We start from the raw sequence: 57,671 nt of genomic DNA, 5'->3' as shown, positions 1-57,671 counted from the left end.
AGTGCCCATGCGATCGGTGCCGGTGGTGAGCAATAGCGCGATGTTGGAATCGTACGCGCCCGCCAGTGTGTATTTCATAAACACATCGGTGTCGGGGTTGTGCATGGAGATGCCTTGGTCGTCGCGGATTTCGCCGTCGATAGGGTCAGACCATTTGGTGATTACGCCGCCCGCGTGCGGTTGCAGTGCATCATTAGTGGCGTTCAAACGCGCTTCTACTGATGACATTTCGCGCACACTGCGCGACGGTTTGGGCAGGCGTTTGCCGTGACGCGCCAGCAACACCATCACATTCACTAAGGAAGTTACGGTGAAATTGTCAGCAGCATTTTCTGGATTGCTAAAAGTCAACGCGTAGCACAATTCAGTAACACGGTGTTCTACCTGAATGCGCGTGTTCATTTCCATGAAGTAGTGACGCTCGCCATCGACGATGCATTCAAAAGTTGCCACGGAATTGAGTTTTACCGCTGTGCCAAAACGCACGGCTTCATCTTCCATTTTTTCGAGGATGACGATATCGCGCTCCAGCTGTGCAGCTTCTGCTTTTTTGCCGGCAGATTTGGCGACAGCGTGTGCATTCACTAAATCTTCGTGAATAACGGATACTTCCAACAATTTTTGTTCGTGCATTTGCAGCGAGCAGTCGCGACCGCCCATGGTGATGCACCAGTCACCATTGCCGACCACCTGAATTTCTTGGTGGCGTGTTGTTTCGATATTCATTTCGATCAACACATTCTTGTTGTCGCCCACGCCGTTGCATTTCACTTCAGCGAGCACTTCACGCACCAAGGCTGGCGTAACGGCAGCGGCTTGTTTGATCTGTTCTTCTTTGCTGCCTTTGTAGGAGGAAGGCGCATTGAGAATGCGCTGACCTTTACCGCCGCCACCGGAAATCGCTTTCAAGCGAAAACGGTTGTTGGGGTTTTCGGCAAAAATTTTCAGCATTTGTTGATGCAGGGTTGCGCCTAAATCATCCACGGTGATGACATCAACGCGCGCTTTATAAGAAGCGGCCAAAACAGCTTCCGCTTTTTCATCCAGTGTTTTTAACTTGTCGAGTTTGACATCGAGTTTGAAATCTTTGGCGATTTTGGCAAGTCCTGCTTCGTTTTTGGCTTTTGCAATCAAGGCCAAAGTGGTGCCGTTATTCACGCCTGGCGTAACAGAAACGCCAGCAGCTAAGGCTGTGCGTTTAGCTTCGTCTTTCAAGCCCGCTGCACTTTGTGTGAAGGAGCCGGGGCCGATAAAAGTCAAACCGGCATTTTCCATCGCGGAAACCATTTCTGCGTCTTCCGACATAAAGCCGTAGCCTGCAAAAATGCTGTTGTAGCCGTTGTCTTTGGCGATGCACACAATTTGTTGAATGCGCTGATGGCGTTCTTCTTTGTTGGCGCCGGTGTAATCCGGTACGCGATGCACGCGTGAAGGATCGGTCAGTTTGCGCAATTCAGGTGCCAGCGCATTGGTGTAAGTGATGGAATCTTTTTCCGACAACAAAATGCCGTAGCCGTGTATGCCCATTTCATCAAACACATCCATGGCTTCTTTGCGGATAGGGCCACGGCAGATGATGAGGGGTTTCATGTCGCGACAATCAAAGCTGCGCACCCACTCGGATGCGTTTTGGTCGAGACGGCGGTCGCTGTGAATCAGCGGATTGTTTGCGTAATTCTTTTTCTTGCCCACGGTGTGAACCTCTAAAATTTTTTGATAATCGATTAGAAAAATTCGCGCTGAATGTCAGACAGCGGCGAGGGTTTGTAGCTGCGCAGATGCAGCTCGAGGTTCAATGCAATTTCTTTGCGCAAATCAGAAGGCATGACGATAGAAGAAATTGAACCGAGCGACAGCGCTTCGTTTGGGTTCATCAATTCACGCTCGTAGCGTTGTGCGAGCAGAGCTTCTTCTTGTTTGCCCCACGCGGCTGCGCCTTGTGGATCTTTTACCGCGCGTGTTTTTACTTCCGCGCGAATTTTGCGCAATTCATCTTTGTAAACAAACTCCACACCAGCAGGGCCCATAACCGCAAGACGCGTAGTGGGCAGGGCGATGACATGATCCGCACCCGTTGGATAGTTGTTGTAAGACGCGTAAGCACCGCCGAAAGCGTTGCGAATAATGACGAGGAAACGCGGTGTGCGCAGATCAATAATCGCATCCAACATCGCACGACCGGCTTGCACGATACCGCCTGTTTCCTGCTCACGACCGGGCAAAAAGCCGGTGGTGTCTTCCATGAAAATCACAGGAATGTTGTACAAATTACAGAAGCGAATAAAACGCGCATTTTTGTAAGCAGCGGCGATATCAATTTGCCCTGAAGCCACCGCAGAGTTGTTGGCAACAAAGCCAGCCACATGTCCGCCGACGCGACCAAACGCACAAATCGTGTTGCGTGCGCGCTCAGGTTGAATTTCAAAAAAGTCGCCGTGATCACAAATTTGTTGAATCAAAATTGAAATATCGACTGGCGTGTTAAAACCGCTTGGCGAGTTGAAGGCTTTGCGCAACAGAATGTCGATGTCCCAAGTTTTGCGATCAACGGGATCGCTGGTCGCGCGAAATGGCGCCATACTTTCGTTGTTGGCGGGCAAATAATCTAGCAATTCGCGCACTAAATTCAGTGCGCCAGCTTCATCTTGCACCACAAAATCAGTGACACCCGATTGTGAATGCACAGCAGGGCCGCCGAGTTCGTCGGGTGTGACATCTTCGCCGAGCACCGATTTCACCACGCCAGGGCCAGTCAAACCAAAAAAGGTTTCGTTGGGCTGGATGACAAAGCTGCCTTGACGCGGCAAGTAGGAGCCGCCGCCCGCGTTGAAACCAAACATGCACATTAAAGAAGGCACGCGACCGGAGATTTTGCGCAGCGCGGTGAAGGCTTCGGCATAGCCATCCAAGCCGCCCACACCTGCAGGCACATACGCACCAGCGGAATCATTCATGCCGACCAACGGGATGCCCAGCTTGCCGGCCAGTGTGAACAGGCGTGCGATTTTTTCGCCGTTAGTGGCATCCATCGAGCCTGCGCGCACGGTGAAGTCATGTCCGTATACCGCGACATCGCGACCTTTGACTTTAATGATGGCCGTGACCAAGCTTGCGCCGTCGAGATTCGGTCCCCAGTTTTGGTACAACACATTCGGTTCGCTGCCGTGGTCAGCCAGTACGCGAATACGCTCCCAAACCGTCATGCGTTTTTTCAAATGTTGGCGTTGTGTGTTGCTCACGCCCGCCGCAAGTTTGGGGCGTTGAATTAGGTCGTAACCTTTTTTCAGTGTGGCTTCGTAGAGGCCGGGCTCGTAGTCGCACTGGCCGGGGATTTTGAAATCCACTTCGTCAGCTGTGGCGAACGGGTTTTTGAGGGAGGGCGAGACAGCGGGCATTTTGCTCATAGGTAGCTCGGTGGATGGCTGGAAAAATGGAAAATAAAAGACGCGGAACGATACTTTTTTGAGGGGGTTTAGTCAACGAACTGCGGCCTTACTGGTGATAAGTTACTGATAATTAAGGTGAGATTTTAATGGCGAAATCTTTGCTGACGGGTGGTGTGTAGTCAGACTTTCCAAAAAGAATTCTGGCGCGTGTTCGCCAGTCTGGATTGTGTTGCCACTCAAAAATAATTTGCACCAATCCAGCCATCAACAATCGGCATGGATTCATGTGCAGTTTAGGGTCGCCGGTTAAGCCAATTTTAGGCCGTGAAACCGGCGGCTTTACATAAGTGCCGAAGACGCGATCCCACAGCATGCAGGGGCCTGCGCCGAGGTTGGTCAGGTTAGTGTTGTGACCTGAATAAACAGGATGCGATGCGTGGTGCAGATAATGGTATTGGGCTGTGCCTGTCAGGTGGCCAATAAAGCCGAGAAGCCGATATTTAAAGCCAAGATAATAAAGTGCGGAATGGTGCGCAGAAACGGCACCAGTTTGCGTAATAATGTTAAGAACAATAATTTCCAAATACAGTGGTTCAGCTGAAAAAAGTTTGGTGGCAGCGCCAAAAAATAGCACATAAGGAAACATCACCAAAAAGCCAACAGGGAAGGCAACCACAACACCCGTGGTAACGGGGTCAATCATGGTATTGGGAAAGTGGTGAGGTCGGTGCAGCAATAACCACGGCAATCTGTACTCGTGCGCGATTCGGTGTAGCCAGTAATGCGGGAGATTGATGAGGCTATAAATCAGCAAGATGCTAATAACGGACGGTAGCTCGAATAGTGTCGGCACATAAGTGTTGGTTAAATGATGCGCATAAGTAACCAAGTCTTTAGCAATCTCATAACCTTGGTTGAAGTGGTATCCCATGCCGACTGCTATGCCGCCAAAGAAGGCTATAAACCAGCGCGACACCGATTAGCATCAGCGCGTTGAATAGCACCAAGGTATAAAGAAGATTGGTGGGAAATCTCCCGTGTTTATCGTTTGCTTGCGCATCATCATTGGGGTGGATGGCGTTGAGTTTCGCGTAGTTGAAATAACCATAAAACATCAAACAGCAGCGGAAGATAAACCACAGCACTAGCGCTCCCAATAGAACAACAGCGGTGATATCGTTTTGCTGTTTTCAGTGCAGATAATGCGTTGCGCACATATTCGAAAGATGATCGCCGAGCCCAGGTCCTAGGTAATCGGTAGTGAAAGGAAGAAAGCATACCGAATGGAATCATGTAGCTGACATGGCAACAATAAAGAGAAGCGCTATTTTTCTAAAAATAGATTGATTCCAGTGAAGCTCTTTCTCCCAAAGGTATTGCGTTAGTTTTTTTGTGGTTATATCCTTGAGCTTATCCATGCTTTACCAAAGGCTAAGGTAGAGGAAGGGCTGATTGTGTTGATCATGATGCCGGATACAGTGTAGGTCTTTTGGCGCTCAAAAAAATGATATAATTACCTGACTTATCCTGTCGGAATAAAAAAATGGCTGCCGCTGAAATTGAAGCGTTTTTATCGGGTAATCCCCCCATTTTTCACCGTTCTCAAAAGTAGAACGTTTGGCCATCTGGTTTGATGCCGTTGTTGTGCTGTGTGCCCTGTGGGCAAGCACCGTATACGGTGTTGTCCACAAGCGCACAGCCATCACGCCGCTCGCGCCAGTTTTTGCATCGGGGTGATGCCGCCGATGCCCATGTTCGGCCGTTCATGGTTATAAGTCCAGAGCCAGCGCGTGGCAACATCTCGCACTTCATCTAACGAATCAAACAGGTATTGCCCCAGCCAGTCATAGCGCACCGTGCGGTTGTAACGCTCAATATACGCATTTTGCTGCGGGTTACCCGGCTCGATAAATTCAATGCAAATACCGCGCTGTTCCGCCCAGTGCTTCAGTGTATGGCTGATGTATTCCGGCCCATTGTCGCAGCGAATTTTTTGCGGTGCACCTCGCCACTCGATGATCTGATTCAATGTGCGTATCACGCGCAAAGACGGCAGTGAAAAATCAATTTCCATACTCAAGGCTTCACGATTGAAATCATCAATCACGTTGAACAAACGGTAAGCGCGCCCATTGCTCAAACTGTCGTGCATAAAATCCATCGACCAAGACATATTTTTCGCGTTGGGCACCGACAACGGCTGCGGTTTTTCACGAACAATACGCTTTTTCGGCTTGATTCTCAGGTTTAGCTCCAGCCCACGGTAAATGCGATACACGCGTTTGTGATTCCAACCAAACCCTTTCACGTTGCGTAGAAACAGATAACACAAACCAAAGCCCCAGTTCTTTTGGTTGGTCGTCAAACGTATCAACCAGTCAGCAATCTCAGCATTTTCATCAGACAGCTTGGCTTCATATCGATAACAACTTTCGCTAATAACAAACGCCTGACACGCGGCGCGAATACTGACGCTTTTTTCTGTCACCGCGCGCTGGGCCATCTCTTTGCGCTGAGATGGCCTCACCACTTTTTTGTGAGCGCCTCCTGCACAATCTCTGCCTTCAGCTTCTCCTCAGCGTACATCTTCTTCAAGCGCCGGTTTTCGTCTTCCAGCTCCTTCAGACGCGCCATCAGCGACACATCCATGCCGCCAAAACGTGCTCGCCATTTATAAAACGTCGCGCTGCTGATGTTGTGCTCGCGACACAGCACCGGAACAGACGTGCCGCCCTCGGCCTGCTTCAAAACTGCCATGATCTGGCTGTCGGTAAACTTCGATGTGCGCATGTAGAACCTCCTCGGGTCATGTTACGAGAATTTTCTACTTTTGAAGACGGTGGTTTTTAGGGGGGATTACCCTTTCTTTTCACTGGGCTTAGCAGCTTTGATAGAGAAGTTGTCGAAGAGCATATGTATGAAACTTACCTTGGTGTGGGCGAAGTGCTCTTTACTGAAGGTGATGAAGGGGATTTTCTCTGCTATGTCGTGCAAGGTAGCCTCCAAATTATCAAGAAAAACCAAGCTGGCAAAGATGTTGAATTGGCTGTTCTGAAACAAGGGCAGCTCATTGGCGAAATGGCGATGATTGAGCACGCCCCTCGTTTTGCCACAGTGAAGGCACTCTCAGAAACCGTATTGATGGTGCTGACTCGCAAAGGATTTGAATTATTGTTGGCGCAGCACCCGGATATTGGTGTGGTGATTTTGCGTAGCCTTGCCAAGATGATGAGCATCAAAATTCGTGAATTGTCTGAAGATTTTGTTGATCTTCTGAAGTGATTTTGCATTAGGAAGATTTAAGTAATAACAAACGAGGAACAGTATCACCATGGAACGCCGTCGCTTGCGCTTTGTATTTTCTTGTGTGGCTTTGATAGGAAGTATTGGTTCGCTGCTGGGCTGTGCTTCTGTCTCTACAGAAAGTGGTTATGTGTTTGCTCCTGAAAATGCCATTGATAATCCTAATCGGCCAGATTCTTTCTGTGCGCAAGTTCGCCACTACAAAGGTGAAACACCTGCTTATTTTGCAAAATACCAACCGGAAGCAGATCTCTTGGCGCGTTTACAGTTGTTGTCGCCGCGCAAGCTTAATCATCACAGTGTAGGTCCTGGTGTGTTAGTGCCACTGCCTGTGATTCCTGATCCAATTGGTAATAGCAAAGCCGCGCAATATCGCAGTGCGCCAGAAGCGCAATTCACTACAGTGAAATTGGCAATTTACCCCGTGCCGTTCCGTACTGGCTACTTTTTTACACCTTCGCAGGTGCGCTTAGAAACGGGTGGTAAAATTTTGCATCCAGTAAAAATTTCGCGTCATTATTCCGTGAATCACGAAAACCGTGAAAAAGTATTGGATATCGTGCGCGAAAGCCTGCCCGCCCAAAGCGGAGAATTCAATGCTTATGTGTTGGAGTTCAATGTTAAAAATATTGCTGGCTCCTTCATGAAGCTGCATGTTTCAGGCTTTGATCAGCATGGCTCTGTTATTCCAGAGCAAGTATTCAAACTAAGTACTAATCAAGCGCGTGTTTTTGATTGGAAATATGACACCGACTGCAATATTTAATTTTTTATCAGCAGAGTTGGCGGCTTATTCTGTTTGATTCCTTTCCAAGCCGTAACAGCGTGGAGTGCGTTATGAAAAACATTTCAGTAAAAGGTAAATTAAAACAACTGGGTCAAGGTATGACGGAATACATCATCATCGTTGCCTTGATTGCGATTGCTGGTATTGCTGCATACAGCTATTTCGGTCAAACCATGCAAGGTGCAGTGGCTGATGTTTCCACTGAGCTGTCAGGCCAACAATCAAAAGACACTGCTAAAGCAGGTGCTGCAAAGGCACAAGCCGAAGCGAGTACTGCTGAAGGCATGGGTACTTTTGATGAGAACCAAGAAACTTCAGGCCAGAAGTAATTGATTCATTTGTCTTGCGATTATCAGGGATGAAGCCGCGCTGGTTATGGCAATCGTGGCCCGCTGTTGCGTTGCAACAGCGCGGTCAGGCCATGCTACTGGTTTTATTGTTTCTCACAGTTTTAATGTTGTCGTTACTGGTGTTGTTCAATACATCCCAATTAACGCGCGACAAAATGGAAGTACAAAATGCCGCTGATTCTGTTGCGTATAGCGCAGCTTTATTAGAAGCGCGCCATCTCAATTTCACCGCCTACACCAACCGCGCCATGATCGCCAATGAAGTGGCGTTGGCACAAACCATTGGCCTTGCCACATGGTTAATGAAATGGGGCGGTACTTTTATTAGCCTCGGTAATATTTTGAATCAAGTTTTGGCACCTATACCCATTGTCGGCCCAATATTGGCCGCTGCTGTAAAGGCGGTATTTGTTGCGTTTGGTAATGCAGTTGCTAACTTTTCTAATATTGTGGGGCAGTTTGCAGGTATTTTTTCTAAGTTGGTGGCTGGATTAAATACTTTTTATGGTTATTCACAATTAGCATTTCGTTTCGGTACTTACGAAACAATGTTAAGCATTGGCGACAGCTTGGTACAAAAAAATGCACCGGGTGCCAAGATGGGAACGGTGTCTGAGTTTGTGCAATACCTCAATATGTTTTTGTTTGAGCAGTACAACAAAAGCTGCAAACCGGCTGATGCCATGCGCAAATCAGCTACGGCAGAAGACCGCGATCTCAATCGCGCTTGTATGCGACAAATGGCAGCAGCCGTGAATGATTCACGCGATTTGTGGAGTAAAAATCGTTCCAACTATGAATTAGGAGCACAAGAAGAAGTCAGTTGGAAAATCCCATTGTTAGGGAAATTTGGATTCCACTTCAAAATTGGCATGTTCCAAGAAGGTGGCTCCACTTTGCGTTATATCGCGGGTTCTGGTCCCACGGCTAATCGTGAGCATTTCAACTGGTCATCAATGGATACTAACGAATTTAAGTTGGGGATTGGTGTTTGGTTGTTTGGTGCGCATATGGGTATTGAATTACCGATGCCATTGGGTTGGGGCTCAATGCAATTAGCGCATACGGATAAAAAAGATAAAAAACAATACAAAGTTGCCCCCCTTCCTACTGGCGGCACTAAGTTAGGTATTGCAGGGTGGCAAGCAGCCTACGGCGACACTTGGAGCAATAATTTATTGAGCAGTATTTTGGCTTCGCCTGGAAAAGCGTTTTATCCGTGGGGTCCCAGCAATACCGCGCAAGTGCAAAGCTATGGTGATTTAGCGCCGTTTCATACGATTGATCCTGATTACCTCAATGCTTCAGGGCAGAGTTGGCAATTTGATTGGCCTGGCACCATTCCTCCGCCGTATGTGGTGTGGGTTTATATGCCAGAAAAAAATACGCGCACTTCAGACAACATGGGAACGGCTAGCCCAACAGGTAATTTACAGCTTGAAAATATGGCAGCGGGGCAATCCTCAGATGATGCTGTTTCTTTAGGACCTTTTGGGCAAAAGCCAGGCTTGCAAGCGATTTCCAGCGGCGAAATTTATTACAAACGCACAGACGGTTTAGATGAAGAGCCCAATGCATTTAGCCCGTATTGGGGCGCGCGTTTAGCGCAAGTGGATAACATGGTGTTGATCTCTGCCATGTTTGTGCAAGAGCCTAAGTTGGCATGGGCTTTTACCGGCATACAACAAGGTGCAAATGATTTGCCGGGGCAAGTTGAAAATATCAAGAAAACAGTCATAGACGAAATGACGGACATGGATGGTTACGCCAAAGACATGATCGAAAATGCCATCAAAGGAATTTTTGGTTTATGAGCCGCGCGAGCCGCCAATGGCAACGCGGCCAAGCGATGACGGAGTTCGCTATCGTTGCGGCGGCTGTTTTAGTGCCGCTATTTTTAATTTTGCCTGTGATCACCAAGTACGGTGAGTTGAGCCAAACCTCAGTAGAAATGGCGCGTTATGTGGCATGGGAGCGCAGCGTTTGGCATGAGCCCAATAAAATTCCCGCCGGCGTAGAGATTATCGGTGGCAGTACATTCCCTGCAAAAACATCCAGCGTCATTGCCAACGAAGCGAAATTGCGTATGTTGGAAGCGCCGAATGCGCCCATTCTTTCGCAATCAGGCGCGGTGTTGAATGATTCCTCGTTAAATCCTTTTTTGTTCGATTATCAAGGCAAGCCATTGGTGGATGTTAGCGGTGTGCAAGTCAATGTGGATAAATTAAAAGAAACGCCAGGAATTGGTTATGAAGTGTTGCGTTTCTTTACTAAAACCTTGCAGCCTGTTTATAAACTGTTTAGTTGGCTTGGAAGTAAGCGTAGTAATTTTTCACCGAATTTAGACGGCTACTTTGAAAGTGATAATCATATTGTCGCTATTCCATTGAATAATGTTTCTTATGTTGTGCCTGACAACCAAAAAAAATCAGATTTAGAGACGATTGAAACAGTACATCTTGCCATGTATGCCGATTCCGCTTTGTTAGTGGATTCATGGAGCGCGCAAGGCCCTGCGATGTTCAAAACACAAACGGGCGGTTTGGTGCCGAGTTCATTTCTCAATAACGATGTGCTTAACACTATGCGTCGTGTATTAGCCGGAGCACTGTCTGAGCCAAAGTTAAAGCAGCCCGCTCCAGGTAGCTCAGACGGCTGGGATATGGGTGGCTACAACACAGACCCATTCAATATCGGTGTAGATGAAGCCGATATTTGCGATAAAAATGGCGTGTGTTCGTTCAATGAATAGGCGCTGGCTGGCTTTTTACTTTTTCTTGCTCTTGCCAACATGGGCGCAGGCATGGCCATCGTTTGATCGTCCTGATTTTATTGAAACAGAGTGGACAGCTGATGACATGGTGTACAACGGTGTGCGTATGTATATCGAAAATATTCACTGTGATTGTCAGTACGAAAAAATTCTCAATTACTACCGCAAGCATTGGGCAGAAGGTGAAATTGATGAAAAAGGTTTTGTCGAAAATGACTTGGGTGAGCTAAAACAAATCAGTCGCGGTGATGAAAAATATTTCTTTTCTGTGCAAGTTAAAGCGGATCCTCTGGATGCAGAAAAGTCCGTTGGGCGCTTAGTCATTACTGAGTTGCCAGGAAATCGTGCGACAAAAGTAGAGCTCGGTGGAGGTATTCCAATGGTGGGTAACTCGGAAGTGGTATCGGATATTAGCGATTCCATGCCGGGAAAACGCGCTCGTACGGTGGTGTTACTCAATGAAAAAAGCATTGTCGATAACATGGATTTCTATCGTATGCATTATGAAAACGCAGGTTGGAGTTCTTTTTTAACACCGGTGAATCCATCGGTAGGTTCGCAAGCGCTGTCTTATAGAAAAGATGGTGTCGATATCAATATCGCTATTCATGAGCAGGCGGGTGCTTCTGTCGTCCTGTTCAATGAAGTGAAATCGGCATTTTGAGTGCGATTTATGAATGTTGTCACTGCAAAAACAACGAGGAGAAAACAGCAACTGGGTCAATCCAGTATGGAATATATCGTGGTGACATCTGCCATTGTTTTTGCATTGATGCAGCCGATTTCTCCACCAGGATCGTTGCAATGCCCCGCATCATCCATACGCACAGATTGGTCAAACCATGAAAACAAATGCAGCGTGATGGAAATGTTAGGGCAGGTGTTGCGCAATCGCTATGAAGGTTATTCCTTTGCAATTTCCGCGTCTGAATACCCTAATTTTTTGGTGAATTTTAATAACGGTGGCAATGGTGGTTCTGGTTCTGGTAGCGGCACCGGTGGTAGTGGCGGTGGCGGTTCTGGCTCAGGCTCAGGCTCAGGCTCAGGCTCGGATGACGGCAGTACAACCTACACACCGCCAACCGGTACAGAGGCTCTCGGTTTAGATGGCAAAACAATCATTGGCACCGTTTTGGCAGGCAATGTTTACGACGATGAAGGCAATTTGATTGGCACGATAGACAGCAACGGTAATGTCATTGATAGCGACGGTAACAAAATTGGTACTTATCCTGCGGCAGGTGGCGGCACGAGTAATTTCGTTGCAGTTGATAAAGACGGAGAAATATTAGGCAAAGTGGATAAAGACGGTTTTGTTGTCGATGAAGACGGCAATATTGTTGGTAAACAAGATGGCGACAATGTATTGAAGGTAGATGCGTTAGGTAATTTGATTTTGGATGCCGACGATAAGCCAATCGTTATCGGCACAGTCGGTAAAGTTTCGGGCAATGGCGATATTGTTGATAGCGGCGGTAATGTTATCGGCAAAATCGTTTTGGAATAATTTTTAGTAAGTCTCTCCTAGAGGAAAGGTATGTCACTGGTCGAAGGGTTTAAAAAGCAGAGCACACTGTCTATGTTGGTCGTGTCTGTATTTTTGGGGTTAATCGCAGCTGGGCTTGCGGTGTTGTATCTCAAAAATAGAGAGGCTGCATTGGCAAAGCAATACCAAAAACCACCAGAAGTTGAGGTGGCCGTTGTTGTGCCGGTGCGCGATTTGATGCCGGGTGAAATTATTGCGCTGGATACCGTGGCAGCGAGAAAAATACCCGAAAAGTATGTGGGCCCCGATGTTATTACTGCGCAATATTACAAAAAAGTTGAAGGTCGTCGGCTGCAGTACCCTGCCGCACGCGGAAAACCCATTCCGTTAAATTCTCTATCCGGTATCAATATGGGAGATTTTTCGGATTCGATTGCAGCGGGTCGTAGAGCAATCACGATTAAAGTGGATCGTATTAATTCGATGGACGGCATGCTTCGTCCTGGTAATCACATTGACATTCTTGTTGGTATGCCAGCAGGTCAGGCGGGGGCAGAACCAACACCCGGTTTAGAAAATGCCGGTGCAGAAGAAGTAGTTTTTCCTGTGTTGGAAAATGTGGTGGTGATTGCAACAGGCAGTCAAGATTCAAAATCCATGCAATCACAGCGATCAGGCGCGGTGATGACGGATAAAGATTATTCCTCCGTTACCGTCGATTTGTTTCCGGAACAAGTGGCGATGTTAAAAGTAGCTGAAGAAGCAGGGCGAATTATCGCAGCACTGCGTAATCGCAACGATGGCGGTTCAAGTGGTTTTGATGCAGTGCGCCCATCACAGTTAATGTCGCTGATGAGAAAAGCACGCAATGCAGAACTAGCGCGTGCGTCTACAGAAGTAGTGCGTGATGTCAATGGCAATGCAATAGGAAAAGTGGTTGGCGGTGTTGTGTATGACGCACAGGGTAATGTCATTGGAAAAGTGAATGCTGATGGCAAGGTTGTCGATGCCAAAGGCAAAGTCATCGGTGAAAAAGTGAAAGCACAGATAGCTTTGGGATCTGATGGTAGACCGGTTGGTCAAGTAGTTGGCGATAAAGTGTACGACGCAAATGGCAATCAAATTGGTCGTGTTGTTGATGGCAAAGTGGTGTCAAACGATGGTCGTATGCTGGGGCATGTCAGCGAATCTGTTGCGGTAGATGCCAAAGGCAATGTGATTGGCAATGTAGTCAACGGCGTTGTTTACGATAAAGACGGCAATGTTATCGGTAAAGTGAATGACAAAGGACAAGTTGTTGACGATAAAGGCAATGTGATTGGTGCGCCGGTTGGTAAGGTGGCTGTTGATGCCAAAGGAAAACCTATCGGTAAAGTAGTTGGTGACAAAGTGTATGACGCCGACGGCAAATTGATTGCGCGTGTTGATGCCAACGGCAATGTGGTCGATTTGAATGGAAAAATTGTCGGCAAAGTGTCAGATGGTGTGCAGCAATCTAAAGTTGCGATTGGAAAAGATGGCAAAACTTTAGGGCGCATCGTGGATGGAAAAGTCATTGACGCAATGGGCAATGTAGTCGGCACAGTAAACGCAGATGGCACGGTGACAGATGTCAACGGCAATGTGATTGGGCAGTCAGTAGGTGATGCTTTGGTTGACGCAAAAGGAAATATTGTTGCCAACGAAGTTGTCGGCAGTGATGGAAAAGTAATCGGCAAAGTGATTGGCGACAAGGTATATGACGATAAAGGCAATGTCGTCGCCACGGTGAGTGCTGACGGTTCTGTGAAAGCAAATGACGGCAGAGTATTGGATGTCTCTGTGCGCGCAGGGACACCGGATGCTGCACCGTTATTAGCGGTAGATAGCAACATTCCCAATATTGATTCCGCGGATTCAGAGGGAGGTATTAGTGGTCGTAGCTACGAGAGTATGAGTGGTGGTAACAAAGAAAACGGCGTACTAAAACTGGATAAAACTTCTATTTCATCGGCATCAAAAGATGCACAGGCATTGCCGCAAGGCAAGTGAGGCGGTAATGCATAGTTTTGGAATGACTAATATGAATATCAAAAAAAACATGAATAAGTTATTTAACTTTCAAAAACAGTGGCTGAAATGTTTTGCCATATTGATGGCATTTCTGCTGATGCATTCTGTGCAAGCGGCAGAGCTTCAACCCAAAGAAGTTTTGCTGTCTTTGTATAAAGGTGAAACCTATGTCATGAAAGTGGGTGATGTAGAGCGTGTTGTTGTAGGGAGCGGTTCAGTAATCAGCACGCGCTTATTGACTACGGGTGAATTAGTTATCGTCGCAGACGAGGAAGGGATGACCAATATCCATCTCTGGGGCAAAGCGGGTTGGCAACACGACACGACTGTTTATGTTTTGCCTGGTAGCACAACACGCGCTGTCGCTGAAATTAGTGCACTGCTGCGCAATGTTGAAGGCATTAGCGTGAAGTCTGTTTCTGGCAGACCGGTGATTGAAGGCGATATTTACGAGCGTGATAAAACATTGGTTGAGCGTGTAGTTGCTTTGTACCCTAGTGTCATCAACTTAACGCGTGTTTCTAATGCGTTTTCAGAAAAAATGGTTTACATGAATGTACAAATCACCGAATTCAATACCAATGACTTAGAGCAGTTGGGGATTAATTGGCAAACAGATATCGCTGGGCCAACAGCTGCATTTTATAAGGGTGTAAAAACAAATTCTTTTTATAGACCAGCACCATCGAAAGATTTTACAGGTGATTTAACTGCATTGCCGTTTAGAAACGAAGAAGGGCAGGCTTTCTTTGGTATAGCGACAGAAATTACTTCGCGAATTAGCTATTTGGTCAGCACGGGTGATGCGTTCCTACTTGCTTCACCGCGTTTGAGTGCGCGCAGCGGCGGGCAAGCGGAGTTCTTAGCGGGCGGGCAGGTGCCAGTCGTGACTAGCAATATCAACGGCTCATCCGTTGATTACAAAGACTTTGGTATTAAGTTGAGTGTCGCACCTCAAGCGGATACGCGCGGCAATATTTCGGCAAAAATTTCTACGGAAGTGAGTGTGTTGGATCCAGCGAATGCAGTGGATGGAAATCCAGCATTTAAAACACGCGGCACAACAACTGATGTCAACATGAAAGACGGTGAAACTTTGGTTATTTCTGGTTTAACGAATTCAGAAATCAGCAGAAGCTTGGATAAAGTGAAGTGGCTGGGTGATCTGCCAATCCTTGGAAAACTATTTCGCTCCAAGTTTTTTCAAACGAAAAAAACAGAATTGGTTATTTTTGTTACGCCAACCATTATTGATGTAAACCATGACATTAATCGTGAAGAAGCGGCGCGTCGTGATGACATGATCAATCGTTTCAACAGCTCTTTTGAAAAAGGTCTGTTTGAATAATTAGGATAGCAATAGAGATTTAGCCGATGTTTGAAATTACAGTAAGCACAAAAGGCGAAAGTGATAATCTCGTGCGCTGCATGGGAAATCGCTGCGGCATAGGGAAATCCAGAGACAATTTAGTACAGTTGCGTGGCTGGAAAGTCGCTGGTTTGCATGCGCAAATTGAAGAGCGTGGTGACGGACTGCATATTAGCGACCAGGTTGATGCCGGCACTTTTGTTAACGGAAAACGTGTGGATGCCTACGGGCCACTGACAACATCGGATGTGATTACGATTGGTGCGTACAACTTGCGCTGCAAACAGTTGGATGTGGGCAACGCATTAGCTGCCGCCAACGAAGACGGGGAGTCAGATGCTGTAGCTGCTGCAGAGAGTGGCGGTGCGGCAAGTGCGCCAGCGTTTGGCTCCGTTGGTAGTGCGCAGCAGGAGCAACTGATTTTGTGGCAAAGCCATGTGCATGAGGAATTGCTCAAGCGCATGGACTTGAAACGTATTGATGTTGGCACGATGTCAGATGAAGATTTGCGCAATCGCATCAAAGCATTGATTGATGAAGTATTGGACGGGTTAGAAGGCGCATTGCCGCCTTTTATTACGCGTGCGCGTTTGACGGAAGATGTATTGAACGAAGCCGTGGGCTTAGGACCTATGGAAGCACTGTTGGCAGATGAGTCTGTGACTGAAATTATGGTCAACAGTTTTAATGATATTTACATCGAACGCAGTGGGCGTTTGCAAAAATCTGATGTGAACTACAGTAGCCACAAAGCGGTGCTTTCCACCATTGAGCGGATTGTTTCACCTTTAGGAAGAAGGATAGATGAAAGTTCACCCATGGTGGATGCGCGCTTAAAAGATGGTTCGCGTGTGAATGCCATTATTCCACCGCTTGCGTTAAAAGGTCCTTGTATCACTATCCGAAAGTTTTCTAAGAAAAAATTACAAGCATCAGATTTGGTTGGCTTCAAAGCTGTCAATGAAAATATGATGAAGTTTTTGAAGATTTGCGTAGAACAGAAACGCAATATCGTGATTTCAGGCGGTACAGGCTCTGGTAAAACTACTTTATTGAATGTGTTGTCAAACTTTATTCCTCATGGCGAGCGCGTTATTACCATTGAAGATGCTGCTGAATTACAGTTGGCGCAGCCACACTTAGTTTCATTGGAAGCAAGACCGCCAAATATGGAAGGGCGAGGTGCGATTACGATTCGTGATTTGGTGAAAAACTGTTTGCGTATGCGACCGGACAGAATCGTTGTCGGCGAGTGTCGCGGCGGTGAAGCGTTAGATATGTTGCAAGCGATGAACACGGGGCACGAAGGTTCGTTGACAACAGGTCACGCTAACACACCGCGCGACATGATTTCGCGTTTAGAGGTCATGGTGATGATGGCTGGCATGGATTTGCCCGTGCAAGCCATTCGTGAGCAAATTTCTTCAGCAGTCAATATGATTGTGCAGCAGTCGCGTTTTTCTGACGGCAGCCGTCGTGTAACGGCTATCAATGAAATTACGGGTATGGAAACGGGCATTATCCAAATGCAAGAAATTTTTCGTTTCCAGCAAGAAGGGTACGATGCAGAAGGGCGTGTTCGTGGCCAATTTGTAGCAACAGGTCGAGTGCCAGAGTTCTACGAAGATATGCGTAAACGCGGCTTAGAAGTCGATATGAGTTTATTTGGCTGAGAAATAACGATGTCTGGAACAGGTATCTTAGTAATCTTTATTCTACTGTTTGTCAGTCTGTCTATTTTGTTTTTCTTGGCAATGACAGTGGGTGCAAAAATAAAAGCGCGTTTCGAGTCTCAGCTTTCTGAAGAAGCAAACATGAACTTGTCGGACATGTTTATGTTTATGGATCCTGACATGTTGGTGCGCTACTACACCACAGCATTAATTGTGGTGCCGACGCTGGTGTTGATCATCAAGCGCGACTTTCTCAGTGTGATAGTCGCTGTTGTTGTGATGGCAGTTGTGCCAAAAATGTTCTACGGCAGCATCAAAAAATCACGCATGAAAAAGTTTGATGAACAGCTACCGGATGCATTCATGTCATTAGCGAGTAGTCTCGGTGCAGGAACTAGTTTGATGGGTGCAATTGAAACATTGGCAACGGAGCAGCCAGCACCCTTGGCGCAAGAGTTTTCTTTATTGGTGCGAAAAATTAAGTTGGGTGTTAATTTCGATCAAGCTCTGGTTGATATGGAAAAGCGCATTCCATCGCAAGATTTTAGAGTGGCTTTGTCTGCTATTCGTATTTCACGCGAAGTGGGCGGTAATCTTGTGGAAGTGATGGAAAAACTAGCAGATACCTTGCGTCAAAAGGCAGCGATGGAAGGCAAAATTGTTAGCTTAACTTCACAAGGCAAGATGCAAGGTTATGTGATGACGGGGCTACCTATCTTGCTGGCGTGTGCGTTGAATGTGATTGAGCCAGAAGCAATGAGCAAGTTGTACAGCACCACAATGGGGTATGTAGTACTTGGTGTCATTGTCGTCATGCTGGGTATTGGCTTTTCAATTATTCGAAAAATTACGACGATTGATGTGTGAACTCTATGTGGTTATCGATACAAAAAGAGTTATCTGACTTGTGGTTTATTTTCTTAAACCTCAGTGCGCCGGTATTAATGTATACATCGGCTATTGGTATCGGTATTTCTGTCGCGCTAATCGTGCTGATCATTAAAATACTAGGCTCGCGTATACCTGAAGAAAGTCGTGAATATAAAGATGAGCTACCGCCCGCATTAAAGTTAGTCTGGCCTTTGATTCGTATCATTGCGTATTATCTCTGCACGAACTTGCCCATCCCATATTTAGATAGACTAGAAAAGCGTTTGCAGCAAACTGGTGTTGCCTACTATGTCAATGCGGAGGAGTTTTTCGCGATTCGTGTATTCAGTGCTTTTCTTTTTCCAATTTTAGTATTGCTGGCAGCTTTGATGCTGAAAAAGCTTTCTCTGTTGATTTTTATTGGTTCTATTTTGATGGGATTTTTCTTGCCCGTAATCTGGTTGAGCGAAACCAAAGTCAAACGAGAAAAAGAAGTGATGCGTGCGTTGCCGATGTATCTTGAGTTTATTTCGATGTGTGTGGAAGCAGGCTTAAACCTCACTGGTGCAATGAATCAAGCGGTAGAAAAAGGGCCGAGTGGTGCGCTAAAACATGAGTTTCTGACGGTCATGCGTGATATTCGCGCGGGTGCGAGCAGGGCAGATGCGTTGACGCGTATGGCTGAGCGTCTTGATATAAAAGCGGTCAGTGCTTTTGTGCGTGCGGTTATCCAAGCAGAAAAATTGGGATCTAGCATGAGTAAAGTGCTAAAAGTGCAATCGGATCAACGGCGAAATGAACGATTCCAGCGTGCTGAAAAATTGGCTATGGAAGCGCCAGTTAAACTGATTTTCCCTTTGATGGCTTTTATCTTTCCTGTGACATTCATGATTCTGGCATTCCCCATCGTAGTGAAATTTATGAATCAGGGATTTTTATAATGTTATTGGGTGAGTTGCAGCTCAATCACCATGTGCTGCCTGATTCTAGAATCCAACAGACCACCAATGTGTTTGAGCGAATGCGCGGTTTACTAGGGCGTGTGGAACTGATGCCTCGTGAGTCTTTATGGATTACGCACTGTAATTCAATTCATACTTTTTTTATGCGTTATTCGATTGATGTTGTGTTTATCAATAAACAAGGGTTTGTGCTGAAGATTGGCCACCATGTTGCACCGTGGCGTGTGTTGCTGTGTATTGCAGCCAAATCAGCTTTGGAGTTGCGCGCTGGTGATGCTGAAAAACTAGGGCTTGCTGTTGGCGCCCAATTAAAATTTCTGCCTAAAGAGTAAATGTCTATGGTGCGGCGTATTGTGATGTTGCTGGCGGTTGTGCTGCTTGCCGGATGTATGTCCTCTCCGAGCTTATCAACATTGGCGGAGTGGCGTACCAAGGCAGATAAAGCCTACCAAGATGGCCAATACCCAACTGCGTTGCAGTACTACAAAAAACTATCGCAGGCGACACCGTCGGAGGCAGAGGTTTGGTTTCGCATGGGTAATACACATGCGCGCATGGATCAAATAGACGAAGCGGTAAAGGCGTATCGCGAAGCTGTACTGAGAGACAGCCACTTTGCAAAAGCTTGGTATAACGCAGGCTTTAATCAGTTGCGTGCATCAGCCCAAACTTTTTCAGAGGCATTGCGTTATTTGCCACCGAGCGATCCTGTTTTTCAAATTGCAAAGTCATATAACCAGCAATTATTGCAGTTGATGGAACAGCAGAATCAAGCTTTAGAAAAGCTCTCGGCCAATAAAAAAGAAGAGCAAAAGCCTGTTGATGTAAGCAAAGTTGAAATGATTGTTTTGGATGGGAAACCACAAAAAATCTCAGATTTGCCGCCAGTGCTGATGCCGGACCAAACATCACCTGAAGCATTCGAGTCGCAGCAAATAGAGCAGCAAGAGGCTGTAGCAACACAATCACCACAACCTTCTGATAAAAAGAAAACCGATGCAGAAGGAAAAGATATTTGGCATCCGCCTTTATTAAAATCGCCTAGTGAACAGGCTGCTCAATAATGAAAAGAGCGCTATCTTATACTCGGCAACGAGGCCAAAGCGCGACGGAGTTTATTATTATTGCGCCGGTAGTCTTTATGCTGGTATTTGGTTGTTTGCAATTTGCTCTGATTTACCAAGCAAAAACGACGCTCAATTATGCGGCATTTAATGCTGCGCGAATTGCCGCTGTAAATGGAGCGACACTGACATCAGTGCGCCGAGGCTTTGTCATTGGTATGGCGCCGTTTTATACCACCGATAACAACTCCTTTAATGTGACGGATGCAGTGGGTGTTGTTGATGGTTTGGTAGGTTCTGGTTATGTAAAATTTGACCGCATCAATCCAACGCGATTGGCGTTTTTGGAATTTGGTGAAGACGATGATGTCACTGGATGGAAAAAAATCCCTAATGACAACCTAATGTATCGCGATGCCAAGCCGGGTGCGTCGCGTGTGAATATCCAAGACGCCAATTTGCTGAAGTTGCAAATTACTTTTTGTTATCACTTAAGCTTTCCTGTGATTCGCGTTGCCATACGCGAGGCAATTAGAACTTACAACATTGGGCACAATTTATTGGATTGTGAGGCAAGCACCAACGACCCTTATACCATTCCCATCACTTCGGCTGCCGTAATACGCATGCAATCCGATATTCTTGACGACCCCGCGTGGCGAGCTTGGCCGTATGGTTCTAGCTCCGGTAATTTATTGAATTTGGGGGTTTTTGGGGACAATGGATTTGGCCTGTCTCGCAATTCTGATGCAGAAGAAGGCGATCAGTCTCAGCCCTAGCTATCCACCGTTAATAAACAAATATTTCCTAAACCAAAATAGCCTAAAGTGCGTTTTAGTTGCTCGATGGATTCATCCATACGCGTAAATAGTGCAGTGCCACCTGCTTCTGGCCCAGATGAGTGAGCTGTATTTTTTTGTGTTGGTTGTTGCAATAACCAAGCTACGCGTCGCGCTACTGCTTCACTGGAGTCTACCCAATGTTTGATTTCAGGCAGTTGCTCTTGTAGGTGCGTGATAATCAACGGAAAGTGCGTGCAGGCCAGCACAACCGTATCTAATTGATGTTTGGCAATTGCGTTGCGCAGTGGCATCAATGCTTCGTGAATCTTCGTTTGATCGACAAACCCACTGCGCAGTTGTTGTTCCGCCTGCCCCACCAGTTCATTGCTACCTACGCGTACTACATCGCAGTTGCTGGCAAAGTCTTTAATCAGCTGTTCTGTGTAAGCACGCGCGATGGTGCCGGGTGTAGCCAGCAAGCCAATACAGCCAGATTGCGTGAGTTGTGCCGCAGGTTTGATGGCAGGCACAACGCCGACTATCGGTACAGGCAGTATTTGGCGCACGGCTTCCAGTGCGACGGTGCTAGCGGTGTTGCAGGCAAGCACGATGATGTCGGGTTGATATTGCTGGTGGATGGCTTGCAGCACGCGCGTCACTCGCGCAATCAATTCATCTTCTTTCTTAAGGCCGTAGGGAAAAAAAGCGTTATCGGAGCAGAACAGCCACTCATGCGCGGTTTGGCTGATATCAGGATTTCTTTTTAGCGCACCGAGAATGGATAGCCCGCCAACGCCAGAATCAAAGATAAGAATGCGCGCCATGTGTAAAGCTGCTGGAAGAAATGGATGAATCATCATAGCAGATGGCTGGTTTTGCGCTTAAAAAGCTCTGGCATAATAGCGCGCTGCCAATGTAGAAGGGTTTCCTGTTATGACATTCCCCAAGCTCGGTAATCTTGCGCCCGCATTCAGTTTGCTCAATCAAAACGGCGAAACCGTTGCGTTGAAAGATTTTCGTGGTCAACGCGTGATTTTGTATTTTTATCCGCGCGCCATGACCCCTGGCTGTACCGTGCAAGCTTGCGGTCTGCGCGATAGCGCAAAAACTTTGGCAAAACTAAATGCCGTTACTTTGGGGGTGAGTCCTGATCAGCCGAAATCACTGCTGAAATTCCGTGAGAGAGATGCACTGAATTTTGATCTTTTGTCAGATCCGGACCATGCCATCGCTGAGAAGTACGGTGTGTGGGGGCTTAAAAAATTCATGGGGCGGGAATCCATGGGTATACTGCGCACCACTTTTATTATTGGTGTGGACGGCAAATTGCGTCACATCATGAACAAAGTGGCGACCAAGACGCATCACGATGATGTTGTGGCTCTATTGCAGGGCGAGTTGAAGGATATTTAATTTTTTATTTTGAATGTTTATTTCATTGATTTGAGGTTGGTATGAGTTTTTTTATTTCTGATGCAATGGCGCAAACAACAGCTGCAGCTCCGGCAGCGGGTCAGCAGAGCCCGTACAGCATGCTGCTCATTATGGGTGGTATGTTTATTTTTATGTACTTCGTCATCATTCGCCCACAGCGCAAGCGTCAAAAAGAACAAGAAGCTTTGATGGGTAGTTTGAACAAAGGTGACGAAGTGGTGCTCACTTCTGGTTTGTTGGGAAAAATCGTGCGCATCGACGGCGATTATTTGGTACTAAATACCGGCGACAACATCGAACTGAAATTTCAACGCCAAGCCGTGCATGCGGTATTACCGAAAGGAACGATCAAAGCGATTTGATTCTGTAAGAGTGGAGTGTCATGAAGCCCATAAACACATGCGCTCCACCGCAGCAACTTTGGATTGATCGAGAGGATGCACTGAGTGTTATCGATCAGCTGCAAGCTTCAGGTGCTTGCACAGAAATAGAAGCCAATGGGTTGCGTGATTTTCATCGTGATGGCTACATCGTCTGGCGTAAAGTTATTCCACTGGAAGTAATAGAGGCCTTGAGAGCAGAATTGCCGCTGCTGCATCATGAGCCTGACCGTTACATCATGCGTTTGCAGAAACAAATTTTGGCATCGCCGACAGAGGCTGTTTTGCCTTGGCGCAGTCGGTTGCTGGATTTTTATGTGCCGAACTTGCGTGCGCGACAAATGGTTTTGTCGCCAGCTATCACACGATTTTTGTATTTAATTTATCAAGAACCTGCCATGGTTTTTCAATCCCTGTTTTTTACTTGGGGAACGGAACAATCCATGCACAAAGACACTGCCTTCGTGGTGGTTGATCCGCCTTGCACGCTGACAGCGACTTGGATTGCTTTAGAAAAAATTGAAGCAGGGCAGGGTGAGTTGATGTACTACCCGGGCAGTCATCGCGATCCGCTTTTTTTATTCGGTGAAGAGCGATTATTTTGGCAGCCAAACCAAGACGGCAAAGGCGTTCATCGCAAGTACACGGATTTTTTGCATCGCCAAGCTCATGAAAAGCAGATGGTGGTTAAAACTTTTGTAGCGGAACCCGGTGATGTGTTGATTTGGCACCCTAATCTTGCGCATGGTGGTTCCACCGTCACGCAACCAGAGAAAACACGCTACAGTTTGGTGAGTCACTATTGTCCTGCAAGTGCTAAGCCGCGTTATTTTTCTACCTTCGGTTGCGACGCGCGGCAGTCATTTGGAGACGGTTATTTCAGTAGTCGCTATTACAATTTGGCTGACGAGCGTTATCCATTGGCAGTCAAGCCGCAATAAAAAAGCCCACGTTGTCGTGGGCTTTTTCGTGAGTTATGGGTGGAGAGAAAGTTATTTTTTCTCTTGATCCGCTAACTCATCTGCCATTTCACGCAGTTTGTTTTTGGCAACTTTTTCTAGCGTGGCACGCGGCATTTCTTGCAAGAAATACACAGCACGAGGGCGTTTGAAATCGGCTAAGCCTGTTGCGCAGCCTTCCATAATTTTTTGAGTAATTTCCTCTTCGCTCAGTTGTGTCCAAGGGCTTTTAATCGCGAAAACCACAGGCACTTCGTCGAGCATATCGTGTTTTTGTGCAACAACAGCGTGTTCATCCAACACGCCCATGCCGAGTAAGTTGCCGATAAATTCTTCTACCTGGCGAGCAGAAACATTTTCTGCGCCGACTTTCAGCACATCTTTATCGCGATCAGCGAAATACATATGGCCATCGGCTTCTAAACGCGCCATGTCGCCAGTTTGGAACCAGCCATCGTCGGTGAAAGATTTTTTCATCGCCTCTGGATTTTTGTAGTATTCCAAAAACAATTGCACGCCGCGTGTGCCGCGCACCCATAAGTCGCCGTTTTCACCAACTGCACAATATTTACCAGTTTCTGGATTGATGATGGCGTACTCGTAACCAGGTGTTGGCACGCCGATGTTCATTTCTGGTGAGTCTTGCAGAATGTCAGAACGTGTGGCGTGCGTAACGGTTTCTGTCATGCCCCAAGTGGCGAAAGTGGTGACTTTGAAATGCTGCTCGATGATGTGCAGTTTCACGCCGGTGGACCAAGTTTTGTAGGAATGCTCAGGCACAGGCTGTGCAAACATGGCTTTGATGGTGAAAGGAATCATCGACGCGCGTGTCACTTTGTATTTCAGTGACAACTCCCAGAATTTGCTGGAAGAAAATTTTGGTTGCTAGACAACTGTGCCGCCGCACCACAACATGCTCCAGAAAGTCCAACTCTGCGCGTTGACATGGAAGCAGGGCAGGAAGCAGAGGTAGACATCGTCCGAAGTCATCAGCAGGTTTTGCGAGCCGGTACGACCGCCCCACAACGCATTAGCGTGCGTATGCACCACGGCTTTCGGGCGCGAGGTGGTGCCTGAAGTGTACTGAATGCCGACAGGTCGCATTGGTTCTGCAGCGCGCGCTGGCGCTTCTTTGCCTTTGCCGAACAGTGTGCTCCAGCGGTCATATTTCGCTGCGTAGGCGGCTTCTTCGGCTGAAGGTTCTTCGCCGGAGTTGTCATCCAATACGATGAACCAAGGTAGGCTTTTGGCGTTTTCTGCCAGTGCTTGAATGAACTTAGGTTGGGTGATGCAGCCGACGGCTTCGGAGTGTTCGGCAAAATAGGTGAGTTCGTCACCGATGCAACGGGTATTGGTGGTAACGCCCACCGAGCCGACAATGGCTGATGCGTACCAGGCAATCATCATTTCGGGGCTGTTTTCGGCGTGAATCAGCAATTTGTCGCCTTTTTTTACGCCTTTAGCGATCAAACCGCAGGCAACTTCGTTGATCTCCTGCCAAAACTGTTGGAATGTCCACGATTTGCTGTCGCCTTCTTTGGGTTCCCAGGCAAGGAATAGCTTGTCGGGTGTTTGCGTGGCCCACTGTTTCACCAAGCTCGGTACATCTTGGCTGGCAAAGTTGTACAGCGTTGAAGAAAGCTGTGCATCGAATTGCGGCTTCGTCATAATATCTCCATATAATCAAATGGTTATAGCGTTTTGTTAATGTGGATAATTAAGAAATTAACGGCGACTGGACAACACTTTCTGCAGCTTTTCATGTGCAGACAGCAGGCACTTTTCTGTAGTCGGCCAGTCAATACAGGCGTCGGTGATAGAAACGCCGTAGGTGAGCTTGCTCAAATCGTCTGGGATTTTTTGGTTACCTGCACCCAGGTGGCTTTCAATCATCACGCCGATGATGGATTGGTTGCCTTCGATAATTTGGTTGACCACGTTGTCCATGACCAAGACCTGCAGGTCGTGATTCTTGTTGGAGTTGGCGTGGCTGCAATCCACCATGATGTTGGGTTTGATGCCCGCTTTGTTCAGGTCTTGCTCGCACAGTGCGATGCTGACGGAATCGTAGTTGGGCTTGCCATCGCCGCCGCGCAGCACCACATGGGTGTAGCGGTTGCCGGTAGTGGTGATAATGGCAACTTGCCCTTCATTATTGATGCCGAGGAAACGGTGCGGCGACACAGCCGATTTAATGGCGTTGACGGCGACGGTCATACCGCCATCGGTGCCGTTTTTAAAGCCGACAGCGCAGGACAAGCCAGACGCCAATTCGCGGTGTGTTTGTGATTCCGTGGTGCGCGCGCCGATGGCTGACCAAGAGATCAAATCCTGCAAATACTGCGGGGAAATAGGGTCGAGTGCTTCGGTTGCTGTAGGCAAACCGAGCTCTGAAATATCCAACAACAGCTTTCTGCCGATGTGCAGACCTTCTTCAATTTTGAAGGAATCATCGATGTGCGGGTCGTTGATCAGACCTTTCCATCCCGTAGTGGTGCGCGGTTTTTCAAAGTAAACGCGCATCACAATCAACATGCTGTCTTTGACTTGTTCTGCCAGCAGTTTTAGGCGATTGGCATATTCCATGGCAGCTTTTGTGTCATGGATAGAGCAGGGGCCGATCACAACCAAAAGGCGGGGGTCGGTGCCATCCAGAATATTGCGCACAGCTTCACGGCCGGCTTTGACTGTGGCGGTGGCATTGGCAGTTAGCGGTAACTGTGCTTTTAGCTCGGCAGGGGTGATCAGAATATTCTGTGATTCGACATTGAGGTTATCAACGCCGTTATGGGTGACTTGTTGCATAAATTTGTATCCAACCACGGGATGGCAAAGTAAAAGAAAGGCAGCATTCTACTGTAGTCGCAATCAAGGTTCCTACTGATGCGATGACTTTGTTGGCGATGCCACTGATTTCTACAACATTTATCTCAATCACAAAGGTAGAGAAAAAAGAGAGAGTGTCTTTCACGCTGTGAATCTTTACGGTAATCTACGGCATCCTCATTAATTGGGGTAGACCGTAAACCCGTCACCTTTCTGGAGTACACGGAAGCTTATGAATACAAAAATAACGGTAGCAGTATCCACAGGTATTTTGCTGATGGCATCTGCAGTACAAGTAAATGCTAAGGTTTCACAGGCCGAAGCGAATAAATTGGGCACAGAGCTAACAGCGATGGGTGCAAACCCTAAAGGCAATGCCGCAGGCACCATTCCTGCATTTACAGGCAATGTCTTAGGTGCGCCTAAAAATGTTGATTACAAGGGAACAGGTACTTATTACCCCAATCCTTATCCAGGTGAAAAGCCTCTGTTTGTTATCGATGGACAGAACTATGAAAAATACAAAGCCAATTTGTCTGACGGTCAATTAGCTTTGTTCAAAAAGTATCCGGATACTTTCAAAATGAAAGTGTATCCAACTAAGCGTGATGTGCGTTACAACGACTTCATTCTGAAAAATGTTAAACAAAATGCTGTTGAAGCGGAGATCGTGCCCAGCGGTAACGGTGTTCGTGGCGGCGTAGGCGGTCCTCCATTCCCATCCCACAAAACGGTGTGGAAGTGGTGTGGAACCATGAATACTCGCCTAATATTTACTTAAACGAAGGTATCGTGGCGAGTGGTGCGGTATTCAATAACGGTAGTATCTCTATGCGTAAGCAATTTGAAACCGTTACTTCCCTTTGTTTGATCCCAGCTTGACGCGTGAGCAGGTAAACAAGGACAACTTCAACGCCAAAGTATTGGTTGAGGTGACTGATCCACCGCGTGAAAAAGGCAAGGTTACTCTGGTGCATGAGTTCCAAGATCTGACTGAACTGCCGCGTAACGCATGGCGGTATCTGCCAGGTACTCGCCGCGTTCGCCGCGCACCAACTATTGCGTATGACTTCCCCAGACGGCCCTGGTGGATTGAGAACGGTGGATGACGCAATGGCGTTTATCGGTGCAACCGATCGTTATGATTGGAAAATTAGAAGCGCAGCGCGAAATCTTTGTTCTTACAACAATACGGAAGCGGATTCTCCAGAGCACAAATACGCTGATATTTTGAAAGTTGGTCATCCTAACCCAGAGTTTATGCGTTACGAATTGCACCGCGTATGGGTAGTGGTTGCTACTTTGAAAGAAGGTAAGCGTCACATTTATGCAAAACGCCGCCTGTACATGGATGAAGATTCATGGGGAGCATTGTTGGCAGATAACTACGATAGCCAAGGTAGCTTGTGGCGTACCACCATGCGTACTTTCGTGAACGCATACGATATGCCTGGTATGGCTCCTCGCCAAGAAATCTATCATGATCTGCAAAAAGGTGCGTATTTGTTGAATAACCTTGTCAACGAAGAAGGCGGAATTCAAAAATTCCTAGCAAAAAACGCCCTGGTGATTACTACCTCCTGCCAATTTGCGTGTAATGGGCAAGGGCTAAGTTGGGTAATTACTTCAGTAATGCAAAGAACCAGGGCTTGCCCTGGTTTTTTGTTTCAGGGGATAAGCAGTGACAATGCAACAAGAGCTAGGGCATTGTTTCGTGACGGGCGGTTGTGGTTTTTTGGGCAGCTATTTGCTGAAAAAATTACAGCAAGCCAATGTTGAAACGCACGTTCTTGTTCGTTCTTTTGATGTGAACCACAGCTCACCGTATACCCAAGCGGTTGAAGGTGCGTTGTCGCCTAATGCAGTTTGTGATGCATGGCTGAAAGATATTGATACCGTGTTTCATTTAGCAGGCACTGCACATCTATCTGCTTCTGCAGAGCAGTATCAGCAAGATTCTTTGGCGGCTATTCATTTAGCGCAACAAGCAGCACGTGTAGGCGTAAAGCGTTTTGTTTTTGTTAGCACAACCAAAGCAGCGGCCGATCCCAATTGATGATCGACTTTACGATGAATCTTGGGATGCGTGGCCGACAGATGCTTACGGTTATTGGAAGCGTAAAACTGAAGAGCAATTACTCCAGATTGATATTCCGCAGTTGGTGATTATTCGCCCCTGCCTGATTTACGGCGCTGGTGTAAAAGGTAATCTACAAAAAATGATGCAAGCGGTGGATGCGGGATATTTTCCACCGTTACCACAAACGCAATCGCAACGCTCTATGGTTTTTGCAGGAGATGTGGTCGATGCAATATTACGTGTTGCTTTGCATCCTCTAGCGCATCGTCAAATATTTATTGTGTCTGATGGCGAGCCTTACACAGCAAGTTTTTTATACGATGAAATGCGTCAAGCTTTGGGTAAGTTGCCCGTGAAGTGGCGTGTACCACCATCATTATTGCGCGTACTTGGTTATGGTGGTGATATAGTGAAGTTTCTGCATTTACCATCGCCGATAAATAGTGATGTTGTATCGCGCTTAATGGATAGTGCGGTTTATTCATCAGAGGAATTAAGACGATTAGGATGGGAGCCTAGTACTCATTTTTCTCACGAATTACCCAGCATGATTTCTGCAATAAAACAGGCTCAGTGAAATGATGTTATCGTCATTCATCTTGATGGCATTGTTTGTATTCGCGGTCTCATTTTCTGTGTGTTATTGGATTGTTACGCGCGGAAAGAAAATATTGCTTGATCATCCCAATGATCGCTCATTGCATGTAACACCCGTGCCGCGCTTGGGCGGCGTTGCTATTGTCGCAGGTGTTTTTATTGGAGTGGTTCTGTGCCATTTTGCGTTGAATGCAGCGATCAGCGTTTTTGCGTGTGCAGCGACAGTGGTTTTGTTGGCTGCCGCACTGTGGGATGACAAAAAGGGTTTGCCGCCATTCGTACGCTTGGTTGTGCAGTGTTTTGCGGCGCTGCTTTTGGTGTGGGGAGATGGTTTGTATGTCGATTGGCAAATACTTTCATGGTTGTGGCCTGTATTAGGTGTTTTGGTGTTGGTGTGGAGTATCAACTTATTCAATTTCATGGATGGCATGGATGGCTTTGCCGGCAGCATGGCTTGCATCGGTTTTGCTGCGCTGGCTATTTCGGGTGTAATGCAAGGGCAGGTGGAATTCGCAATGCTCTGCGCAATAATTTCTGCGGCCTGCTTGGGCTTTCTCTGTTTTAATTTCCCACCAGCCCGCATTTTTATGGGCGACAGCGGCTCTACTTTGCTGGGGCTGGCAATGGGGGGATTGAGCGTTTGGGGTTGGAAGTTGAAGATTTATCCGTTGTGGATGCCGATGGTGATTTTTTCTCCCTTTTGGGTGGATGCTACAGCGACGCTGCTGCGTCGTTTGTATCGTGGTGAAAAAGTATGGCTACCTCATCGGCAGCATTACTATCAGCGATGGGTTTTGGCCGGATACAGCCACCGCCGCGTTGTGGGTATCAATATCGGTTTGATGTTGTTGTGTGCCGCTTCCGTTGTTGTGCAGCAGGTATGTCAATGGCGTTGGCTTGAGATTGGGCTGCCATTGGTTTGGTTTGTGTGTTACGGTTTGATCGCGTTGTACTCGGAGCGTGTGCTACGAGTGAGAGAAACTAAAGGTTAGTTGTGAATATTGCTCGAAAAATTAGTCGATCTCTGCATCAATATTACAAACAAATTGTCATGTTGCTTGTGGATTTTGCTTTGTTGGCCACGGCGTTACTGTTTGCTTTTTGGGCGCGTTTAGGCGAAGTGTGGCTGCCACAGCAAGCGTCACAATACGCATTGTTGGCATTGAGCTTATCTCTGTCATTGTTTGCTTTTGGTCGTTTGGGTTTATACCGCTCCATTATTCGCTATATGGGGCAACAGGCAATTTTTGCGGTGATGCAGGGAGTTTTAATTTCTGCGCTGATTGTTGCTGTGATTGCCTATATGAGCGACATGTTCATGCCGCGTTCAGTTCCCATCATTTATTTATGTTTTGCTTATATTTTTATTGGCGGATCGCGAATGGTGATTCGCGCTTACTATCATAAAGGTGTAGAAATTCACCGTGAGCGTGTGGCAATTTACGGTGCGGGTTCTTCAGGCTTGCAGGTTTATCAGGCGTTAGAGCGTAGTAACGAATACAAGCCGGTGTTGTTTGTTGACGATAATTTGGCCAAGCAAGGCATGATTCTTGATGGCTTGCCTGTGTATGCCGCGTTGAATCTTCCATCTTTGTTTGAACGACACGGCATCACCAAAGTATTGATCGCGATGCCGTCTTCATCACTGCAGCGTCGCAAAGAGATTGTTCAAGAATTGGCAGAAATGGGTGTGGGATCCCACATGGTTCCCGGCATTGAGGAACTGTTGGATAGTTCTTTGCGCGGCACCGATGTTGCGCATGTTTATGACAATATCTTAGGGCGCGTCCCAGTTGAGCCCGATATGCATTTATTGGATCGCTGCATTCGTGAACGAGTGGTTATGGTGACGGGCGCTGCAGGTTCTATTGGTAGTGAGTTGTGTCGGCAGATTCTACTAAACGAGCCGCGTATTTTATTGTTGGTTGATACCAATGAATTTGGTTTGTACCAGATTGATATGGAGTTGCGGCAAACTTTACAGAGTATGGATTCTCCAGCCATTGAACTCGTGTCTTTGTTGGGTAATACGGTCAACCAACAGCAAATGGCACATATCATTAAAAGCTTCCAAGTACAGACAATTTATCACGCCGGTGCATACAAACATGTGCCAATTGTTGAAAACAATATGGCCGAAGGTGTGCGTAATAATGTGATGGGCACTTGGTCTCTAGTAAAAGCTGCCACGGAAAATGCCGTGGAAACTTTTGTATTGATTTCTACTGATAAAGCGGTACGCCCCGTCAGCGCAATGGGGGCAAGCAAACGCTGTGCAGAATTAATTTGTCAGGCTTATGCCAGTGAAAAGACGAGTACGCGTTTCGGTATTGTGCGTTTCGGTAATGTGCTGGGATCTTCCGGCTCTGTTGTGCCTCTGTTTTTTGAGCAAATTAATGATGGTGGACCAGTCACAGTGACGCACCCTGATGTCATGCGTTACTTCATGACGATTCCCGAAGCTGCTCAGTTGGTGTTGCAAGCAGGCAGCATGGGTGAGGGCGGTGAAGTCTTTGTTTTAGATATGGGCAAGCCGGTGCGCATTATGGAGCTGGCAGAGAGGATGATTACTTTATTAGGGCGCTCACTGCGAAATGAAAAAAATCCTGAGGGCGACATAGAAATTGTAATTAGTGGTTTGCGCCCGGGTGAAAAGCTGTATGAAGAATTAATTTTGGGTGACAAAGTATCTGGCACGGGGCATCCAATGATTATGCGTGCAGAAGAAAATTTTTTGCCACTCTCTAATTTATTGGCTTGCCTTGATCAGCTACAACAAGCTTGTGCAGAAAACGATTGTCAAACCATCAAGAACTTACTGAGTGAAGTGGTTGGCAGCTTTTCAGATCAACCGATTAATGATGTGGTTTGGCGCCACAATCATATTTCATACGAAACGAGTAAAGAAAACTCTTCAAATGTGACGCCAATGTTGCGTAAGCAACCGAAAAGCTGATCAACGTTTTCTTGTCATTTCCAACACTGCTGGATCTAGTGGATCCAACTGCTGCCACGCTTTTAAGTAATTATTGGCTTTCTCGTATTGTTTGCTGTCGATTGCCATCGTTACACGCGCCAGCTGCACATCGCGACTGTAGGTGGGTAGGGCGGCTGCTTTATCCAAAACACGCATCGCTTCTTCTACTTTGCCTTTTTGTTGTAAGGCCAATGCGTAAAGATAGTAGAGGCGAGGGTTTTCAGATTGCTGCGTGGCTTTTTGTAGTTGCGTAACGGCCTCGTCCAGTTTGCCGTTACGCACGGACCACAAGGCGTAAGACATCATTAAATCGGTATTGTTAGGCGCAAGTTGCATTGCTTTTTTTAATACGCGCTCGGCATCGGTTTCGCGTTGCAGTGCGCGATATAAATCAGCCAAATTGGCAGATGCAGGAATGTAGTAAGGCTCTCGCTGTATCGCTGTTTTCAGCAAGGTTTCTGCATCGGCTATGCGCTGTTCGCGCATGGCGAGACTGGCTAAGTTAGTCAATGCTGGTGCGCGATCGGCGTCAATATTTTGGCTGTCGATATATTCCTGTCGCGCATTAGCAAAGCGCGTGCTGTCTTGCACAAGAGGATTTCCTGCTAGTAAGCGTGCAGCTTCAATGCGAATCGCTTTTGTGTCGTCATCCAGTAAAGGCAATAGTGAAGATTGCTGATCGGGCGGCAGTGTTTCTGCTGCGCGCAATGCGCCGAGTTTTATTAGATCATCGTTACTTTTTAGTGAATTGATGACTAGCGGTAAATAATCTCGCGTTGGAAAATTGGGCAGCAAATTGATAGTGGTAGCTCGCACGATGGCAGGCTGTGATTCATCTTTAATCAAATCGACCAGTGCATTGTAGGAGGATGGCATTGCTGCGCGCGCCTGTGCGATGACGCTACCGTAATGAGGCGTTTGCCAATCTTTATCCGTATTTTTATCAATCGCTTTTGTTGCCCATGCGGCAGATTTATCGCTGTGGCAGTTGTTGCAGGCGTTAGGTGTACCGAGACTTTCGGTTAAATCTGGGCGCGGAATACGCATACTGTGATCGCGGCGCGCATCAACAGTCATGTAAGTGCGCTCAGGCATATGACAGTTCACGCACAAACTGCCTGCGGTATTGGGTGGGTGCATCGTGTGTTTGGGTTTGTCGTATTCGGTGCTGTGGCATTGCAAACATAAGCCATTGCCTTCAATTTTTACCTTGCCACTGTGTGGGTTGTGGCAGTTACTGCAAGTGACACCGTGCTGCGCCATTTTGCTTTGTAAGAATGATCCGTATTCATAGACTTCGTCTTGGATTTGTCCGTCTGGGAAATACAGTGATTCATCCAATAAAACTGGCATAAACGCATCGAGAAATTTTTCTTTGTCGTTGCTTGTATCAATACGACTGCGTCGGCTGTGACATTGCGCACAGCGTTCAATTTGTGTGCTGTCAGCGGAAGCATTTCGTGACGGCTTTTCTGCCGCTGTTTGTGGTTTCCATAATACTGGTGAGCCTGAGGTGAGTGTGATATCCCAACCTTTATTTTTTTCTTGAGAATTGTTTGGATTTTTTGCCCACGCGATATGTTTGGAGCCAGGGCCGTGACAAGATTCACAGCCTACACCGGTTTCCAGCCAAGTGGATTGAAATGCATTGTTATCAGGCTGAAAGTTTTTTTTGAAATCCGTGTTGTGACATTCAATGCACATGTGATTGGCATTGTGAGAGGGCGAACGCCAATGCAAAACATCGTTGGGTGTAATGGGCTCATTGGCGTAGAGGTGAAACCATTGCTGGCCACCTTCATTAACAGGGCGTGAGTCCCACGCAAATGGCAGGCTCTGCCAGCGACCATCAGGCAAAGCTGTGAGGTATTGCTGTAACGGGAAAACGCCAAAAGTGTATTGCAGGTTTACGGTTGCAGCGGAAGGTGTGCCTTGATCGGTGCTGATCGTGTACTGATTGTCGGTCGCGTTAAAGGAAGTTTTTTGTTGATGGTGTTTCAGTGGTGGCGCGGAGAAATCGCCGAGTACGCTGTTCTTATCAGCGAGCATCATGGCTTTGTGGTGATCGGAGTTCTGCCACTGTTGCTGTTCAGTTGCGTGACAGGATTGGCATTGCTCGCTGCCGACATAAGTGGCTGCTGCGCGGTGCTTTTCCTGAGAGGTTGAAGCCGTGCTTGTGATGTTAACTGGCGGTTCTGATGGTTTTTTTTCACAGCCTAACAAGGCAAAAAAAACAGCAAAAAAGACAAGGAAGCGCAACATGTTTTTGTCGTTATTTTCGGTAGTCCGCCAGTATAGCGCATGCTAGGATGCCCCCCCCTTCACCGTACAGGCGGGCTGGTATGTCGAGCACTTCTACACCGAATTCAATGCGCACATTGGCGCTGGCTGCTTTGGGCGTTGTTTACGGTGATATCGGTACTAGTCCGTTATATACCTTGCGGGAGTGCTTTGTCGGGCATCATCCTGTAGCACTGACTCCTGACAACATCATGGGCGTACTGTCTCTGGTGTTTTGGGCTTTGGTGCTCGTTGTTACCGTCAAATATGTTTTGTTCATCATGCGCGCCGATAACCACGGTGAAGGCGGTATCCTCGCGCTGCTCGCTTTGTCACGCAGCACAGGCGTAAAAAGTGAAAAGCTGAAAGGTGTTTTGGCATTAACGGGTATCTGTGGCGCTAGCCTGTTTTATGGTGATGGCGTTATCACACCAGCCATTTCAGTGTTGTCGGCGGTGGAAGGTTTGAAGGTCGTGGCACCAAGTTTGCACCATGTCACTATCCCTCTTGCTATTTCAATTCTCGTGGCCTTATTCCTGTTTCAACGCAAAGGTACAGCGCGCGTTGGTGCGTTATTTGGCCCTGTTATGTTGATATGGTTTTCGGTATTGGCAGTGCTTGGCATCATCAATGTCATTAAATACCCGGCTGTCTTGGAGGCACTCAATCCTTGGTATGCCGCGAAGTTTTTTAGCGAGCACGGTTTGGGTAGTCTTTTGGCATTTGGCGCGGTCGTTCTGGCTGTTACAGGGGCGGAGGCACTGTATGCCGATATGGGGCACTTTGGTAGGAAGCCTATTCAAGTGGCTTGGTTGCGTTTTGTGTTGCCTGCGCTGACTTTGAACTATTTAGGACAGGGTGCGCTGCTATTAACCAATCCACAAGCAATTGAAAATCCATTCTATTTATTGGCACCAGATTGGTTCTTGTGGCCTCTGTTGCTGCTTGCTACTTGTGCCACCGTTATTGCATCGCAAGCCGTTATTTCTGGCGTGTTTTCTGTTACGCGTCAGGCGGTTCAAATGGGTTTCTGGCCTCGTATGCGCATTGCACATACATCATCCAAAGAAATTGGCCAAATCTACATCCCTATGATGAACTGGTTTTTGATGATAGCAGTGATCTTGTTGATACTCGGCTTTCGCAACTCGGGCAATATCGCAGGTGCTTACGGCATTTCGGTGACGATGGGCATGATGGTCGATACGATTCTGGCCTGCTTTGTGGCACATCGTTTGTGGCGTTGGCCACTGTGGAGTGTTGTGGTCATAGGCGTAGTGCTATTTACCATTGATACACTATTCTTATTCCCGAATGTCTTGAAAATTCCTGAAGGTGGTTGGTTCTCGCTACTTGTTGCAGGCAGCATGATGCTGCTGATGTTTACCTGGCGAAAAGGTCGACGCTTTCTTTCTGATGCTTTGGGCAGAGAAAGTGAACCGCTTCGTCCTTTCTTGGAAGATATTAAAGTCAGTGAGCCGGTTACTGTCCCAGGAACGGCCGTTTTTATGACGAGCTCGCTGAATCGAGTGCCTCATGCCTTGTTGCATAACTTAAAGCACAACAAGGTGCTACACGAACGCGTTGTTTTTCTGACGATAGAGACGCAGGAAATCCCCTTTGTGCCGCAGGGTGACCGTATCCATGTGGAAGATCTTGCGCCGGGATTCTTTGTTGTGCGCGGCTCTTACGGTTTTCAAGAGAGCCCCAATATCCCTCAATTACTGGAAGATTGTGAACCGTTTGGCGTGAACTTTAATCTTATGGAGACGACTTTTTTCCTGTCGCGTGAGCATTTGATTCCTAGCAAGGATTCAGGAATGTCTTGGGTTTTGGATAAGATTTTTGCAGTGATGACACGCAACGCGATGCCAGCTACTACCTATTTCAATATCCCGCCTAACCGCGTGGTGGAAATGGGTACGCAGATCGAGATTTAGCCTGCATTTCGCGGCAATTTCTTTGACATATCAATGATCTATCCATAGAATGCGCCGCCTATGCACAGTGCATCTGCCAGCTCGCCATTGCCACACCATGTTGACGCGGTGAAGCTTTGTCAGCAGGGCGGGCATCTGTCAGGTAGTGCATCGTTTGCGCAGTTACATCGTTTGGGCGATCAGTTGTGTCACCAAAACGGTCAAGCGCAAGTGGATTGGCAGTTTTCGTTGGATGAGCAATCCCGCAAAGTGATACATGGTACGGTCACAGCGGTATTGCCTTTGGTGTGTCAGCGCTGCTTAGAGCAGGTTGATGTAGCCGTTCAAGCGGACACAAGTTTGGCCTTGGTATGGAGTGATGAGCAGGCGGCGCAGTTGTCGCGTTCATTGGATCCAGTGCTGATGGAAAACGATGTGTTGGATGTGCTGGCAACCGTAGAAGACGGGTTGTTATTGGCGCTGCCGATTGTGGCAACGCATGAAAAAGGCGTGTGTGAAATCGGCAACAGTTTGAAGAACTTCTGGCGGAAGCATCAGAGGCAGAGAAATCCCCCAATCCGTTTCAGGTGCTGGCAAACTTGAAAACGGACGGAAACAAAACGTCTTAGTGGCGTTTCCATGAATTGCCAAGCAAAACATTATTTAGGTAGGAGTTCCAAACAATGGCCGTACAAAAAAGCCGTAAATCTCGTTCACGCCGTGGCATGCGTCGTTCACATGATGCTTTGACTGCTAGCACGCTGTCAGTAGATTCAGTAACCGGTGAAAAGCATCTGCGTCACCACATGACTGCGGACGGTTTCTACCGCGGTCGCAAAGTGGTTGAAAACGCTGGCGAATAAAATCATGTGCAGTTGTGCACCAGTTGCTTGGCAAAGTTGCTAACACCTGATGATCACAATTGCTATTGACGCCATGAGCGGGGATTTTGGTCCTCGCGTCACAGTGCCCGCCAGTGTGCGGGCATTGTCGTTTCTGTCAGATATCAATTTGTTGTTGCTCGGCGACAACGAAGCCATCCAAAAAGAATTAGCTAAACTACAACACAATGACAACACGCGCTTGCGCATTGTTCACACTACGCAAACGGTGTCGATGAATGACAAGCCTCTGCAAGCACTGCGCAATAAAAAAGATTCTTCGTTGTATCGCGGTATTCAATTGCTCGCTGAAGGTGAAGTGCAAGCGTTTGTCAGTGCCGGCAATACCGGCGCGATGTTAGTGATTGGGCATCATTTACTCGAACGCTTTGCTGGTATTGATCGCCCTGCGATTTGTGCGCCGATTCCTACGGTGAATGGCAAAGCGTATTTGTTGGATGTCGGTGCCAATGTTGAAGTGGGCGCTGAGAACCTGCATCAATTTGCCATCATGGGTTCGGTATTGGCTTCTGCTGTTTTGGGCAGAACACAACCGCGTGTTGGCTTGCTGAATATTGGCGTGGAAGACATCAAAGGCAATGAACAAGTGCAGCAAGCTGCAACATTGTTGCAAGCCGATACTGCATTGCATTACACGGGTTTTATCGAAGCAGACCAAATTTTTTCTGATCAAGTGGATGTCGTGGTTTGCGATGGCTTTGTTGGTAATGTCGCGTTGAAAGCTAGCGAAGGCGCAGCGCGTTTAATTCGCCAGTATTTGTCGCAAGCGTTCAAGCGCAAATGGATTTACCGCGTGTTGGGTGTTTTAGTCGCGCCGGTTTTGAGTGCCTTTCGTTCGAGCATTAACCCATCGCGCTATAATGGTGCCAGTTTTTTGGGCTTTACTTCTACTTTAGTCAAAAGTCATGGTGGGGCAGATGCCAATGCTTTTTTTCATGCGATTGAAGTGGCAAGTCTAGAAGCAAAAGAAAAAATTCCACACAAAATTGGCGAGACTTTGCAAAAACTTTCTTTGAAGTAATTCTTTGAAACGGTATTTTGAAACAGTGGTTTTAAACAAGGGGGATTCATGAGTAAACCGTTGGCATTTGTTTTTTCTGGGCAGGGCTCACAAAAAGTGGGTATGTTGTCTGAAATGGCAGCAGCATTTCCTATCGTACAAAAAACTTTTGCCGAAGCCTCTGAAGTGTTGGGCTATGACTTATGGAATCTCTGCCAAAACGGCGAGCAAGAGCAATTAAATGCTACGGAAACTACGCAGCCGTTGTTGCTGACATCCAGTGTCGCGTTGTGGCGCGTGTGGCAAGAAAAGCAGGGCAAAAAGCCAGCTCTATTAGCAGGGCATAGTTTGGGTGAGTGGTCGGCTCTGGTGTGTGCGGATGTTTTAGCGTTTGGCGATGCAGTAGATTTGGTGCGTAAACGCGGTGCTTACATGCAAACGGCTGTGCCTAAAGGTGAAGGCAGCATGGCGGCGGTTTTGAATGTCGACGATGAAAAGATTTTATCGATTTGCAAAGAAGCCTCGGATGTTGGCGTAGTGGAAGCGGTGAATTTTAATTCGCCGGGGCAAGTGGTTATTGCCGGTCAAGTGGCGGCAGTGGATAAAGCCTCTGAATTGTTAAAGGCGGCTGGTGCAAAACGCGTACTACCACTGCCTGTCAGCGCACCTTTCCATACTTCCTTGATGAAACCTGCCGCAGAAAATATGGCAAAGCATATTGCCGCCACAGTTTTTCGTGCACCAAGTATTCCCGTTGTTCACAATGTCAATGCAAAAACTGCTGCTGATCCTGAAGCGATTAAAGCATTGATGATTCAACAAATTGATCATCCAGTATTGTGGGTGGATTGCGTGAAAGCATTAGTTAACGCAGGCATTCAAAAAGTGGTGGAATGTGGTGCTGGCAAAGTGCTTTGCGGTCTTTGCACTCGCATCGAAAAAGACATGACAGCATTTGGCATTGAAGACATTGCCGGTTTAGAAAAAGCACTGCTCGAAATTTAATGAGTATTTAACGAGGATTTTGAAATGAGTATTGAAGGAAAAGTAGCATTGGTGACAGGCGCAAGCCGTGGTATTGGCCGCGCGATTGCTGAAGCTTTGGCAAAAATGGGCGCTACTGTTATCGGTACTGCGACGAGCGCATCTGGTGCTGCCGCAATTGCAGAGCGTCTGAAAGCTGAAGTTTATAAAGGTGATGGCGTCGTGTTGAATGTCACGGATGCTAATTCCGTTGAAGCAGCGATCAAATCCATCAATGAACAGTTTGGCAATATTGATATTTTGGTGAATAACGCAGGCATCACCAAAGACAATATTTTGATGCGTATGAAAGATGAAGAGTGGGACGATGTTATCGCCACAAATTTGACTTCAGTGTTTCGTTTGTCGCGCGCGTGTTTGCGCGGCATGACAAAAGCGCGCTGGGGACGCATCATTAATATAAGTTCCGTTGTCGGTGAGATGGGTAATGCGGGTCAGAGTAACTACGCGGCGACTAAAGCAGGTGTGGCAGGTTTTGCGCGTGCATTAGCGCGTGAAATTGGTTCGCGCAATATCACGGTGAACACCGTTGCCCCCGGATTTATCGACACCGACATGACGCATGTGCTGCCGGAAGAGCAAAAACAAATGCTGTTGAATCAGATTCCTCTGGCGCGTTTGGGTAAGCCAGAAGAAATTGCTGCGGTCGTGGCGTTCTTGGCTTCAGAGCCTGCGGGCTACATCACCGGCGAGACGATCCATGTCAACGGCGGGATGTACATGAGTTAAGCCGCAAGGCTTACTCGTAGGTGCATAAATAAGCAGTATCGGCAGCCACTTTTAATTGAAATTTAACATTGGCTGCCACTTCGAATGCGTCACCGGCATTGAAAGTTTGCCAAGTTTCATTGCCAGGGAGCTTTACCACTAACTGGCCACTCACTACCGTCATGACTTCTTTTTGGCTGGTGCCAAATTCGTAATCACCGGGCGCCATCACGCCGACAGTTGCCGGTAATTTTTCACCTTGAAACGCGATAGATTTTACTTTCCCATCAAAGTATTCATTGACTTTTAACATGCCTAGTTGCTCCTATAAATAAAACTCAGGCGGAATAAACAAATATATACTGGGCGCATATTTTAGCAGTTTGTTGAGGAAAACCTTTATGCAAATCTCCAAAGATTCCGTTGTTGTTTTTCACTATCGCTTAAGCGAACAAGGTGGCGCGTTTACCGAGGATTCGCGCACAGAAGAGCCGGTGGCTTATCTGCACGGTCACGACAATATTTTGTCGGGTCTTGAAGAAGTGCTTGTTGGCAAAGCAGCAGGAGATGCCGTTAGCGTCACGCTGCCGCCTGAGCGCGCTTACGGTGTGATCAATCCGCAGATGCAACAGCGTATCTCGATCAAACGCCTGAAATTTAATGGCAAGCTGAAGGCGGGCGATATTGCTTGGGTGGAAACGCAAGAAGGCCCGCGCCAAGTGACCGTGGTTAAACCTGGCAAGTTCATGGCAGAAGTGGATACCAATCATCCGCTGGCAGGAAAAACACTGACTTTTGATATTGAAATTGTTAGCGTAAGAGCGGCCACAGAAGAAGAAATTGCGCACGGGCATGCGCACGGTGAAGGCGGACATCACCACGACTAATAGTTTTAAGGAGAGTTACGATGGATGGTAAAGCGTTAATTAAACAATGCCGTCAGATAGCGTGTAAATATCGCCGCACACTGATCACGCTGTCATCCATTTTATTGCTCTATACCTTGCTCGGCTTTTTCTTTTTGCCGTGGTATTTACAACGCTATCTCACGCATAACTTTGCCCAACAATTGCAACGCACGGTTGAAGTTGCCGATGTGCGGTTTAATCCTTATGCGGTAAAGCTGCAAATTGAAGGTTTCAAAATTGCAGACACAGACAATAGCGCGTTGTTGTCATTTGATTTGTTCTGTGTGGATTACAGCGTTCTCTCTGCATTTCGTTTGCGTTATGGTGTTGAGAACATCATTCTTGCAAAGCCGTTTGTTAAATTGGATGCCAATGGCAAGGGTGGCTTCACGCTGCTGGATGCCTTTGCCAATTTGGCCAGCACAACGCCAGCAGAACCTGAAAAAGTAGAAGCGGATACCAATGCACCGCCGCCTGCGTTTTGGTTGGGCAATCTCAATATTCAAGGTGGTGTGGTTGATTATCGCGATGCCAGCCGTGCGGGTGGTTTCGTTCAGAAAATTGATTTGCCGACTGTTTCGATTAGCGATTTTTATACCAAGAAACGCGAGCACGCTAATCAATTTACCTTAGAAGTCAGTGATACACGCGGCGGCACAGTGCAGTTGGGTGCTGTATTAGAAAGTTTGAAGCCGTTGCAGTTGGATGGTCATCTCGCCATTGATAATCTTGATCTCGCGCCTGCTTGGCAGTGGTTGATGCTGCCGGTTAATTTCAATCTCAAAGCGCCGCATCTTGCTTTCAAAACACAGTTCTCAGTGAAAGCGACTAATGTGTTTGATTTTCAGGCGCTCAATACTTCGCTGGCATTAAAAGATTTGAGTATTTACAGCAAAGACAATGCCGATGTGCCTGTGATTCAGTTGCCCGCATTGGCTGTTAATGATGTGAATGTGAACCTAGTGCAGCAGTCGGTTGTGGTCGGCGGTTTTCAAGCGGATAACGGCGTCATTAATTTAGTGATGGACAAACAAGGTGTAGCAAATTTGCAGACATTGTTTGCGCCGCCTGTGTCAGAAAATCCAACCGCAACTTCTGCATCTACTGAGTCGCAAGTACAGCCAGATACTGCCGCCGCAGCACCGGCAAGTGCGCCACCAGCAGAAGCAAAGCCGTGGGATGTGTTGATTCATAAAATTCGCTTCGATAACTACACCATCAATATTCGTGATGAAAAACCTGCGCAGGTTTTAGCACTCAGCCTGACGCCGCTATCCATTGCTATGGATGAGTGGAAGCCACTTTCACCCGATAAATTTGCTGTGCAAATTCAGAGTGGTATTGCAGGAGAAAAAGTGCCGCAAGCTGGACAGCTGCAAATCAATACGCAGTTGCAGTTGACGCCACTCGTGGCGGACACACAAATCAAACTGGACAAGTTGCCGTTGTCGCTAATTCAGCCGTATGTGCAAGGCGCGGTGCGCGCACAAATTAAAAACGGGCAGCTCAATGCGGCTCTCGATGTGCGTTTTGAATCAGCGGAGAACCCCGTTGTCGGCATCAAAGGCACATCAAATATTCAGCAATTGTTAGTGCAAGAGTTGAATGGTGATAAAAAACTATTGCAGTGGAATGCGTTGGATATTGCAGGCTTGTCTTTCCAATTGCCTGACAATGCATTGAATATTGAAAAAGTGACATTGGACAAACCTGAAACAGGGTTTGTTATTTATAACGATGGTTCAACCAATATCCAAAAACTGTTGGTTGAATCGTCAAAGCCTGAATCAGCAAAAAAATCTTCGGCAACAAAGCCGGCTGTAGCAAAAAATGAGAAACCCGCAGCACCGATGAAGTTGGCTATAGGCAGCATAGATATTCGCAATGCCAATTTGGGTTTTGCCGATATGACCATGAAGCCGAACTTCAAAGTGGCTATGAGCCAGTTGTCGGGTTCTATCAAAGGGCTTTCTTCCAACCCTAAAACGCAGGCGAATATTAATCTGAAAGGCAAAGTAGATCGCTATGCGCCGGTTGTGATCAGCGGAACAATGAATCCTTTAGCCGCTAAGCCGAGTTTAGATACGCATTTTGCGTTTAATAATTTGGAGCTGACAACTTTTACACCGTATTCCGGCACTTATGCGGGCTTCAAAATTAAACAAGGCCAGCTGTCGATCGATCTCAATTACCAGTTGGTCGATAACAAAATTCAAGGCAAGAACAAAATTGTGATGAATCAGTTGCAGTTGGGTGAATCGGTACAGAGCCCTAAAGCAATGGATTTGCCGTTGCGTTTAGCGATTGCGCTACTGCGCGATGAAAACGGTGTGATTGATTTAGGTTTTGAAGTGGGTGGTGATCTCAACGACCCACAATTTTCTGTTGGCGGTATTTTGTGGAAAGTGTTGAGCAATATGGTGATGAAGGTGGTGACTTCACCATTCAAAGCCATTGCTTCACTTGCTGGTGGTGGCGGTGACGCTGCTGAGGGTGTCGACAGAATTGATTTTCTGGCAGGGCAGTCGCAGCTGGATGGCGCGTCTATGGCCAAACTAAAAACAGCAGCAGACTTGCTCAATAAGCGCGCTAGCTTGCGGATTACCGTACAGGGCAATAGTTTGCCGGATGCCGATCGCGCAGCCTTGCAAGATAAAAAGTTGGCGCTGGTTTTGCAGCAAGACAGCAATGCACCGGTGGAAACTTATTTGTCGCCCGTGTCTGCGGTGGATGATGGCGGTGCGTATCGCGCGCTAAATCGTTATTACAAAAAAGCCAAGGCTGAAGATTTAGGCGATGTGCAAAACAAGCTCAAAGCGCAACTGGGTGCAAAAGGCGAGAAACCGGACGGCGACTCCCTCAAGCGCGCCGCTTATGAACAAGCGTGGAAGACAATGCGCAATACGATGGATGTCAAAGATGATGAACTCAGGCAATTGGCATTGGAGCGTGCAACGCAAATTAAAGCGGAATTGGTTGAGAAAAATGCCATCGCACCAGAGCGCGTATTCGTGTTGGATGTGAATGCTGATCCAGAGAAGGCGTCATTGACGACCGCCTTGTCTCTGGATGTGAATTAAATTTCTGCGGCGCGTTTTATTGCGCTGCAGCTTTCAATTCACGACGGCGCCGGTGCAATACTGGCTCGGTGTAACCATTCGGCTGATGCACACCACCAAACACCAATTCACACGCCGCTTGAAACGCAACAGACTCATCGAAGTTGGGTGACATATTGCGATAGTTCGGATCACCCGCATTTTGTCGATCAACTACCACAGCCATGCGTTTGAAAGTTTCTAACACTTGTACGCGTTTGCAAAAATCGTGGCGCAACCAGTTGGCAATGTGTTGACTAGAAATACGCAGCGTGGCGCGATCTTCCATCAAGCCAATGTCATTGATGTCTGGCACTTTGGAGCAGCCGACACCTTGATCGATCCAGCGCACCACATAGCCGAGTATGCTTTGGCAGTTGTTGTCCAATTCTTGCTGAATTTCTTCATCGCTCAATTTGGTGTCGCCTAATAGCGGCAGCGTGAGAATGTCATCAAGGCTGGCGCGCGTACGATTCTGTAATTCTTTTTGGCGTTCAAACACATTCACTTTGTGATAGTGCATTGCGTGCAATGTGGCAGCAGTCGGCGAGGGAACCCATGCCGTATTCGCACCCGCCATAGGGTGTGCAATTTTGGTAGCAACCATTTCTTTCATCAAATCTGGCATCGCCCACATACCTTTACCGATTTGCGCTTTACCAGAAAGTCCACACGCCAAGCCGATATCAACATTCCAATTTTCGTAAGCGCTGATCCACGGTTTTTGTTTCATTTCGTTTTTACGCACCATCACACCAGCTTCCATTGAGGTATGAATTTCATCGCCCGTGCGATCTAAAAATCCGGTGTTGATAAAAATGACGCGTTCTTTTGCAGCGCGAATGCATTCTTTTAAGTTGACGGTGGTGCGGCGCTCTTCGTCCATGATGCCGATTTTGACCGTATTGCGTGCTAAGCCGAGTGCATGTTCAACGCGACCAAAAATTTCGCAAGCAAACGCCACTTCTTCGGGGCCGTGCATTTTGGGTTTAACAATGTATACTGAATTGGTGCGCGAGTTTTTGCGTGTGCCTTTATCTTTCAAGTCGTGCATCGCGATGGCAACGGTAATCATGGCGTCCAAAATACCTTCCGGTACTTCTTCGTCTTTTAATAAAACGGCTTCGTTGGTCATCAAATGCCCAACATTGCGCACCAGCATCAAGGCGCGACCGTGCAGAGTAATCGGCTCGCCTTTTGGGTTGAGTGCATGCAAATCCGGTGCGAGGGTTCGCGTCACTTCTTTGCCATTTTTCAGGAAAGTATCCACCAGCGTGCCTTTCATTAAGCCCAACCAGTTGCGATAAATTTCTGTTTTGTCTTCACCGTCAACAGCGGCGACAGAATCTTCACAATCTTGAATGGTGGTGATGGCAGATTCCAAGGCAACATCTTTGATATGCGCAGGATCATCGCGACCGACAACATGCTCCGCATCAATTTGAATGTCGATGTAAAGACCGTTGTTGCGCAACAAAACATGCGATGGGTTGGATGGATTGCCGTCAGTATTGCGGAACCAGTAACCGGCAAATTGTTCTGGTTTTTTTAGTGCAGTTTTGTCGCCATTCTTTAGCGTGACTTCTAACTGCGCGTTGATGATGGCGTATTTCACCGCATCAGCGTGCGAGCCGTTGGCGAGTGGGGCGACCTCATCTAAAAAATGACGCACATAAGCAATAACTTTTGCACCACGCACAGGGTTGTAACTGTTGCCGCGTTCGCAGCCGTCAGCTTCGTCAATTACATCGGTGCCGTACAGTGCATCGTACAAAGAGCCCCAACGCGCATTCGCAGCGTTCAACGCATAGCGCGCATTTTTTACCGGCACAACCAATTGTGGTCCAGCGAGTGTGGCAATTTCTTCATCGACATGCCCCGTGCTAATACTGAAATCAGCACCTTCTGGCATCAAGTAACCAATTTTTTCTAAGAAGGCTTTGTATTTATCGTGGTCGTGAGGTTTGTCGCAATGCGATTGATGCCAAGTGTCGATTTGTTTTTGCAGCGTGTTGCGTTTGTCGAGCAGGATGTTGTTCTTCGGTCCGAGATCCATCACGATCGATTCAAACGCACTCCAAAAATCTTCTGTGCTGATGTCGAGATCAGGCAGCACTTCATCCGCCACCAAGCGATAAAGTGGTTCAGCAATTTGCAAATTACCTTGAGAAATACGGGGAGTAGTGTGATTGCTCATAGTGGATGACTCTTATTTCAAGGAGGAAAAGCAGAAAAAACAGGTGATTTCTGTATCGCGCGCATGATAGCAGAGCGTGTTGTAAAAATACTTCAAAGCAATACAGCAAAAATGCAGCAAATCTACGCTTTTGGGTAGAAAAATCAGCGCTGAATCCCTAGAATGCCGCCTCCTTTCACCACCCTAGACCCTTACTGGAGACCACCATGTCCATCGGTAATTATGACCGCGATGCTGAGATTGCCCGCCTGAAAAAAGATTGGGCTGAAAACCCTCGTTGGAAAGGCGTTACTCGTCCGTATTCTGCTGAAGATGTTGTGCGTCTGCGCGGCTCGATCAAAGTAGAAAACACCATTGCAAAACGCGGTGCAGAAAAATTGTGGGAAATGGTGACTAAAGGTGCCAAGCCTGCTTTCCGTCCTGAAAAAGATTTCGTGAACTGCATGGGCGCGTTGACTGGCGGTCAAGCGGTGCAACAAGCTAAAGCTGGCGTGCAAGCGATTTACCTCTCTGGCTGGCAGGTTGCGGCAGACAACAACTCTGCATCCACTATGTATCCAGACCAATCTTTGTATCCCGTTGATTCTGTGCCAGCGGTGGTAAAACGCATCAACAACAGTTTCAAGCGCGCTGACCAAATTCAATGGAAAGCCGGTTTGAAGCCAAGCGACGCGGGTTATGTGGATTACTTCCTGCCTATCGTTGCTGACGCAGAAGCAGGCTTCGGCGGTGTATTGAATGCTTATGAATTGATGCGCTCAATGATTGAAGCGGGCGCAGCGGGCGTTCACTTTGAAGATCAGTTGGCTTCTGTGAAGAAGTGCGGTCACATGGGCGGCAAAGTGTTGGTGCCTACACAAGAAGCGGTACAAAAATTGGTGGCTGCGCGTTTGGCGGCGGATGTGGCTGATGTGCCAACTATTGTACTGGCGCGCACTGATGCCAACGCAGCAGATTTGTTGACTTCTGATTTTGATCCAAACGACAAACCGTTTGTGGTTGGCGAGCGCACAGCGGAAGGTTTCTATCGCACACGCGCTGGCATTGAGCAGGCGATCAGCCGTGGTTTGGCTTACGCACCGTATGCTGATTTGTTGTGGTGTGAAACCGCTAAACCTGATTTGGAAGAAGCAAAAGTATTCGCCGAAGCGATCAGAAAACAATATCCCGATCAAATGTTGGCGTACAACTGCTCACCATCATTCAACTGGAAGAAAAACATTGATGACGCAACTATCGCTAAATTCCAGCGCGAATTGTCGGCGATGGGTTACAAGTATCAGTTCATCACTTTGGCTGGTATTCACAATATGTGGCACAGCATGTTCCAGCTCGCATACGCTTATGCGCGCGAAGACATGACTGCCTATGTTGAAATGGTGCAAGAGCCCGAGTTTGCTGCACGCGAAAAAGGTTATACCTTTGTTGCTCACCAGCAAGAAGTCGGCACTGGTTATTTCGATGACATGACGACCGTTATCCAAGGTGGTGCATCATCAGTGACTGCGCTGACTGGCTCGACAGAAGAAGAGCAATTTCATTGATCTTTAGTCGATGAAAGTAAAAAAGCCCGCTGTTTATGCGGGTTTTTTTATGCCACAAAAATAGGTTTGTACTTGCAATCACCGTCAAAAAGCCAATACTGGCAGCCCCATTTGTAGTTGTATTAAGGAGAAAGTCTCATGGCCTTTGAACTTCCCGCATTACCTTACGCAAAAGATGCTCTGGCTCCTCATATCTCAGCCGAAACGCTAGATTTCCACTACAGCAAACACCATCAGGCTTATGTCACCAACTTGAATAACTTGGTGCCGGGCACGGAATTTGAAGGTAAGAGCTTGGAAGACATCATCAAAGCTTCTTCTGGCGGCGTGTATAACAACGCAGCACAAATTTGGAACCACACTTTTTATTGGAACTGCATGAAACCCAACGGCGGCGGTGAGCCAACAGGCGCACTGGCGGACGCCATCAACAAAGCCTACGGTTCTTTTGCGGCATTCAAAGAAAAATTCAGCACGATGGCTGTGGGCAACTTCGGTTCTGCTTGGACTTGGTTGGTGAAAAATGCGGATGGCTCTGTGGAAATCGTCAACATGGGTGCAGCGGGCAACCCACTGACTGAAGGTAAAAAACCACTGCTGACTTGCGATGTCTGGGAACACGCTTACTACATCGACTATCGCAACGCGCGCGCTAAGTATGTGGAGTCTTTCTGGAACTTGGTCAACTGGGATTTTGTTGCCAAAAACTTCGCGTGATACTTCGTTGTATCCGTCATAAAACGCTCCTTTTTAGGGGCGTTTTTTTTCTATATTTCTTATCAAATGGCTGAGAGTGCTTTGTGTCTGTAAAACCGCGCCGTTCTGTTTTGTATATGCCAGCCAATAACACCAGAGCCTTGGAAAAAGCCAAGCAGTTGCCAGCGGATTGCATCGTGATTGATTTGGAGGATGCCGTTTCGCCTGAAGCGAAAATGGAGGCTAGGGCGCAGGCAATTACCGCCGTGCAAGCAGGTGGCTTTGGCTCGCGCGAAGTGGCGGTGCGTATCAATGCCGAGGGTACGCCTTGGTTTGAGGAGGATGTGAGCCAAATCGGCAGCAGTGGTGTGCAGATTGTGGTGCTGCCGAAAGTGGAATCGGCAGAAACGGTCATTGCTGTGGCTGAACGCTTGCCGCAGAGCGCTAAGCTGTGGGCGATGATAGAAACGCCGCGCGGCGTGATGCATGTCGATGCCATCGCTTGCGCCCATCCTTCGCTGGAAGTTTTGGTGATGGGCACTTCGGATTTGGCGAAAGAGCTGCGCGTGCTGCATCGTGCGGATAGAGCGGGTTTGCAGTACGCCTTGGGTCGCTGCGTGTGCGCGGCGCGAGCGGCGGGCCTGGATATTATCGACGGCGTGTATCTCGATTTTCGTGACGAAGCGGGCTTTGCTGCGCTCTGTGAGCAGGGTAAATGGCTGGGGTTTGATGGCAAATCACTGATCCATCCGAGTCAAATCAATGAGGCTAATCGTGTGTTTGCACCCTCTGCCGACGAGGTGTGCAATGCTGAGAAAGTACTTGAAGTATGGCGTGCAGCGGAGCGCGATGGCTCAGGTTTGGCGGTGTTGGATGGCAAGTTGGTTGAGAACTTACACGCGGCAGAAGCGGAGCGAATCTTGCTGTTATCGCAGGCTATCGCACAGAAAACCTAAAGCTATATCTAACATTAAATATATTTCTCAACTTATTGTATTTGTTAAATATTTTATAATTAATCTTCAAGTTTATATTTTAATTGTTTAGATTAAATATATAGTGTAACTACATGATAAATAAACAAATAATGGTTTTAGAGCAAGATGCACTGCGCGGGCGCGGCGAAAGTATGCCAGTGCCTACTTTGCACGCTGTTTTGCAGACACCCATGCAGCCGCCGTTTCCTGCAGGTTTTCAGCAATCCATGTTTGGCATGGGCTGTTTTTGGGGTGCTGAACGCAAGTTTTGGCAGCGCGAAGGGGTATATACAACGGCGGTTGGCTATGCGGGTGGCTTTACGCCCAATCCGCTGTATGAAGAGGTGTGCAGCGGGCTGACGGGCCACAACGAAGTGGTGTTGGTGGTGTTTGATCCTGCCGTCGTCACTTACGGGGCGCTGCTAAAAGTGTTTTGGCAGGGACACAACCCGACCTTAGGCATGCGCCAAGGCAATGACATCGGCACGCAGTATCGCTCAGGGATTTATTGCTTTGACGCAGCGCAGCAGCAAGCGGCTCAAAGCAGTGCGGCGCTGTACCAGCAGGCGCTCAAGCAAGCAGGCAAAGGAGAAATCACAACGGAGATTTTGCCGGCTCCTGCGTTCTATTTTGCCGAGCCCTACCATCAGCAATATCTCGCCAAGAATCCTGACGGCTACTGCCCGCCGATTCACTGTCAGGCGACAGGCTTGCCCAGCTTTCCGTCTTGAATATATTGATAGGCTTCCAAGCATTGCGTCATGTGCGTACGCTGTGTAGGCGTTGCATGCTCGATGAAGCGCGGATGGTAGGCGGTTCCGCCACCAGCCATATCGAGGAACATTTGTGTGAGTCTGGCGAGCTCCGGTAAATCTTCATCCGAAAATCGCTGTGAGGCGCAAATGCTCATCATTCTGCGGTTGGATTGCGTGTGATTTGTCGCGTGCTTGAGACGGTAATCAAAAACCAGCGCATCGCCGGGTTGCGTAGGAATCGTAATCGCCGGTACATCATCCTTTTCCAACCCTAAATGCTTCTCGTGCTTCCACACGTAGCGTTCGCAGAGATTGGCAAATTTGTCGCCAAACAAATGGCTGCCAGGGATGGCGCGAAAGCCGCCGTTATTGGCATCCAGTGGCTCTAAATACAACAGAATTTTGACATGGCGATACTTGAAGAACGCGCCGTATAAATCGGAGTGCCAGTAGGTATCGCCAGTAAAAATATTGCCGTCACTGGCGCGGTACAAATAATCTTCGCCCAGTAGGGAATTAAATATGCCGCTGATAACGGGATGATCGAGTAGAGCAGAAAGCTTGGGATCTCTTTCAATAAATTGCAGCAAGAAGCGACGTGATTTCATGTAGTGCGCTTCGTGCCGCCAGTCCACCACTTCAGACGCATTTTGCTCAAACAGCTGATTGAAGGTGTTTGATACTTCTTCGATGCAATCCTTCAGCAAGCCGGGGATGACCAAATAGCCAAAAGTATCAAAAAGTTTTTTTGCTGATGGGTGAGGATTAATGGTGTGGCGGTCATAGTGCACTCGGCGACATATCTTTTCGTGAATTCTGCACAGCGGCAGACAGCTTAGGATTGATGCCGGTCAAGCTACCACGCCATTCAAGGAAGCACCAACCGTTTTAGTAGCAACCCTATGAATTTACTGGAATTTGTTTCATTGAATTTGATAGGCGCTTTCGGCATGATGGTTCGCCTTTTTTTGATTCACTCACATGTCAGCAGAGTTGCTACAACGCCGTATCGTCGTAACGGGTGCCGCCGGTTTGGTCGGTCAAAACCTGTTGTTGTTGCTGTGTGAGAAAGGGTATCGCAATGTACTGGCGATTGATCGCCACGCGGAGAATCTTGCTATTGCAGCCCGTTTGAATCCCAGTGTGCAAACCTTGTGTGCGGATTTAGCGGAAGCGGGAGAGTGGCAGCAAACTTTTGCTGGTGCGGATATGGTGATACAGCTGCACGCACAAATTACGGCTGTGCAAGATGCTGCATTTGAGCGCAATAACATCGAAGCCACGCGCCATGTGCTCACCGCTTGTCAGCAACACAATGTGCCGTATTTGCTGCATGTCAGTTCTTCTGTTTTGCATTCCGTAGCGGATGATGCTTATACGCGCACCAAGCGAGAGCAAGAAGTTCTCGTGAAAAATTCAGGTATTGCACACTGTATTTTGCGTCCCACGCTAATGTTTGGTTGGTTTGATCCGAAACATTTTGGTTGGTTGTCACGCTTTATGGCGCGCACACCGATATTTCCTATTCCGGGCGACGGCAAGTTTTTACGCCAACCACTATACAACCGCGATTTTTGTCGCGTGATCTTGGCCTGCTTGGAAACGCAGAGGGCAGGCGATGCTTATGATATAGTCGGTCGCGAAGATATCGACTATGTATCCATTATTAACACGATTCGTGATGTTAAAGATTTGCATACACTGATTTTGCATATCCCGTTTGCTTTTTTTGATGTGTTGTTGAAAGTGGCTGCAAAGCTCATGCGCCAGCCACCGTTTACCAGCGCACAATTGCATGCATTGTCGGCGGGTGATTATTTTGTTGGTGTCGATATTGAACAAGAATTTGGCGTGAAACCAACGCCGTTTTTACAGGCGATACGAGAAACTTTTTTGCATCCTATTTATTCATTCATTGTGGTTAAGCGTTAGTTGGCAATGACAGTGACAACAAAAAAAATTGCTGTTTTAGGTGGTGGTCCCATGGGTTTGGCAGCTGCATGGCGTTTGCTGAAGCAGGGGCATCAAGTCAGTCTTTTTGAAGCGGGCGATCGTTTAGGCGGCATGTCGGCTTCATTTGATTTTGAGGGCCTGCCTATCGAACGATTTTTTCATTTTTTGTGTACCACGGATCATGATTATTTTGAATTGCTAAATGAATTAGGGATTGCTGATCAGTTGCGTTGGGTGAATACCCGCATGGGTGTATTCCACCAAAAAAAATTGTACAACTGGGGGGAGCCTTTTGCGCTGCTGAAATTTCCAGGACTGTCTCTGCTGGAAAAAATTTGCTATGCATTCAAAGTGATGTATTGCAAACATCTGAAAGATTTTTCTGAGCTGGATAAAAAAACGGCGACGGCGTGGTTGAAAAATATGTTGGGAGAGAGGGCGTATTCCATTCTGTGGGAGCCGCTGCTGTCGCTGAAGTTTTATCAATTTAAAGATGAAGTGTCAGCTGCGTGGATAGCTGCTCGCGTGCAGCGCGTCGCGCACAGTAGACAAAGTCTATTTAAAGAAAAACTGGGCTATCTAGAGGGTGGCTCAGATACTTTTCTGCATGCTATAGAAAGGGCCATTCGTGAAAAGGGCGGTGATATCCACTTGGCTACGCCGATTGAGCGAGTGCAAGTGAGAGATGGAAAAATTGACGGCTTAAAAATTGGCGATGAAATTCGTTCATTTGATGCGGTGATTTCAACGATTCCACTGCCTTATGTGGCGCGCATCATTCCCGATTTGCCACAGGCGGATTTAGACAAGTTGGCAGCAATTCGCAATGTGGGCGTGGTGACTGTCAAGCTGAAATTAACGCAATCACTGACACCTTATTTTTGGTTAAACATTACTGATACGCGTTACGGCATCCCAGGTGTTATCGAATACACCAACCTGAATCCTTTACCAGATACGGTTGTCTACATTCCATACTACATGCCGCAAGACAACGCCAAATACAGTTGGGATAACGAGCAATTTCGTTTGGAAACGATCAAGTGTTTGCAAGATATCAATCCCAACTTTGATGAAAGTTGGATTAAAGCCATGCATGTATCGCGCTATTTCTACGCGCAGCCAGTTTGCACGACTAACTTCCTAGAATCTTTGCCACCGATGAAAAGCGCAATCGAAGGCTTCTTTATGGCGGATACGAGCTATTACTACCCGCAAGATAGAGCGATTACTGACAGCATAAAAATGGGTAATCGCTTGGCGGACATGGTTGTATGAATCTTATCGTAAGAAAAATTGTAGAAGACTTTCTTACGCTGCAATTCATTAAATTTTTCTTTTCTGCGCTTGCTGCTGCGGCAGTTAATTTTTTAGTGCGATTAGTGTTGGATCCCTATGTTGGCTATTCCTACGCAATCGTCATTGCTTATGTTGTCGGAACAATTTTTGCTTTTTTCCTTTATCAGCGCAAAGTTTTTGGCGATGGTATTCGCCCCTTGTGGCAGGAAACATTTCTCTATGTTTTTGTCACTTTGGCTGCAATGGCACAGACTTTAATTATTAGTATTGTGCTGGCAGATCACTTTTTCCCCGCAATTAATTTGCTGTGGTATCCCAAAGAGCTGGCGCATGTGATTGGTATGGGCGTGCCTATGTTTAGCAGTTTCCTTGGGCATAAATATCTAACATTCAGCCAGCACACAATTCCTGATTGATTTTTTCTTTAACAAGCTAGATAGGAACGATAGTCATGTTGCATCCACATTTTCACGCTAAAACGCGCCCTGATCATCCTGCTGTTATCATGGCAAGCACAGGTGAAACGATTTCGTTTGGGCAACTAGAAGTGCGTTCCAATCAAATTGCACATCTGATGCGCAGTCATGGTTTACAGCGCGGCGATCACATGGCGTTTTTGTTGGATAACCATGTGCGTTTTTTTGATTTGGTGTGGGGGGCAACGCGCGCTGGGCTTTATTTCACGCCGATCAGTTATTACCTGCAACCGGATGAAATCGAATACATCATCAATAACTGTCACGCCAAAGTGTTGGTTGTGGCAGAAAAATTTTCTGACAAAATCAAACCGATTTTAGAAAAAATTCCCGAAGTCAAAGTCTGTTACATGATGGATGGCGTGCAAGCCCCCTTTCAAAGTTGGGAACAGGCAACAGCGGCCATGCCGACTACGCCGATTGCCGATGAATCAGAAGGTCGTGAAATGTTGTATTCCTCTGGTACAACAGGTCGCCCGAAAGGTATTAAGTTTCCATTAAGTGAAGGCGGTTTGGGCGAAGCGCCGGATATTGTGCGCTCGGTGGGTTTGGCGCAGTTCATGGGTGTTAATCATGAAACAGTTTCGCTGTCGACTTCACCGTTGTATCACTCTGCGCCGCTTGGCTTTGCAACGGGCTGTCATCGTTTGGGTTCGACAGTTGTCATCATGGAAAAATTTGATGAAGAAAAAGCGTTGCAGTTGATTGAAAAATACAAGATCGCGTACAGCCAATGGGTGCCAACCATGTTTGTGCGCTTACTAAAATTACCGGAAGCGGTGCGGCAAAAATACGATGTATCCAGCATGAAATTTGCTATTCACGGTGCAGCACCATGCCCCGCAGAAGTGAAGCAAAAAATTATGGCGTGGTGGGGACCGGTGTTGTGGGAGTTTTATTCTGGCTCTGAGCGCAACGGGATTTTCATGGTCAGCCCGCAAGAGTGGTTGGCGCATCCGGGCACGGTTGGTAAATGTGTGGATGCCAAAGTGCATATCGTGGATGACGAAACGGGTGAAGAATTGCCAGCCGGACAAATTGGCACAATTTATTGCTCGCAAGGCACCAATTTTGATTACCACGGTGATGCGGATAAGAAAAAATCCATCACCATTCGCGACGGCTGGACCACGATTGGCGATGTCGGTTATCTCAATGCTGACGGCTATTTATTTCTCACCGACAGAAAGTCTTACATGATTATTTCTGGCGGCGTGAATATTTATCCGCAGGAGACAGAAGATTGCTTAATCACGCATGACAAAGTGTTTGATGTGGCGGTCTTTGGTGTGCCGCACCCAGAAATGGGTGAGGAAGTGAAAGCGGTGGTGCAACCAATGAACTGGCAAGAGGTTGGCCCAGCCTTAGAAAAGGAATTGATCGAATTCTGTCGTTCAAAAATCAGTGCTATCAAATGCCCACGCAGTATTGATTTTGAAAGAGAATTGCCGCGTGAAGAAACAGGGAAAATTAAAAAGCGTTTGATTAAAGATCGCTATTGGCAAGCAGGGCAGTCCATTGGTTAATCAATCCAATATTGATCTGGTGCTGTTTGATTTTGGTGGTGTCTTTACGGCATCACCTTTTTTTGCTGTTGAAGCGATGGCAAAAGAAATGGCTGTCGATGTTGAGCAATTTTCGGAATTGATGTTTGGCGCCTATCACTTAGATACAGATCATCCTTGGCATCAGTTAGAGCGCGGCGAGCTCAGTTTTGATGAGGCGCGCGAGCAAATCATTGCATTGGGTAAACAAAATGATCTCACAGTTGATCCGTTGGATTTGTTGATACGCATGGCGAGCGGTCAGTTAATGCAAGAGGCAATGATTGATGTATTGTGTGAAGTCAAAGCAGCTGGTTTTGCCACAGGTATTATCACTAACAATGTGCGCGAGTTTCGTGATGGTTGGCGTGCGTTGATGCCAGTCGACGAATTGATTGATTGTGTGTTTGATTCCAGTGAATTGGGTATGCGCAAACCCAACCCTGCGATTTACCAACACGCGCTGCAAGCAATGGGTGATGTGCCACCAGAGCGCGCAGTGTTTTTGGATGATGTTGAGCAGAATGTTTTGAGTGCAAAAAATCTTGGCATGCAGGGCATTCAAGTGACCCAAGATACGCAGACGGCGATTGCTACTTTAAAAACCTTATTGCGCTTGTGAGGTGATATCTGGCAGATAGTCAGCGCCGAGGTAGGCTTCAATCACTGCTGGATTTTTCTGCACTTGCTCTGGTTTTCCTTCCGCAATTTTTTTGCCGTAATCCAATACGGTGATGTAATCACACAGCCCCATCACCAGTTTTACATCGTGCTCAATCAATAATACGGTGATGCCGTCCTGGCGAATACGCAGCAATAATTCGCGCAATTCTTCTGTTTCTGTTGGGTTCATGCCTGCTGCGGGTTCATCAAGCGCGAGCAAGAGAGGTTCGGTGGCAAGTGCGCGTGCAATTTCTAATTTACGCTGAAAGCCGTAAGGCAAATCAGCGGCGCGTTTGTCGTGAACATAAGCAGGAAGACCTACATAATTCAACAATTCGATAGCGCGTTGTTGTATCGCGGCTTCTTCTTTGCGCTCTCGCGAATGTCGCAGCACTGCGCCCAACGCGCCAGTTTTAGTGCGTGGATGGCGACCAATCATCACATTCTCTAATGCCGTCATATTGCTAAACAGGCGAATGTTTTGAAAAGTTCTGGCGATACCGTGTTGCACGATTTGATGCGGCGGTGCATTCAAAATATCCTGATCGCGCAGCAATAGTTTTCCTGTATCCGCTTGATACAAGCCAGTCAAAATATTGAACAGCGAAGTCTTGCCTGCGCCATTGGGGCCGATAATGCCGTAGATGGTTTTTGCAGGTACGCTAAAAGAAACGCCATCCAATGCGCGCAAGCCACCGAAACTTTTACCGATATTTTGTGCTTGCAGCAGCGGGGCGGTTTGCATATCAGCGGCTACCAAAACGCGCAGGCCACAGACCTTGCGGTTTGTACAACATGGTGGCGACGAGCGTTACGCCGAACAACAACATACGCAGGTTTTCGGGGTCAATAATCACGCGCCCCATCAAGGCTCTTTGTGCGGGGATGGCGAGATCGCGAAAGATTTCTGGCGTGATTGTCAATAACACCGCGCCGAGAATCACGCCCGCAATATTGCCCATGCCGCCTAAAACCACCATGCATAACACCATGATGGATTCGAGCAAAATAAAACTTTCTGGGCTGACAAAACCTTGAAAGCCGGCAAACAAACCGCCCGCGACACCGCCAAAAGATGCGCCCATGGCAAAGGCGAGCAGTTTGATATTGCGTGTGTTGATGCCGCAGGCTTTGGCTGCCATTTCATCTTCGCGCACCGCCATCCACGCGCGTCCAATGCGTGAGTTTTGTAAACGAATCGAAATAAAAATCACCACGCAGGCGAGCAACAAAAATAAGTAGTAGTAAAAATAAACGGAAGTGATGCGCAAGCCGAGAAAAGAAAAAGATGTGGCAGGAAAAAGCGGATCAATCAAATTGATGCCTTGCGGGCCGTTGGTCAAATTGAAGGGGCGATCGAGATTGTTCATAAACAAACGCACAATTTCGCCAAATCCTAAAGTAACTATCGCTAAATAATCGCCGCGCAAACGCAAAGTCGGTGCGCCTAGTAACACACCAAAAAATCCAGCGACCACCGCACCCAAAGGCAAAATTACAAAAGGCGACCAGTGCAAACCCAAATGCGGCGAAGCGAGCAGGGCGTACAAATACGCACCGATGGCGTAAAACGCGATATAGCCGAGATCCAGCAGCCC

At 47.3% G+C, this 57,671-nt stretch carries 55 protein-coding genes and 1 pseudogene (2 of these 56 only partly in view); 42 read left to right on the top strand and 14 right to left on the bottom strand.

Translation table 11 applies throughout. The features are described from left to right. The 4 genes from R3E63_06045 to R3E63_06030 form a co-directional block, all read right to left on the bottom strand. Nucleotides 1-1,692, bottom strand: partial view of a biotin/lipoyl-containing protein gene (locus R3E63_06045; protein MEZ5539507.1) — the 5' portion only. 1,155 nt of this gene lie to the left of the window's left edge; the window shows 1,692 of its 2,847 coding nt (coding positions 1-1,692); it begins with the start codon at nt 1,690-1,692; its stop codon lies beyond the left edge, outside the window. A 32-nt stretch (nt 1,693-1,724) separates the two neighbouring features. Beyond that, the gene (locus R3E63_06040; protein MEZ5539506.1) at nt 1,725-3,404 is read right to left on the bottom strand and encodes a carboxyl transferase domain-containing protein; all 1,680 of its coding nucleotides are present in this window, start codon (nt 3,402-3,404) and stop codon (nt 1,725-1,727) included. Nucleotides 3,405-3,516: 112 nt separating this feature from the next. After that, entirely contained in the window at nt 3,517-4,362 is an 846-nt protein-coding gene (locus tag R3E63_06035) for a sterol desaturase family protein (GenBank protein ID MEZ5539505.1), read from the bottom strand. A 726-nt stretch (nt 4,363-5,088) separates the two neighbouring features. Further along, nucleotides 5,089-6,176, bottom strand: a protein-coding gene (locus R3E63_06030; protein MEZ5539504.1) for an IS3 family transposase whose coding sequence is annotated in 2 segments (ribosomal slippage) — nt 5,089-5,924 and nt 5,924-6,176 — 1,089 coding nt in all. Because the reading frame shifts where the segments join, the coding sequence is not laid out codon by codon here. Between the two features lie 123 nt (nt 6,177-6,299). Between R3E63_06030 and R3E63_06025 the strand changes: the two genes are divergently transcribed. From R3E63_06025 to R3E63_05955, 15 genes are all read left to right on the top strand, one after another. After that, nucleotides 6,300-6,668, top strand: coding sequence for a cyclic nucleotide-binding domain-containing protein (locus R3E63_06025; protein ID MEZ5539503.1), 369 nt, complete (start codon nt 6,300-6,302; stop codon nt 6,666-6,668). A 49-nt stretch (nt 6,669-6,717) separates the two neighbouring features. Then, entirely contained in the window at nt 6,718-7,455 is a 738-nt protein-coding gene (locus R3E63_06020) for a hypothetical protein (GenBank protein ID MEZ5539502.1), read from the top strand. A gap of 71 nt (nt 7,456-7,526) precedes the next feature. Then, entirely contained in the window at nt 7,527-7,805 is a 279-nt protein-coding gene (locus R3E63_06015) for a hypothetical protein (protein MEZ5539501.1), read from the top strand. 29 nt (nt 7,806-7,834) lie between these two features. After that, nucleotides 7,835-9,640 carry a pilus assembly protein TadG-related protein gene (locus R3E63_06010; protein ID MEZ5539500.1) on the top strand — a complete coding sequence of 602 codons (1,806 nt, stop codon included), beginning with the start codon at nt 7,835-7,837 and terminating at the stop codon, nt 9,638-9,640. Then, on the top strand, nt 9,637-10,578 hold the full coding sequence (locus R3E63_06005; GenBank protein MEZ5539499.1) for a hypothetical protein: 942 nt from the start codon (nt 9,637-9,639) through the stop codon (nt 10,576-10,578). The genes R3E63_06010 and R3E63_06005 overlap by 4 nt, the downstream gene beginning before the upstream one ends. After that, nucleotides 10,571-11,263, top strand: a complete 693-nt coding sequence (locus R3E63_06000; GenBank protein MEZ5539498.1) for a hypothetical protein — start codon at nt 10,571-10,573, stop codon at nt 11,261-11,263. Before R3E63_06005 ends, R3E63_06000 begins: the two co-directional genes overlap by 8 nt. Before the next feature lie 9 nt (nt 11,264-11,272). After that, a complete protein-coding gene (locus R3E63_05995) occupies nt 11,273-12,106 on the top strand; it encodes a hypothetical protein (protein ID MEZ5539497.1) in 834 nt (277 codons plus the stop codon). Nucleotides 12,107-12,136: 30 nt separating this feature from the next. Then, nucleotides 12,137-14,116 carry a Flp pilus assembly protein CpaB gene (gene cpaB / locus R3E63_05990; protein MEZ5539496.1) on the top strand — a complete coding sequence of 660 codons (1,980 nt, stop codon included), beginning with the start codon at nt 12,137-12,139 and terminating at the stop codon, nt 14,114-14,116. A gap of 31 nt (nt 14,117-14,147) precedes the next feature. After that, the gene (locus tag R3E63_05985; GenBank protein ID MEZ5539495.1) at nt 14,148-15,485 is read left to right on the top strand and encodes a pilus assembly protein N-terminal domain-containing protein; all 1,338 of its coding nucleotides are present in this window, start codon (nt 14,148-14,150) and stop codon (nt 15,483-15,485) included. A gap of 26 nt (nt 15,486-15,511) precedes the next feature. Further along, nucleotides 15,512-17,179, top strand: a complete 1,668-nt coding sequence (locus R3E63_05980) for an ATPase, T2SS/T4P/T4SS family (protein MEZ5539494.1) — start codon at nt 15,512-15,514, stop codon at nt 17,177-17,179. 141 nt (nt 17,180-17,320) lie between these two features. After that, the gene (locus tag R3E63_05975; GenBank protein MEZ5539493.1) at nt 17,321-18,046 is read left to right on the top strand and encodes a type II secretion system F family protein; all 726 of its coding nucleotides are present in this window, start codon (nt 17,321-17,323) and stop codon (nt 18,044-18,046) included. Nucleotides 18,047-18,051: 5 nt separating this feature from the next. After that, on the top strand, nt 18,052-18,990 hold the full coding sequence (locus R3E63_05970) for a type II secretion system F family protein (protein MEZ5539492.1): 939 nt from the start codon (nt 18,052-18,054) through the stop codon (nt 18,988-18,990). After that, nucleotides 18,990-19,343, top strand: coding sequence for a DUF192 domain-containing protein (locus tag R3E63_05965; GenBank protein ID MEZ5539491.1), 354 nt, complete (start codon nt 18,990-18,992; stop codon nt 19,341-19,343). The genes R3E63_05970 and R3E63_05965 overlap by 1 nt, the downstream gene beginning before the upstream one ends. After that, nucleotides 19,344-20,075 carry a tetratricopeptide repeat protein gene (locus R3E63_05960; protein MEZ5539490.1) on the top strand — a complete coding sequence of 244 codons (732 nt, stop codon included), beginning with the start codon at nt 19,344-19,346 and terminating at the stop codon, nt 20,073-20,075. Then, a complete protein-coding gene (locus tag R3E63_05955; protein ID MEZ5539489.1) occupies nt 20,075-20,854 on the top strand; it encodes a pilus assembly protein in 780 nt (259 codons plus the stop codon). The genes R3E63_05960 and R3E63_05955 overlap by 1 nt, the downstream gene beginning before the upstream one ends. Here the strand turns inward: R3E63_05955 and murI are convergent. After that, nucleotides 20,851-21,681, bottom strand: a complete 831-nt coding sequence (murI, locus tag R3E63_05950) for a glutamate racemase (GenBank protein MEZ5539488.1) — start codon at nt 21,679-21,681, stop codon at nt 20,851-20,853. The genes R3E63_05955 and murI overlap by 4 nt on opposite strands. A gap of 109 nt (nt 21,682-21,790) precedes the next feature. Here murI and bcp point away from each other — a divergent pair, with 109 nt between their 5' ends. The 3 genes from bcp to R3E63_05935 are packed head-to-tail and all read left to right on the top strand — an operon-like array spanning nt 21,791 to nt 23,612. After that, nucleotides 21,791-22,270 (top strand): thioredoxin-dependent thiol peroxidase, encoded by a 480-nt coding sequence (gene bcp / locus R3E63_05945; GenBank protein MEZ5539487.1) that lies wholly within the window; start codon nt 21,791-21,793, stop codon nt 22,268-22,270. Nucleotides 22,271-22,311: 41 nt separating this feature from the next. Continuing rightward, nucleotides 22,312-22,653 (top strand): preprotein translocase subunit YajC, encoded by a 342-nt coding sequence (yajC, locus tag R3E63_05940; protein ID MEZ5539486.1) that lies wholly within the window; start codon nt 22,312-22,314, stop codon nt 22,651-22,653. 20 nt (nt 22,654-22,673) lie between these two features. Then, nucleotides 22,674-23,612 carry a phytanoyl-CoA dioxygenase family protein gene (locus tag R3E63_05935; protein MEZ5539485.1) on the top strand — a complete coding sequence of 313 codons (939 nt, stop codon included), beginning with the start codon at nt 22,674-22,676 and terminating at the stop codon, nt 23,610-23,612. A 51-nt stretch (nt 23,613-23,663) separates the two neighbouring features. Here the strand turns inward: R3E63_05935 and R3E63_05930 are convergent, their stop codons facing one another. The 3 genes and pseudogenes from R3E63_05930 to R3E63_05920 all read right to left on the bottom strand — a co-directional run bounded on the left by R3E63_05930 (nt 23,664) and on the right by R3E63_05920 (nt 26,435). After that, nucleotides 23,664-23,939, bottom strand: a complete 276-nt coding sequence (locus R3E63_05930) for a hypothetical protein (GenBank protein MEZ5539484.1) — start codon at nt 23,937-23,939, stop codon at nt 23,664-23,666. Between the two features lie 69 nt (nt 23,940-24,008). Beyond that, nucleotides 24,009-25,298, bottom strand: a pseudogene (locus tag R3E63_05925) (AMP-binding protein). A gap of 57 nt (nt 25,299-25,355) precedes the next feature. Continuing rightward, the gene (locus R3E63_05920) at nt 25,356-26,435 is read right to left on the bottom strand and encodes a 3-deoxy-7-phosphoheptulonate synthase (protein MEZ5539483.1); all 1,080 of its coding nucleotides are present in this window, start codon (nt 26,433-26,435) and stop codon (nt 25,356-25,358) included. Nucleotides 26,436-26,688: 253 nt separating this feature from the next. On the opposite strand from R3E63_05920, the gene R3E63_05915 reads away from it, so the two are divergent. The 7 genes from R3E63_05915 to R3E63_05885 all read left to right on the top strand — a co-directional run bounded on the left by R3E63_05915 (nt 26,689) and on the right by R3E63_05885 (nt 32,089). Continuing rightward, nucleotides 26,689-27,237, top strand: coding sequence for a DUF1329 domain-containing protein (locus R3E63_05915; GenBank protein MEZ5539482.1), 549 nt, complete (start codon nt 26,689-26,691; stop codon nt 27,235-27,237). A 97-nt stretch (nt 27,238-27,334) separates the two neighbouring features. Beyond that, nucleotides 27,335-27,565: a DUF1329 domain-containing protein gene (locus tag R3E63_05910; GenBank protein MEZ5539481.1), complete on the top strand. Its 231-nt coding sequence runs from the start codon at nt 27,335-27,337 to the stop codon at nt 27,563-27,565. After that, nucleotides 27,558-28,235: a DUF1329 domain-containing protein gene (locus R3E63_05905; GenBank protein ID MEZ5539480.1), complete on the top strand. Its 678-nt coding sequence runs from the start codon at nt 27,558-27,560 to the stop codon at nt 28,233-28,235. The genes R3E63_05910 and R3E63_05905 overlap by 8 nt, the downstream gene beginning before the upstream one ends. Next, nucleotides 28,204-28,512 carry an NAD-dependent epimerase/dehydratase family protein gene (locus tag R3E63_05900; protein ID MEZ5539479.1) on the top strand — a complete coding sequence of 103 codons (309 nt, stop codon included), beginning with the start codon at nt 28,204-28,206 and terminating at the stop codon, nt 28,510-28,512. The genes R3E63_05905 and R3E63_05900 overlap by 32 nt, the downstream gene beginning before the upstream one ends. After that, entirely contained in the window at nt 28,469-29,113 is a 645-nt protein-coding gene (locus tag R3E63_05895; protein MEZ5539478.1) for a hypothetical protein, read from the top strand. Before R3E63_05900 ends, R3E63_05895 begins: the two co-directional genes overlap by 44 nt. A 1-nt stretch (nt 29,114) precedes the next feature. After that, the gene (locus R3E63_05890; protein ID MEZ5539477.1) at nt 29,115-30,125 is read left to right on the top strand and encodes a glycosyltransferase family 4 protein; all 1,011 of its coding nucleotides are present in this window, start codon (nt 29,115-29,117) and stop codon (nt 30,123-30,125) included. A 2-nt stretch (nt 30,126-30,127) separates the two neighbouring features. After that, a complete protein-coding gene (locus R3E63_05885) occupies nt 30,128-32,089 on the top strand; it encodes a nucleoside-diphosphate sugar epimerase/dehydratase (GenBank protein ID MEZ5539476.1) in 1,962 nt (653 codons plus the stop codon). Here R3E63_05885 and R3E63_05880 read toward each other — a convergent pair whose 3' ends face one another. Beyond that, a complete protein-coding gene (locus R3E63_05880) occupies nt 32,090-34,372 on the bottom strand; it encodes a multiheme c-type cytochrome (GenBank protein MEZ5539475.1) in 2,283 nt (760 codons plus the stop codon). A gap of 80 nt (nt 34,373-34,452) precedes the next feature. On the opposite strand from R3E63_05880, the gene R3E63_05875 reads away from it, so the two are divergent. The 6 genes from R3E63_05875 to fabG all read left to right on the top strand — a co-directional run bounded on the left by R3E63_05875 (nt 34,453) and on the right by fabG (nt 39,984). After that, nucleotides 34,453-36,330 (top strand): potassium transporter Kup, encoded by a 1,878-nt coding sequence (locus R3E63_05875; GenBank protein ID MEZ5539474.1) that lies wholly within the window; start codon nt 34,453-34,455, stop codon nt 36,328-36,330. A 60-nt stretch (nt 36,331-36,390) separates the two neighbouring features. After that, nucleotides 36,391-36,912, top strand: a complete 522-nt coding sequence (locus R3E63_05870; protein MEZ5539473.1) for a YceD family protein — start codon at nt 36,391-36,393, stop codon at nt 36,910-36,912. An 80-nt stretch (nt 36,913-36,992) separates the two neighbouring features. Beyond that, nucleotides 36,993-37,172 carry a 50S ribosomal protein L32 gene (gene rpmF / locus R3E63_05865; protein ID MEZ5539472.1) on the top strand — a complete coding sequence of 60 codons (180 nt, stop codon included), beginning with the start codon at nt 36,993-36,995 and terminating at the stop codon, nt 37,170-37,172. A 49-nt stretch (nt 37,173-37,221) separates the two neighbouring features. Beyond that, the gene (gene plsX / locus R3E63_05860; protein ID MEZ5539471.1) at nt 37,222-38,232 is read left to right on the top strand and encodes a phosphate acyltransferase PlsX; all 1,011 of its coding nucleotides are present in this window, start codon (nt 37,222-37,224) and stop codon (nt 38,230-38,232) included. Nucleotides 38,233-38,280: 48 nt separating this feature from the next. Next, nucleotides 38,281-39,216 carry an ACP S-malonyltransferase gene (gene fabD / locus R3E63_05855; GenBank protein ID MEZ5539470.1) on the top strand — a complete coding sequence of 312 codons (936 nt, stop codon included), beginning with the start codon at nt 38,281-38,283 and terminating at the stop codon, nt 39,214-39,216. 24 nt (nt 39,217-39,240) lie between these two features. Next, on the top strand, nt 39,241-39,984 hold the full coding sequence (fabG, locus tag R3E63_05850; GenBank protein MEZ5539469.1) for a 3-oxoacyl-ACP reductase FabG: 744 nt from the start codon (nt 39,241-39,243) through the stop codon (nt 39,982-39,984). Nucleotides 39,985-39,994: 10 nt separating this feature from the next. Here fabG and R3E63_05845 read toward each other — a convergent pair whose 3' ends face one another. After that, nucleotides 39,995-40,276 carry a pyrimidine/purine nucleoside phosphorylase gene (locus R3E63_05845; protein MEZ5539468.1) on the bottom strand — a complete coding sequence of 94 codons (282 nt, stop codon included), beginning with the start codon at nt 40,274-40,276 and terminating at the stop codon, nt 39,995-39,997. 88 nt (nt 40,277-40,364) lie between these two features. Here R3E63_05845 and R3E63_05840 point away from each other — a divergent pair, with 88 nt between their 5' ends. Next, nucleotides 40,365-40,850: a peptidylprolyl isomerase gene (locus tag R3E63_05840; protein MEZ5539467.1), complete on the top strand. Its 486-nt coding sequence runs from the start codon at nt 40,365-40,367 to the stop codon at nt 40,848-40,850. 20 nt (nt 40,851-40,870) lie between these two features. Then, nucleotides 40,871-43,951, top strand: coding sequence for a DUF748 domain-containing protein (locus R3E63_05835; GenBank protein ID MEZ5539466.1), 3,081 nt, complete (start codon nt 40,871-40,873; stop codon nt 43,949-43,951). Between the two features lie 16 nt (nt 43,952-43,967). Here the strand turns inward: R3E63_05835 and R3E63_05830 are convergent, their stop codons facing one another. After that, nucleotides 43,968-46,166, bottom strand: coding sequence for a malate synthase G (locus R3E63_05830; protein MEZ5539465.1), 2,199 nt, complete (start codon nt 46,164-46,166; stop codon nt 43,968-43,970). 206 nt (nt 46,167-46,372) lie between these two features. Between R3E63_05830 and aceA the strand changes: the two genes are divergently transcribed. The 4 genes from aceA (at nt 46,373) to msrA (ending at nt 50,114) form a co-directional block, all read left to right on the top strand. Next, nucleotides 46,373-47,710, top strand: coding sequence for an isocitrate lyase (gene aceA, locus R3E63_05825; GenBank protein MEZ5539464.1), 1,338 nt, complete (start codon nt 46,373-46,375; stop codon nt 47,708-47,710). A gap of 138 nt (nt 47,711-47,848) precedes the next feature. Beyond that, on the top strand, nt 47,849-48,427 hold the full coding sequence (locus R3E63_05820) for a Fe-Mn family superoxide dismutase (protein ID MEZ5539463.1): 579 nt from the start codon (nt 47,849-47,851) through the stop codon (nt 48,425-48,427). 83 nt (nt 48,428-48,510) lie between these two features. Continuing rightward, the gene (locus R3E63_05815; protein MEZ5539462.1) at nt 48,511-49,362 is read left to right on the top strand and encodes a CoA ester lyase; all 852 of its coding nucleotides are present in this window, start codon (nt 48,511-48,513) and stop codon (nt 49,360-49,362) included. Nucleotides 49,363-49,475: 113 nt separating this feature from the next. Further along, nucleotides 49,476-50,114 (top strand): peptide-methionine (S)-S-oxide reductase MsrA, encoded by a 639-nt coding sequence (gene msrA, locus R3E63_05810; protein MEZ5539461.1) that lies wholly within the window; start codon nt 49,476-49,478, stop codon nt 50,112-50,114. Here msrA and R3E63_05805 read toward each other — a convergent pair. After that, entirely contained in the window at nt 50,081-50,929 is an 849-nt protein-coding gene (locus tag R3E63_05805; protein ID MEZ5539460.1) for a phytanoyl-CoA dioxygenase family protein, read from the bottom strand. The two genes, msrA and R3E63_05805, sit on opposite strands and share 34 nt — an antisense overlap. Nucleotides 50,930-51,119: 190 nt before the next feature. Here R3E63_05805 and R3E63_05800 point away from each other — a divergent pair, with 190 nt between their 5' ends. From R3E63_05800 to R3E63_05780, 5 genes are read left to right on the top strand one after another with little or no spacing between them, the layout of a single operon-like run. Further along, complete coding sequence (locus tag R3E63_05800; protein MEZ5539459.1) at nt 51,120-52,070, top strand: NAD-dependent epimerase/dehydratase family protein; 951 nt, start codon at nt 51,120-51,122, stop codon at nt 52,068-52,070. Between the two features lie 6 nt (nt 52,071-52,076). Continuing rightward, nucleotides 52,077-53,369 (top strand): NAD(P)/FAD-dependent oxidoreductase, encoded by a 1,293-nt coding sequence (locus R3E63_05795; protein ID MEZ5539458.1) that lies wholly within the window; start codon nt 52,077-52,079, stop codon nt 53,367-53,369. Beyond that, a complete protein-coding gene (locus R3E63_05790; GenBank protein MEZ5539457.1) occupies nt 53,366-53,806 on the top strand; it encodes a GtrA family protein in 441 nt (146 codons plus the stop codon). Before R3E63_05795 ends, R3E63_05790 begins: the two co-directional genes overlap by 4 nt. 35 nt (nt 53,807-53,841) lie before the next feature. Further along, nucleotides 53,842-55,392 carry an acyl-CoA synthetase gene (locus R3E63_05785; GenBank protein MEZ5539456.1) on the top strand — a complete coding sequence of 517 codons (1,551 nt, stop codon included), beginning with the start codon at nt 53,842-53,844 and terminating at the stop codon, nt 55,390-55,392. Further along, on the top strand, nt 55,385-56,032 hold the full coding sequence (locus R3E63_05780) for an HAD family phosphatase (GenBank protein ID MEZ5539455.1): 648 nt from the start codon (nt 55,385-55,387) through the stop codon (nt 56,030-56,032). The genes R3E63_05785 and R3E63_05780 overlap by 8 nt, the downstream gene beginning before the upstream one ends. Here R3E63_05780 and R3E63_05775 read toward each other — a convergent pair. After that, nucleotides 56,018-56,818, bottom strand: a complete 801-nt coding sequence (locus R3E63_05775) for an ABC transporter ATP-binding protein (GenBank protein MEZ5539454.1) — start codon at nt 56,816-56,818, stop codon at nt 56,018-56,020. The two genes, R3E63_05780 and R3E63_05775, sit on opposite strands and share 15 nt — an antisense overlap. A gap of 1 nt (nt 56,819) precedes the next feature. Continuing rightward, nucleotides 56,820-57,671: the 3' portion of an ABC transporter ATP-binding protein gene (locus R3E63_05770; GenBank protein MEZ5539453.1), read on the bottom strand. It continues 177 nt past the right edge of the window; the window shows 852 of its 1,029 coding nt (coding positions 178-1,029); the start codon falls outside the window, past its right edge — the gene reads right to left on this strand; the stop codon is at nt 56,820-56,822.

Source organism: Pseudomonadales bacterium (genome assembly GCA_041395665.1).
Classification (GTDB): domain Bacteria; phylum Pseudomonadota; class Gammaproteobacteria; order Pseudomonadales; family UBA7239; genus UBA7239.
The sequence above is the reverse complement of the archived record's forward strand: the minus strand, read 5'-3'. Positions and strand labels throughout refer to the sequence as shown.

Coding starts and splice junctions, on each gene's coding strand:
- R3E63_05795 (MEZ5539458.1), top strand. CDS start 52,077: ATGACAGTGACAACAAAAAAAATTGCTGTTTTAGGTGGTGGTCCCATG.
- fabG (MEZ5539469.1), top strand. CDS start 39,241: ATGAGTATTGAAGGAAAAGTAGCATTGGTGACAGGCGCAAGCCGTGGT.
- R3E63_05930 (MEZ5539484.1), bottom strand. CDS start 23,939: ATGGGCGTGTTGGATGAACACGCTGTTGTTGCACAAAAACACGATATG.
- cpaB (MEZ5539496.1), top strand. CDS start 12,137: ATGTCACTGGTCGAAGGGTTTAAAAAGCAGAGCACACTGTCTATGTTG.
- msrA (MEZ5539461.1), top strand. CDS start 49,476: ATGATAAATAAACAAATAATGGTTTTAGAGCAAGATGCACTGCGCGGG.
- R3E63_05995 (MEZ5539497.1), top strand. CDS start 11,273: ATGAATGTTGTCACTGCAAAAACAACGAGGAGAAAACAGCAACTGGGT.
- R3E63_05820 (MEZ5539463.1), top strand. CDS start 47,849: ATGGCCTTTGAACTTCCCGCATTACCTTACGCAAAAGATGCTCTGGCT.
- R3E63_05845 (MEZ5539468.1), bottom strand. CDS start 40,276: ATGTTAAAAGTCAATGAATACTTTGATGGGAAAGTAAAATCTATCGCG.
- R3E63_05920 (MEZ5539483.1), bottom strand. CDS start 26,435: ATGCAACAAGTCACCCATAACGGCGTTGATAACCTCAATGTCGAATCA.
- R3E63_05980 (MEZ5539494.1), top strand. CDS start 15,512: ATGTTTGAAATTACAGTAAGCACAAAAGGCGAAAGTGATAATCTCGTG.
- murI (MEZ5539488.1), bottom strand. CDS start 21,681: ATGGCGCGCATTCTTATCTTTGATTCTGGCGTTGGCGGGCTATCCATT.
- R3E63_05915 (MEZ5539482.1), top strand. CDS start 26,689: ATGAATACAAAAATAACGGTAGCAGTATCCACAGGTATTTTGCTGATG.
- R3E63_06020 (MEZ5539502.1), top strand. CDS start 6,718: ATGGAACGCCGTCGCTTGCGCTTTGTATTTTCTTGTGTGGCTTTGATA.
- R3E63_06015 (MEZ5539501.1), top strand. CDS start 7,527: ATGAAAAACATTTCAGTAAAAGGTAAATTAAAACAACTGGGTCAAGGT.
- R3E63_05890 (MEZ5539477.1), top strand. CDS start 29,115: ATGATGTTATCGTCATTCATCTTGATGGCATTGTTTGTATTCGCGGTC.
- R3E63_06025 (MEZ5539503.1), top strand. CDS start 6,300: ATGTATGAAACTTACCTTGGTGTGGGCGAAGTGCTCTTTACTGAAGGT.
- aceA (MEZ5539464.1), top strand. CDS start 46,373: ATGTCCATCGGTAATTATGACCGCGATGCTGAGATTGCCCGCCTGAAA.
- R3E63_05975 (MEZ5539493.1), top strand. CDS start 17,321: ATGAACTTGTCGGACATGTTTATGTTTATGGATCCTGACATGTTGGTG.
- fabD (MEZ5539470.1), top strand. CDS start 38,281: ATGAGTAAACCGTTGGCATTTGTTTTTTCTGGGCAGGGCTCACAAAAA.
- R3E63_06000 (MEZ5539498.1), top strand. CDS start 10,571: ATGAATAGGCGCTGGCTGGCTTTTTACTTTTTCTTGCTCTTGCCAACA.
- R3E63_05875 (MEZ5539474.1), top strand. CDS start 34,453: ATGTCGAGCACTTCTACACCGAATTCAATGCGCACATTGGCGCTGGCT.
- R3E63_05965 (MEZ5539491.1), top strand. CDS start 18,990: ATGTTATTGGGTGAGTTGCAGCTCAATCACCATGTGCTGCCTGATTCT.
- R3E63_05955 (MEZ5539489.1), top strand. CDS start 20,075: ATGAAAAGAGCGCTATCTTATACTCGGCAACGAGGCCAAAGCGCGACG.
- R3E63_05970 (MEZ5539492.1), top strand. CDS start 18,052: ATGTGGTTATCGATACAAAAAGAGTTATCTGACTTGTGGTTTATTTTC.
- R3E63_05960 (MEZ5539490.1), top strand. CDS start 19,344: ATGTCTATGGTGCGGCGTATTGTGATGTTGCTGGCGGTTGTGCTGCTT.
- rpmF (MEZ5539472.1), top strand. CDS start 36,993: ATGGCCGTACAAAAAAGCCGTAAATCTCGTTCACGCCGTGGCATGCGT.
- R3E63_05775 (MEZ5539454.1), bottom strand. CDS start 56,818: ATGCAAACCGCCCCGCTGCTGCAAGCACAAAATATCGGTAAAAGTTTC.
- R3E63_05935 (MEZ5539485.1), top strand. CDS start 22,674: ATGAAGCCCATAAACACATGCGCTCCACCGCAGCAACTTTGGATTGAT.
- yajC (MEZ5539486.1), top strand. CDS start 22,312: ATGAGTTTTTTTATTTCTGATGCAATGGCGCAAACAACAGCTGCAGCT.
- bcp (MEZ5539487.1), top strand. CDS start 21,791: ATGACATTCCCCAAGCTCGGTAATCTTGCGCCCGCATTCAGTTTGCTC.
- R3E63_05835 (MEZ5539466.1), top strand. CDS start 40,871: ATGGATGGTAAAGCGTTAATTAAACAATGCCGTCAGATAGCGTGTAAA.
- R3E63_05985 (MEZ5539495.1), top strand. CDS start 14,148: ATGAATATCAAAAAAAACATGAATAAGTTATTTAACTTTCAAAAACAG.
- R3E63_06040 (MEZ5539506.1), bottom strand. CDS start 3,404: ATGAGCAAAATGCCCGCTGTCTCGCCCTCCCTCAAAAACCCGTTCGCC.
- R3E63_05830 (MEZ5539465.1), bottom strand. CDS start 46,166: ATGAGCAATCACACTACTCCCCGTATTTCTCAAGGTAATTTGCAAATT.
- R3E63_05790 (MEZ5539457.1), top strand. CDS start 53,366: ATGAATCTTATCGTAAGAAAAATTGTAGAAGACTTTCTTACGCTGCAA.
- R3E63_05870 (MEZ5539473.1), top strand. CDS start 36,391: ATGCACAGTGCATCTGCCAGCTCGCCATTGCCACACCATGTTGACGCG.
- R3E63_05800 (MEZ5539459.1), top strand. CDS start 51,120: ATGTCAGCAGAGTTGCTACAACGCCGTATCGTCGTAACGGGTGCCGCC.
- R3E63_05785 (MEZ5539456.1), top strand. CDS start 53,842: ATGTTGCATCCACATTTTCACGCTAAAACGCGCCCTGATCATCCTGCT.
- R3E63_06005 (MEZ5539499.1), top strand. CDS start 9,637: ATGAGCCGCGCGAGCCGCCAATGGCAACGCGGCCAAGCGATGACGGAG.
- R3E63_05880 (MEZ5539475.1), bottom strand. CDS start 34,372: ATGTTGCGCTTCCTTGTCTTTTTTGCTGTTTTTTTTGCCTTGTTAGGC.
- plsX (MEZ5539471.1), top strand. CDS start 37,222: ATGATCACAATTGCTATTGACGCCATGAGCGGGGATTTTGGTCCTCGC.
- R3E63_05840 (MEZ5539467.1), top strand. CDS start 40,365: ATGCAAATCTCCAAAGATTCCGTTGTTGTTTTTCACTATCGCTTAAGC.
- R3E63_06010 (MEZ5539500.1), top strand. CDS start 7,835: ATGAAGCCGCGCTGGTTATGGCAATCGTGGCCCGCTGTTGCGTTGCAA.